This is a genomic window from Psychrobacillus sp. 05T411, from assembly GCF_056396485.1.
The window spans coordinates 1-57,671 of the sequence record NZ_JBFTLO010000015.1 but is presented as its reverse complement, the minus strand read 5'-3'; the positions used below and the strand labels follow the sequence as shown (position 1 = coordinate 57,671).

Here is a 57,671-nt window from a genome sequence, read left to right as displayed (position 1 = left end):
TATATGTAAATTGTATATTACACTAGTATGATGTATTTTAAGGATAATGCGACTTAGGCATCGTAGTCTCAATCCAAGTAAACTTGTTACTTTAAGAATTGGTTGCCTTCACAAGTAATTTGGTTGCTTTCATGCGGATCTGGTTGCTTTCCGAGTAGAACTGGTTGCTTTCAATGACCGATCAGTCGCCCTTATCCCTTTATTGGCTATATTGCGTTTGCTATTGACGCATTATCTTTAAAAAGTGTCATCGAAGCAACATATTTTTCATACTTGCTATTAAGAGCCTCTGTAAACTATCGAATTATTCATAAAGTTATTGACTATCAATCAATTGCATAGTAATATAGTCATTAATCCATACTTTAGTGAGTTGAATCGCTGATGTGGATGGTAGATATAGGGGGTAATGATAGAGATGAAGAAAAAAATAGCATTTATTTTATTGGCAGCTGTATTATTTTTAGCAGCTTGTGGGGGAGAAAGTGAGAAAAGCCCAGAAGCTAATGCAAAGGAAGGTACAAAAACATTTAAAATAGGGGTAACACAAATTGTCGAGCATCCATCGTTAAATGCTGCATATGACGGATTTAAAAAAGCTTTAGAAGATGCTGGCATGGATGTTGAGTATGAAGTACAAAACGCTCAGAATGATAATAGTCAAAATACAACCATAGCGAATAACTTAGTAAGCGAAGGAGTAGATCTAATTTTTGCAAACTCGACACCAAGTGCTCAAGCAGTTGCGAGTGTAACGAAAGATATTCCAATCGTTTTTACATCTGTAACAGATGCAGTTAGCGCAGAATTAGTCCAATCAATGGAAAAACCTGGTGGGAATGTTACAGGAACTGTTGATACACAACCTGATGCAATTCCAAGCACAGTTGCATTTTTGAAAGATGAGCTAGGTTCAAAAAATGTTGGAATGGTATTTAATGCAGGAGAAGCAAATTCACGTGCGCAAGTTGATGCAGTGAAAGAACAAATGAGTGCAGTTGGTTTAAATGTAGTGGAAGCGTCTGTTTCTACTTCTGCGGAAGTAAAGCAAGCTACTGAATCATTAATAGGCAAAGTAGATTCATTGTATATTATTACAGATAACACGGTTGTTTCCGCACTTGAATCCGTTATCTCTGTAGCCAATGACAATAAACTTCCGATGATGGTAGGAGAGTTTGACTCTGTTAAACGTGGTGGACTTGGAGCTTACGGGTTCGAATACTTTGATATTGGCTACGAAGCTGGCCAAATGGCAGTAAAAATCTTAAATGGTGAAAGTACTCCAGCAGATTTACCTGTTCAATATCCACAAAATTTACGTTTTGTTCTGAATAAAGACACGGTAGATACACTTGGAATTGAAGTAAAAGATGAGTGGAAAGCAGAATTTGCTGAATAGATAGGAGTTTGATTCTTTATGTTTGCAGCTATTTTTGGATCAGTTGAACAAGGAATCATCTATGCAATTATGGCACTCGGAGTGTATTTAACATTCCGAGTGTTAGATTTTCCGGATTTAACCGTGGATGGAAGTTTTGTTACGGGTGCTGGAACGGCAGCGATGATGATTGTGTTAGGATATCATCCGGCTATTGCAACGCTTGTTGCGATTGTTGCAGGTTTTATTGCAGGATGTATAACTGGTTTATTACATACAAAAGGGAAGATTAATCCTTTATTGTCTGGGATTTTAATGATGATTGCTTTATATTCGATTAACTTACGGATTATGGGGTTCACTGTGGAAAACTCAGTTGGGCGACCGAATATCCCTTTATTGAATTCAGAAACATTGTTTAGTCAATTTTTTGGATGGTGGGGGAATTTAGGAATTGATGAAGCGATTAATGGTTTTTTAAGTAGTATTGGAGTTGCCTCATTACCATCCACATGGGGAACTGCAGTGGTTGTAGCAATTATTGTTGTTCTTATTAAATTGATTTTTGATCGTTTTTTGAAAACAGAAGTTGGACTAGCTATTCGTGCAACTGGCGATAACAAAAAAATGATTCGCAGTTTTTCGGCAAATACAGATAATCTAGTGATTATTGGGCTTGGGATTTCCAATGCTCTTGTTGCGTTTTCTGGTGCATTAATCGCGCAGTATTCAAAGTTCGCGGATATTGGAATGGGTATTGGGATGATTGTCATTGGTTTAGCGTCGGTTATTATTGGTGAAGCGATCTTTGGTACAAAATCTATTGTTCGTACAACACTTGCTGTAATTGCAGGGGCGATTATTTATCGTATCATACTTGCTTTAGCACTTCGCATCGATTTACTAGATACAGGAGATATGAAACTAATTACGGCATTTATCGTAATTATTGCATTAGTATTACCAACTTATTTCGACAAGCGGCGAGAGAAAAGTAGAAAAGCAAAACGGCATGCGGAAAGAGTGGCAAGTGCTACAATTGTAACCGAGCAGGAGGGGAAAAACCTTGCTTAAATTACAAGCGATTAATAAAATTTTCAATGAAGCGACGGCCGATGAGAAAATTGCCTTAGATCAAATTAATTTAACATTAAAAGCTGGAGATTTCGTCACGGTAATTGGAAGTAATGGTGCGGGTAAATCTACGATGTTAAATATGATTTCGGGAGCACTTAGCCCTGATTTCGGGGAAATAATAATCGATGGTAAAGACGTAACAAGATTACCAGAATTTAAACGTTCCGAGCTAATCGGTCGTGTTTTTCAAGATCCGATGGCTGGTACAGCTCCGACGATGACGATAGAAGAAAATTTAGCAATTGCTTTTTCAAGAAATAAGAAGCGTGGTTTGAGAAGTGGGGTAGACAAGAAGCGAAAAGAGTTCTTCCTACAATCACTAGAGACGCTGCATTTAAACTTAGAGAATCGATTAAATGCTAAAGTCGGACTTTTATCAGGTGGAGAAAGGCAAGCACTTTCACTATTGATGGCTACATTCACGAAGCCTTCGATATTATTACTAGATGAACATACAGCAGCACTAGATCCATCTAGAGCAGAATTGATTACCAATTTAACAAAACAGCTGGTAGAAAAAGATCAATTAACGACGCTCATGGTTACACATAATATGCAACAAGCATTAGATCTTGGGAATCGACTTATTATGATGGACAAAGGGCAAATCATTTTAGAAGTTGGAGAAGAAGAGAAGAAGAATCTAACGATTGCCAAACTCATGGATGAGTTCCAACGAATTCGCGGGGAAAAATTAACGAGTGATCGTACTTTACTTTCTGTATAAAAAGAAAGAGCAACTTATCCTAACAGGTGGTTAGACTTTCTATCGTCAAAATAATAAATATAACCTATTAAGACTACTAAATTGGAAAGCAATTTAGTAGTCTTTTTTTGTTGCTATAAAGACATTCTCTAATATTATAGATAGTTATCTTCTTCTTCTTTTTATTAACACGAAGATTTTTTCTAATTGAGCTTGCACCTGCGCTTCAAATTGAGCTTGTAACTGAGCTTGAGCTTCAAACTGAGCTTGGAGTTGAGCTTGTAACTGAGCTTGAGCTTCAAATTGAGCTTGTGCTTGTGTATCACGGTTCGTAATTTCTGGATTTACATGAATTTTTATTTTAGGTTCGTCATATCTTTCATTTTCGTCATAATTCCAATCATGGGATTGTTCCATTCTAAATCACCTCCTAAAAAGTAATTGGTTTCAGTTAATCTAGGCATTATTGACAGCTAGCTTAGTTTTTCTATAATTTTTTGCAATTGAGCTTGTAATTGAGCCTGGAACTGAGCCTGCGCTTCAAATTGCGCTTGTAATTGAGCTTGGAGCTGAGCTTGAGCTTCAAACTGAGCTTGCAACTGGGCTTGTACCTGAGTATCTACATTGTTAATAACTGGATTAACTATTACTTCAATATCTCTAGCATTTTCACGCATATTTACACCCCCTCTTTAAGTAATTTTTGAACCCCACTACATAGTTAAAGGGGAACAATAGTGACTTTTCTCAAAATTAGAAGTCTATCTATATTATGAGTTTTTCATTTGCCCGACAAGGCTAATACATTGTTTTAAAAAACAAATGGATATTCATGAGGATAGTTAATAAAAATTCGATTGACGGAATCGGGAACGGGAGCATAACTAGTTAAACCTTTGGATGATAATCAAACCATTAAAGTATGAAGATATATAACTCAGGAGTAAGTTAGTTCAATAAATATAATTCAAATATTTCTATGCCAGCCATAGCAATAATAAGTAATATTCTTTTTTTGTATTGAATTTTAGTTCAACCTAATATAGAATAAAAAAATCTATATAAAAAGCTATGAAAAGAAGAGTAAACATACGTACGATCTACAGAGACCTCCGTTAGCTGAAAAAGAGGGATGGGAAGTTTGTTGAAACAAGACTTGGAGCTGTGCATTGGATTTGTTGATATAAAACAATGATGATGTAACGTATTCTCACGTTAACGAGATAGAGTATCGCAGGTGATTAGTTTCACTGAGCCGTACTCGATAAAGGCCTCGACAGTAATGTGGGGTGAACTGGGGTGGCACCGCGAAATGACTCGCCCCCAAGATATATATCTTGGGGGTGAGTTTTTTTATTTTGTTTTACAAAAATAAAATAGGAGTGGTGAATATGACCAGGTGGAAGTATCTTTTAATATTATTAGCAGGAATAGGCATTTCAAATGTGGGGGCATGGGTTTACCTAATTGCACTAAATTTAATTATATTGAATGAAACGGGATCTCCGCTTGCAATTGCTTTATTATATATACTAGGACCAATTGCAACAATATGTTCGAATGTTTGGGCTGGTAGTTTAATTGATCGGATAAATACAAAGAGAATGATGATGGGATTGGATGTTTTTCGAGCACTTTGTATTGCGTTCATTCCATTTTTACCTTCCCTTATTTATGTGTATATACTAGCGTTCATTATTAATATAGGTAGTGCCATTTTTCAACCAACATCGATGGTTTATATGACTAAACTAATACCTGAAAGAGACCGTCAGCGCTTTAATGCACTAAGGAGTTTTATCAACTCTTGTGGTTCACTACTGGGTCCTGCAATTGCTGGGATTTTATTTTGGTTAGGTAATCCTTATATTGCTATTCATATGAATTCGGTGGCTCTATTATTATCAGCACTTATAATAATGATGCTACCTAATGTTGATTCAAGATCCAAAGAGACAGAGAGGGAAAAATTTTCTTGGAGTATGATAAAAAGTGATTTTCGCGTTGTTTATCATTTCAGTAAAGACTATGCCTATATTACGAGGATATATTTATTGTTTACCGGTACTACTATATTCATGACTGCAATAGATTCTATTGAGGCAGCATTTGCTAAAGAAGTACTTTTAATATCAGACGCCAATTATGGCTTCTTATTAAGTGTTTTTGGAGCTGGAATTATTATAGGATCCATTATCAACTCAGTTTTTTCAAAACAGCTTGCAGTCAATCTTTTAATGGGATTTGGTACCATTTTTACGTCAATTGGTTATATGGTATTTTATAGTTCAAGTGGGTTTTTAAGTGCAACACCCGGAGTGTTTTTAATTGGGTTTGCTATAACATTCGCAAATACTGGGTATTTGACTTTCTACCAAAATCATGTTCCTGTGAGGATGATGGGTAGGTTCGGGAGCATTTTTAGTGTTGTGGAAGCGGGATTTATTGTTGGTTTAACGGTTTTAGTAGGTTTAGCCGCTGAGTTAACTTCGATTCGTCCGGTGGGGTTGATAGCTTCATTTGTTTTCTTCTTATTAGGGCTAATGGTGTTAAAAACTGTATTAGCGGAAAAAAGAAAGGAATCTTTCAAAAAAGGTGTGCTTTAATTTAAGGTTGTGGTATCGATGGCGATTTGAATAAGGCTATTCAAAAAGTAGCTTTCCTTTACGTAAGGAAAGCTACTTTTTACATTGATTTTTTGCTTGTTATCAAGATTTTTCCTTTTAGTTCCTTTGACTAATTTTATAAATGTTGTTGACTATTAAGTTGAACTGTATAGTAGAACTGAATAGAGGGTAAGTATATGAAACATAAATTATTACCATTGTCTGAAACCATGCATTACATTTTATTAGCCATGCGTGAGCTACTCCATGGCTATGCCGACATGCAGAAGATAGAAGAGATAAGTAAGGAATATACACTTTCGAAAAAAACGATAAAAAATATGTGATGCCACTGTATTATCAAGATTATTTATCAAAAAAAAGTTCAATGATTACAAAGGGATATATGAAGACTTCGGATGGAGTAATATAAATGGCCCTTGGCTTGGTGGAATTCGCTATTGGCCAAAAGAATAGGATGATCAAAATGAAATCTTCTCAGATCTCCAATCAAAGAGTAATTATTATAAAAGATTGATGGGGTATTCATCTGGTTTAGGTATATTGTTTTTGTAATTTTCTTATGTGCTTTACAAGGATTCAGGTTTATATTTGACGAAAGTCTTACATGTTAAAAGAAAAATAATGCGAGGTGGTGCGACTCATGAGAAACAGTTTAAGGTGCCAATCAGATAAATAGACGGAGATAATTCGCTTAATTAGTAATCAAATTAAAAAAGACTTAATATAGAAGGAAAGATTCCGCCTATGGACTCGAAAAACGTGAAAACGGGGTATTTTGCCTAGCATAATCGGAAAACCTTCCCTTATTTATCCCGAAACGAGCCCTACTCTATATGTAACCGGAAAATTTCCGCTTATTTCGCTATATATTTTTGTGGCGAAAGCGTTAGCCTTAGTCATACAAGGTAGTGACTACAGGTTCGAGCCGTGCTAATGGATACGCGTCTTTCGTAAAGGAAATCAATTTAGCATAATCAAAAAAATCAAATTTCTCAGTGAGAAATTTGATTTTTTTGTTTTGTCCCGGGTGCTTTTGGATGTCGTCTTATTCAGCAGAAGTTAATGCTGCTTCTACTTCTGCCCATTCGATTTCTAAAGCATCTGCTACACCTTTACCGTAAGCAGGATCAGCTTTATAGCAATGAGTGATATGACGCAGTTGAATATGTTTGTCTACACCTTGCATGTTTCTTCCTGTGTTTTCGAATAATAATTGTTGTTGCTCAGGGCTCATTAAGTTAAATAATTTACCTGGTTGCTCGAAATAGTTACTATCATCTTCGTGGAAATCGTAAATATCTGCTCCACCATCAAGTGCTAATGCTGGATCTTTAAACTCTGGTTGTGATTTCCATTGACCATAAGTGTTTGGTTCATAGTGAAGTGTTCCACCTAAGTTACCATCTGTACGCATTGCTCCGTCTCTATGGAAAGAGTGAACAGGGCATTTTGGTTGGTTAACTGGAATTTGGTGGTGGTTAACCCCTAAACGGTAACGTTGCGCATCCCCATATGAGAATAAACGACCTTGTAACATTCTGTCTGGAGAGAAGCTAATACCTGGTACTACGTTAGCAGGCGTAAATGCTGCTTGCTCTACTTCTGCAAAGTAGTTTTCAGGGTTACGATTTAATTCCCATTCACCAACTTCGATTAATGGATAATCGCCTTTATACCAAACTTTTGTTAAATCGAATGGATTGTCCGGGTGATTTTTTGCTTGTTCTTCTGTCATTACTTGGATGTACATTTTCCATTTAGGGAAGTTACCTTGTTCGATATTTTCGAAAAGATCACGTTGGTGACTTTCACGGTCTTTACCAACTAACTCTTCCGCTTCTTGGTCTGTTAAATTCTCAATTGGTTGTTGAGAACGCATGTGGAATTTAACCCAAACACGCTCATTGTCCGCATTAATCATACTGAATGTATGGCTACCAAATCCGTGCATGTTGCGGTAAGTTGCAGGAATCCCGCGGTCACTCATAACGATTGTAACTTGGTGAAGTGCTTCTGGAAGCCCTGTCCAGAAATCCCAGTTATTATTTGCGCTACGCATATTTGTTTTTGGATCACGTTTAACTGCATGGTTCAAGTCTGGGAAGTTAAGTGGATCACGGAAGAAGAATACTGGTGTGTTGTTTCCAACTAAATCCCAGTTACCTTGTTCTGTGTAGAAACGCATGGAGAATCCACGGATATCACGTTCTGCGTCAGCTGCTCCACGTTCACCAGCTACTGTTGAGAAACGTACGAACATTTCTGTTTCTTTTCCAACCTCTGAGAATAGTGCTGCTTTTGAATATCTTGTAATATCATTTGTTACTGTAAATTTACCGTATGCAGCAGAACCTTTTGCGTGCATACGACGCTCAGGAATTACTTCTCTATCGAAGTGAGCTAATTTTTCTATTAACCAAATATCTTGTAATAATAGGGGACCTCTTTTACCCGCGGACATTGAGTTTTGGTTGTCTACTACAGGTGCGCCAGCTGCAGTAGTCAATTTGTTGTTGTTTTGATTTTCAGCCATTAATAATTCCTCCTAGATTAGAATCTTTATAATTCAATAATCATTATATCAAACTGCTAGAAATATTGCTAGAAATCAAATGTGATATTTTAGTAAATTTTATCTTCCAATCATTTTGTTTCTCTTTGGTCAAGTGATAAAGTGTTGATATAACAAGCATTAGTTAGCTCGAAGTTAAATAAGAAGATCAAATAATGTACTATCTTTATTGACTTCTTTGTACGAAAATCCATTCTCAGTTAATCGCAAAATAAGACCATCATAGTCTTCTTTATGTTTTAACTCGACTCCTACAAGTGCAGGACCGCTTTCTTTATTGTTTTTCTTCGTGTATTCAAATGTCGTAATATCATCTTCTGGGCCAAGCACTTTATCTAAAAATTTACGGAGTGCTCCAGCTCTTTGTGGAAAGCTTACGATAAAGTAGTAGAGTAACCCTTCATACATAAGCGATTTTTCTTTTATTTCTTGCATTCTACCAATATCGTTATTACCACCGCTAATAACACAGACAACGGATTTCCCTTTAATCTCTTCTTTATAAAAATCGAGGGCTGCAATTGGAAGTGCTCCTGCTGGTTCTGCAATGATTGCATGTTTATTGTACAAATCTAAAATAGTTGTGCAAACTTTTCCCTCTGGTACAAGGAGAATATTATCTACATATTTTTTAGAAGTTTCATAAGTAAGGCTTCCAGCACATTGCACAGCCGCCCCGTCGACAAACTTATCGATGGTTTCAAGAACGATTGGACCTTCGTTTTCAAAGGCAGCTTTCATACTTCCAGCTCCGGCGGGCTCTACTCCAATTATTTTCGTAAGTGGGGAAAGGTTCTTTATATAAGTAGAAAGTCCTGCTATTAACCCGCCGCCACCAATACTACCAAATATGTAATCAATTGGTTCTTCGATATCATTCATAATTTCAATCGCGACCGTTCCTTGACCTGCGATAATGTCTAAATCATCAAATGGATGGATGAAAATTCGATTTTCCTTTTCTGCAAAAGCTGTTGCGCTAGTTGCCGAGTCATCAAACGTATCCCCAGCAAGTATAATCTCCACATACTCTCGCCCAAACATTTTCACTTGGTCAATTTTTTGTTTTGGTGTAGTTAAGGGCATGAAAATAGTAGCAGATATTCGTAAATGGGAACATGCATACGCTACGCCTTGCGCGTGATTTCCTGCGCTTGCACACACGACTCCTTGTTCTCGTGCTTGTTGTTCGATTGTTTTAATCTTGTAATAAGCGCCTCTTAATTTAAAGGAGCGAACATGTTGTAAATCTTCACGTTTAATATAAATCGTTGCTCCATATTTTTCAGATAAATAGTCATTTTTTTGCAAAGGGGTATGTACTACTACATCTTTTAAAAATTGATGTGCGATTAGTACATTTTCTACTTGAACAGTTTTCGTGTTTGTTACTTGCATAATATTGATGCCAACCTCCAATTAATAAGTCACTAAGTACACTTTATTTTAACACACTAAATCGTGAAAATTCTATATTTTTCGGATAATTCTTAATCATTAGCTAGGTTATCTAGTTCTTTTATGACAATTGTGTTACTGGTGCCTGGCACCAGTAACACAATTGTCATAAAGTGAAGGTTAGACTATAAAAAGTTGTAGTAGGCTGTTTTATTTTTTGGGTGTATAGTGGAGTAATAGGGTTGGTACAGATGTGAAAGGGAGTTGTTAGCTTGAAAAAGGTATTGACGAATTCCACAGTATTGCTATTATTTCTTATTTTTTTATGGGGAGCTAGTTGGCCGATTTATAAATCTTCGTTACCTTATACTCCGCCTTTACTGTTTGCGGGAATGCGCGCTTTAAGTGGTGGGTGTTTGCTTGGGATTGTATTATGGAAGCGACGGGAGAAGATTAATTGGAAAGAAAATTGGCGATTGTATTGTATTTCTGCATTATTTAATACGGTTTTGTTTTTTGGGATACAAACAGTTGGGCTTAATTATTTGCCGGGTGGCTTGTTTTCGATTCTTGTCTATTTTCAACCAGTTTTACTAGGTTTGTTTGCCTGGATTTGGTTAGCGGAACAAATGACGCCTCTTAAAATAATTGGTTTGTTAATAGGTTTTCTCGGAATTGTCGTCGTAAGTTTAGATGGTTTAACTTTTCATGTTTCTGTAATCGGGGTTGTTTTAGGTTTAATTACAGCAGTAAGTTGGGCTTTTGGGGTGATTTACGTAAAAAAAGTAAGTTACCGATTAGATGCGTATTGGATGGTTTCGGTCCAATTTATTATTGGTGGATTATTTTTAATAGGTACTGGGTCGATTTTTGAGAATTTTTCAGACATCGTTTGGAATAGTAAATATTTGTTTGGTTTAAGCTTTGGTGCGGTTTTCGGCATTCCATTGGCCTATATTATTTATTACAAGCTAATGAATGAAGGGGAGGCCAGTAAAGTTGGGGCTTTTACGTTTCTAGTACCAATTATTGCGGTCATTTTAGGAGCTACTTTTCTAGGAGAACCAATTACTTATTTGCTAGTTATTGGATTAGTAATGGTTGGTTTAAGTATTTTTATCGTTAACTATCGAGGAAAAAAGGAACCTTTTCGTTTTAGGAAAATGAAGAGCAATGAGATAAAGGAGAGTTTATGAAGAATAAAACAGTTGTTCGTTCAATGGATATTTTGAACTTATTTATAGAGCATGCTGCCTTATCATTTCAAGAAATTATTGAGTTATCGAACATCCCGAAAACATCGGTTTATAGAATGCTTATTTCACTGGAGGAAATGGGTTTTCTAGAAAAAGGAAATGATTCAAAATATCGCTTAGGGCTGCTTTTTCTAACTTACGGAAATCTTGTTTCTACGAGATTAGATCTTCGACAAATTGCCTACCCAATTATGCAAAGTTTACATAAAGAATTAAAGGAAGCTATTAACTTAATCGTTAGAGAAGGCGACGAAGCGATGTATATTGAAAAAGTAGATATTTTTCAGAAAGTTCGTTTATATACCGCAGTTGGAAGAAAAAGTCCCTTATATGCGGGAGCCTGCTCGCGAGTATTATTGTCTTTTTTACAAGATGATGAAATTGCTTTGTATTTAGAACATGTCCAGTTAAAACCTTTTGCCATGAGGACTATAACGGATAAAGATAAACTATTGGAAAGTATAAAGAATGCAAGAAAAGATGGATATACGATTAGTCATTCGGAATTAGAAAATTACACATCTTCTATTGCTGCTCCGATTTATAATCATAAGGGAGAAGTGGTTGCGGGGATTAGTATCGCTGGAATCGAAGTGAATTATCAAAATGAAAATGTCACTTATTTTTCCGAAAAAGCTATTTCTGCAGCAAATGAAATTTCTAGGAAACTAGGTTATCAATAGATGAAAAAATCCACTAACCTAAAAAGTTTAGTGGATTTTTTGGCTTTAATGATACATTTTATAATGTATTCCATTTTTAATATTGTTAATAGCTAGCTCGTTTTCAATGAAAACAGTTTCTGCCTCCTCAAGTGAAACTTCTTTAAAACGAATAGTTGCGGTAGGCTGAAGCTGGGCAAGACTTGGCAAATCGGCGGTAATTACCTGCCCAATTTTAGGGTAACCACCTGTAGTTTGTCTATCTGCCATGAGAATGATAGGTTGCCCATTTGGTGGTATTTGTATAGTTCCAAAAGTAACTCCTTCTGATAAGAGCTCGAACTTATCCGTAAGTGAGATAGGGGACCCATCCAATCGGTAACCCATTCGATCCGATTGTATAGTAAGTGTATAGGCATTTTTCAAAAGCGTTTCTCTATTTACTTTGTCAAAGCGATCAAATTCCGTTCCTTTTACCATTCGTATCACTATGTCTTGTTTGAAACAAATAAGTTCTTTGAAATTAATGGACCAATTAATACCACCTTTTTCCACCCGTTGAAATAAATCCTTATTACCTTCACCGATTGGTATAATATCTCCTTTTTGAATGGCCCTTCCTTTAAATCCTCCAATATTAGCTCGAAGATATGTACTTTTACTTCCAAGTGTTAGAGGAGTATCTATTCCGCCTGAGAAGGCAACATACGCTCTGCTTCCTTTAATTGCAGAGTTGAATTTTAAGATAGACTTTTTCTTTACGACTATAGGGCGCCATAATGGGGCAATTACTCCGTCAATTGTAGCGCATAAATCTCCTCCTGTGATAGCGATCAATGTATCTTCATCAAATTGAAGAGATGTGCCATATAAAGTAATTTCAAGTGTTGCTTCGTGTTCATTATTTCCGACTAAAATATTTGCAAGTCTTAAAGAATAACTATCCATTGCACCACTAACAATAACACCATATTTTTGGGAACCAAATCTTCCGGTGTCCTGTACTGTTGTTAACAAACCTGCACGCAATACTTTTACACTCATTACTACTCCATCTCCTTGTACTTTAAGTAATCACTTGTAGAAATGGGTGTGAATCGAATTCTGTCCCCAGCTTTTAATAAAGTCGGAGGAGATTGGTGCGGTAGAAACAAGTTAAATGGAGTTCTTCCTATAATTTGCCATCCGCCAGGGGTTTCTAATGGATAAATGCCCGTTTGTTTACCAGCAATACCTACAGAACCAGGTTTTATAGATAATCTTGGAGTTTCCCTACGAGGTGTCGCTATTAGCGGATTCATGCCACCCATAAATGGGAACCCAGGTGCAAAACCAAGCATATAAACTAAACATTCACTTTCAGTATGAATTCGAACGACTTCTTCAGGTGTTATTTGATGAAACTCGGCAACACTTTCCAAATCAGGACCAAACTCTCCTCCGTAACATACAGGAATTGAGACAAGTCTGCCTTCTTCTTTCGAATTAATTTGAATCTGATTTACCAACTGATTCATATGCGCGCTTACTTTTTCAAATGCAGATCTATTATTTTTTGGAGACATATGTACAATATATGGATTGTAATAGACAGTAATATTGTTGTAAGCAGGAACGAACTCAATAAAACCATCAAATGGCTGCTCTGTTAACAGTTCCGAAAGATTTTTTACCATTTCGTGAATTTTCAGGTCTATCCCTTCACCGAGCTGTACGATTAATGCAGAATCTCCCAAAGGTTTCATCTTGGCTTCTATATATTGTTTGGGCACAAATAACAGCTCCTCTAGTTTCGAAATACGGTATTTCAGTTCCATAATTGAATTATAGTAATAATTATAATTGTCTAGAAACAAATTACAAGTCAAAATCTTTGATTGAGTCCCAAAATGGTATCTATTCAGAAAAATCTAATTGTGATAAACTTATTTTGAGTTTCAAAACTCGTGTTCCGAAATTCGGAATAAAAAGTGATTGCTTAGTTTCTATTTTGGGAGGGAATAAGAATGTTGCGAGTAGATTTGAATTGTGACATAGGGGAAAGTTTTGGTCGTTATAAACTAGGGGAACAAAAGAAAATTTTGAAATATGTTACCTCTGCTAATATTGCATGTGGATTTCATGCAGGTGACCCGGGAGTTATGCGAGAAACTGTAAAATTAGCAATAGAGAATGGAGTAAAAATTGGGGCACATCCTGGGCTACCTGATTTAAATGGGTTTGGTCGAAGGGAAATGAAAATAACCCCCCAAGAAGGATATGACATCGTTGTTTATCAAATTGGGGCTTTAAATGGTTTTCTTTCGACTTTTGGAGAAAAAATGCAGCACGTAAAGCCGCATGGTGCTTTATATAATATGGCCGCAAAAGACGCCGAGCTCGCACAAGCTTTAGCTCAAGCTGTTTATGATATTTCACCTAATTTAGTGCTGTTTGGTTTAGCAGGAAGCGAGCTAACAACGGCAGGTGAAAAAATTGGCTTGCGTACAGCACATGAAGTATTTGCAGATCGTACATATCAGTCGGATGGATCATTAACGTCACGTAAACAAAGCGATGCTCTTATTACGGATGCGAAAAAATCTGTAGCACAAGTTGTTAAAATGGTGACGGAAAGAAAAGTAATTTCACAACAAAACACGGAAGTCTTGATAAAAGCAGATACGGTTTGTATCCACGGGGATGGAGAACATGCTGTATCTTTCGCACAATACATTAAAGAGACGTTAGAGACTAATAATATTGTAGTCACTGCTGGGTTCGAATAAGGGGAGAGTTCGTCGGATGGAAGAGCAAAAAATAGAAAAAATTGGTACTAAAAAGAAAGTTGGAAGAAGCGTCCTGCTTGGTGCAGCATTTTTAATGGCAACATCATCGGTTGGGCCAGGGTTTTTAACACAAACAACGGTATTTACTCAGCAACTTGCTGCAAGTTTTGCATTTGTTATTTTAATTTCCTTGTTACTGGACGTTTTTGCGCAAATAAACGTGTGGAGAATTATTGCTGTTTCAGGACTGCGTGGCCAAGAAATTGCAAACAAAGTATTACCAGGTCTTGGAGTGGTTTTAGCAATTCTTATTGTAATGGGCGGTCTTGCATTTAATATTGGGAACGTAGCGGGAGCGGGGCTAGGCTTAAATGCGATGCTTGGTTTGGAACCGATTACAGGGGCTATCATTAGTGCAGCATTTGCAATTTTTATATTTGTCGTGAAAGAAGCAGGGAAAGCAATGGATAAAGTTGCTCAAATTGCAGGATTTGTCATGATTATTTTAATGGTATATGTTGCGTTTATAACATCTCCACCAATTGGAGAGGCGGTTGTAAATACATTCGCACCGACTGAAATAAGTATCTTTGCCATTGTTACCCTAGTGGGTGGTACAGTTGGTGGCTATATCACTTTCGCAGGGGGGCACCGTCTTTTAGATGCCGGTGTTAAAGGTATAGAATCATTACCAGAAGTAACAAAGAGTTCGGTCACTGGAATTGCGGTGACGGGAATTATGCGAGTAGCCTTATTTTTGGCAGTACTAGGTGTAGTTAGCCAGGGACTTGCAATTGACCCAGAAAATCCACCAGCATCCGTTTTCAGACTTGCTGCAGGTGAAATTGGTTATCGAATTTTCGGTGTTATTATGTGGGCTGCAGCAATTACATCTGTAGTAGGAGCGGCTTATACATCTGTATCATTTATCCGATCTTTCCATCCGAAAATTGAAAAATACCACAACTGGATTATTATTTTGTTCATTTTAATATCAACAGTCACGTTCGCATTAGTTGGACGACCTGTCAATATCCTACTTCTTGTAGGTGCCTTAAATGCACTAATTTTACCGTTAGCACTTGGAACATTGTTAGTCGCTGCATATAAAAAAGATATTGTAGGTGCCTATAAACATCCACTTTGGTTAACAATTACCGGGGGATTAGTAGTAGTTGTGATGGGAGTGCTCGGTATTATGACTTTGATAGAACAAATTCCATTACTGTTTAAATAAAAAGGAGAGTTCAATAAGATGGGGAATTATGAAACAATGTCGCCAAATGACTTGCGTGCGCGAATTCGTGCTGGAGAAATCATCGGCCCAACAGCAGGAATGGCGAAAGGTTATACACAAGCGAATTTAGCTATATTAAAGAAAGAACATGCATTTGACTTTCTATTATTTTGTCAGCGAAATCCAAAATCTTGCCCATTAGTGGATGTAACAGAGATAGGCTCCTATACGCCAAGTTTAATTGGAAATGAAGCGGATATTCGAACGGATATTCCTAAATACCGTATTTATAAAGATGGAGAATTTACTGAAGAGATAACGGATATTAAAGAATATTGGGAAGACGATATGGTCGCATTTTTAATTGGCTGCAGTTTTACATTCGAAACTCCTTTACTTGAAGCGGGGATCCCGATTCGACATATCGAGGAAAATTGTAATGTGCCAATGTATAAAACAAATATTGCGTGTGAAAAAGCAGGGGTTTTTGAAGGGCCAACTGTAGTGAGTATGCGTCCGATGTCTCATGAGGATGCAATTCGTGCAATTCAAATTACTTCTCGATTCCCAGGGGTGCACGGGGCTCCAATACATATTGGAAATCCGGCTCAGATTGGAATATCGGATATTGATAAACCGGATTTTGGAGATACAGTAACGATTAAAGAAGGGGAAATCCCTGTATTTTGGGCTTGCGGGGTTACACCACAAGCGGTTGCGATGCAAAGTAAGCCTGCTATTATGATTACGCATGCACCTGGTTGTATGTTCATTAGTGATCTGAAGGATGAAAAATTGAGTGTTTTATAATCGAATTTTTTCTCAGAAGATAAATAAAAGACAGGGAATCGTGAAATTCGCGATTTCCTGTCTTTTTCATTGATACTGACCAAGTACCGCAAAAAATCGGATGACAAATTGGTGGAACACTTTTTCTGATGGCGATAAATCCCTCGTTGCAGGACTAATAATGCCAACTGTTCTCCTGATAATCGGCGTTTCAATAGGAAGTTTAACTGTAAAACGTGGTGTTGCATCATAAAAAGAACTTTCTGGAAGTAAGCTAACCCCCATTCCTGCTGCAACCAATCCTTTAATCGCATCCATATCTTCCCCTTCCGAAGAAGTGTTCGGTGTAAAGCCGACAGAATGACAAGCCTCTAGTGCAATTTTACGTAAAACATAACCTTCCGGAAATAAAATGAAATCATCATCCATTAAATCTTTTAAATGAATTTTCTCACGTTTGGAAAGTAGATGTGTAGAAGGTAAAAGCGCCGAAAAGTTTTCGGTAAATAAAATGGATGTGTTAATGGAATGATCCTTTGGTGGAAGTGGCCCTAAAAAAGCAAGATTCAGCTCCCTATTTTTCACAGCATCAATCAAATAATGATAAGAACCTTGCCGTAAATGGAATGCGACATGCGGATACTCTTTTTTAAATGCGGAAATGACAGTAGGTAGAAAATGGCCGGCTAAACTTGTAGGGAAGCCGATTTTAATCGTACCTGTATCCGGATCTAAATATTCCTCAATTTGCTTTTTGGCATAATCGATTGCTTGTAATGCGGAAATACTATGTTCCAAAAAAATCTTCCCAATTGGCGTCAGCTTCACATTTCTTCCAACACGCTCGAAAAGTTGTACTCCCAGTTCATCTTCTAAATTGGCGATTTGTCTGCTGACAGCTGATTGTGCCACATGCAAATGTACTGCTGCTTCTGAAATATGTTCCCGTTCTGCTACCTCGATAAAGTACCTCAATTGGCGTATTTCCATCGTTTCCTCCTAACCTATCTAAAATGTAGATGATTTATATCCAAATTATATATTGTTTGTATTAGTTTGAAAACATACAATATTCCTAAGATAGTTTTTTTAAAAGATGGAGGGATTCACATGACATTTCATCAAATACCGAAAGCACAAGGCATGTACGATCCAGCGTTTGAACATGACGCATGCGGGATAGGTTTATATGCACATATAAAAGGAAAACAAACACATGATATTGTCAAAAAAGGACTAGAAATGTTATGCAGGCTAGACCACCGTGCTGGACGAGGAAGCGATGGTCAAACAGGAGATGGTGCTGGGCTTATGGTTCAAATCCCAGATGTTTATTTTCGTGTTGTTTGTAACAAATGGAATTTGCCGAAAAGTGGGGCATACGGCGTAGGAATGCTATTTTTTACAAATAACACGGAAGAACGCCAAGCAATTGAGCAAAAGATAAACGAGACTATTGCAGCGGAAGGGCAAGAACTGATCGGCTGGAGAACTGTCCCGATTAATGCAGAATGCTTAAGCGAAAAAGCAAGAGAAACAGTGCCAGTTGTTCGCCAAGTATTTATCAGATCAGAAGGACTCAAATCAACGGACTCACTTGCATTTGAACGCAAATTATACATCATAAGAAAGCAAGTGGAGCACTGGGCGCACCAACAAGAGAAGAAATTTTATTGTGCAAGTCTTTCTAGCCAAACAATTGTTTATAAAGGATTGCTCACACCGAAAGAAGTGGATCTATTTTACGTAGACCTACAAGATGAGCTATTTACATCTGCCTTTTCATTAGTACATTCTCGCTATAGTACCAACACTTTTCCAAGCTGGGAAAGGGCCCATCCAAACCGATACATCGTCCACAACGGGGAAATTAATACATTACGTGGAAATATAAACTGGATGAAAGCTCGTGAACAACAGTTTGTGTCCGAAGCATTTGGAGCAGATCTTCCTAAATTATTACCAATCATTGATACAAACGGAAGTGACTCTTCCATGCTCGATAACGCTTTTGAGTTTTTTGTACTTGCCGGTAGAACACCTGCGCATACGGCGATGATGTTAATACCAGAGCCTTGGACAGAAAACCCGCATATTAGTGAAGAGAAAGAAGCTTTCTATGCATATCACAGTAGTTTAATGGAGCCGTGGGATGGACCAACTGCAATTTCATTTACAGATGGCAAACAAATTGGAGCCATTTTAGACCGCAATGGTTTACGTCCAGCGCGCTACTATGTAACAAAAGATGATTATATAATTTTCTCTTCGGAAGTAGGAGTAGTGGATGTAGAAGAAGAGAATATTTTATTGAAAGAGCGTTTAAGCCCTGGAAAAATGTTACTTATCGATTTGGAACAAGGTCGTATTATTTCAGATGAAGAAATTAAGTCCCAGATGGCAAATGCATTACCATATGAAGAGTGGCTAAACGACCACTTAGTAAAAATTACTTGGGAAAATGAAAAGCCAGAGCAAATAGAAAATCTTTTATTCAAACAAAAAGTATTCGGATACACCTATGAAGATATTCAAAAATATATCGTTCCCATTGCATTAGATGGCAAAGACCCAATTGGTTCAATGGGTAGTGATACACCGCTTGCCGTTTTATCGGATCGACCACAATCATTATTCAATTATTTTAAACAATTATTTGCGCAAGTGACGAATCCCCCAATCGATTCCATACGTGAGCATATTGTTACGTCTACGATGACATTACTGGGAGCAGAAGGAGATTTATTACATCCAACTGAAAACAATAGTAAGCGGATATTTCTAGATACACCAATTTTAACGAATAGCCAGTTTAAACAACTGACAAAAATGACATCAACACATTTTCAAAGCGGAACAATTTATTTAGAAATGACAGAAGACTTAGAAAATGATTTGACCAATATTAGTAAACAAGCAGATGAATATATAGCAAGTGGAAAAACTTTACTCATTCTGACCGACCGACATTTAGAAGCCAATCAAACAACTATACCTGTATTACTTGCGGCAAGTAGCCTTCACCAACATTTACTGCGAACAGGAAATCGAACGAAAGTAAGTATCATCGTCGAGTCTGGTGAAGTAAGAGAAGTGCATCAATTTGCTGCCCTAATCGGTTTCGGTGTAGATGCGATTAACCCTTATCTTGCCTATGCGACGATTGCAGAAGCAATAAAAATGGGACGTATTGACACAAGCTACGAAGAAGCCGTAAAAAAATATAGTAAAGGTATAGCCGATGGTGTCGTCAAAGTCATGTCCAAAATGGGGATATCGACTGTGCAAAGTTACCGTGGTGCACAGGTTTTTGAAGCAGTAGGCATTAGTAAAGAAGTAATCGATCGCTATTTCACTGGAACTGCATCACAAATCGGAGGAATCAATTTAGAAACGATTGCCGAAGAAGCAAATAAACGCCATCAAGAAGCACTAAATTCCAAGGGGACATCTTTAGATTCAGGTAGTGATTTCCAGTGGAGAAGCACAGGGGAGCATCATGCCTTTAATCCGAAAACGATTCATACACTTCAGTGGGCTACTCGAAAAGGAGATTTCGGTTTATATAGACAATATGCCGAAATGGCAAATGAAGAACGCATCGGATTTTTACGTAATTTATGGACGTTCAAACAAGGCATTAAACGAATCCCACTAGAACAAGTAGAGTCAGTGGATTCCATTGTCAAACGCTTTAAAACCGGTGCAATGTCATTCGGTTCACTTAGCAAAGAAGCACATGAAACACTTGCTATAGCCATGAACCGGATTGGTGGCAAAAGTAATAGTGGAGAAGGCGGTGAGCATCCAAGCCGCTATGACCTAGATGCAAATGGTGATAATCGTCGAAGTGCGATCAAACAAATTGCTTCCGGTCGATTTGGTGTAAAAAGCCATTATTTAGTGCAAGCAGATGAACTGCAGATAAAAATGGCGCAAGGGGCAAAACCTGGGGAAGGCGGTCAGTTACCTGGCAATAAAGTATATCCATGGGTAGCGGATGTTCGTGGTTCTACAACTGGAGTTGGATTAATATCTCCACCTCCGCATCATGATATTTATTCGATTGAAGATATGGCGCAATTAATCCATGACTTAAAAAATGCTAATAGAACGGCTCGTATCAGTGTAAAACTAGTCGCAAAATCTGGTGTTGGTACAATTGCAGCTGGTGTGGCAAAGGGTGCGGCAGATGTCATTGTTATTAGTGGCTACGACGGAGGAACTGGGGCATCTCCGAAAACGAGCATTAAGCATACGGGGCTTCCTTGGGAGCTTGGCCTTGCTGAAGCCCATCAAACATTAATGCTCAATGGACTTCGTGATCGAGTCAGACTTGAGACAGACGGGAAATTGATGACAGGTAAAGACGTAGTGATGGCTGCGCTGCTCGGTGCAGAAGAATATGGTTTTGCAACCGCTCCATTAATCGTTTTAGGGTGTGTGATGATGCGGGCTTGTCATTTAGATACTTGTCCAGTAGGTATTGCTACTCAAAATCCAGCGCTACGGGATAAATTTACCGGAACTGCGGATTATGTCGTCAACTTTATGAAATTCGTAGCAGAAGAAGTACGTGAATATATGGCATTACTTGGATTTAGAACGATAGAAGAGATGGTAGGACGCACGGACGTACTAGAAGTGAGTGATCGTGCTAAAGTACATTGGAAAGCAAAACACTTGGATTTAACGGCACTTCTTTATCAACCAGAAGGACCGCGAACCTTTAAAACAATTCAAAACCATAAAATTGAACAATCTTTTGACTTAACAAAACTATTACCGAAAGTAGAACATGCCATTTTAAACCAATCAAAAGTGGAGTTGAGTTATCCAATTGCAAATACGGACCGTGTAGTAGGTACGGTGATTGGTAGCGAAATCTCTAAGCTATATGGGGCTAGTGGATTAGCGGATGATTCCATTATACTCAGGTTTACGGGTAGTGCCGGTCAGAGTTTCGGCGCTTTTGTACCAAAAGGGATGTCGATGTATGTTACAGGAGATGTAAATGATTACTTTGGTAAAGGTTTATCTGGTGGGAAACTGATTGTGTCGGCACCTATAAAAGGAGTCGCGGAAGGTAATGTGATTGCTGGAAATGTTGCATTATACGGTGCAACAAGTGGAACTGCATTTATTAATGGACGTGCTGGGGAGCGCTTTGCAGTTCGAAATAGTGGGGTTGATGTAGTCGTAGAAGGCATTGGTGATCATGGTTGTGAATATATGACTGGTGGCCGCGCCATTATACTAGGGGATGTAGGGAAAAACTTCGCAGCAGGGATGTCAGGCGGAGTTGCGTATGTACTTGTTGATGACTTGGACGGATTAAAAGAAAAATGCAATATGGAAATGATCGCGTTGGAACGAGTAGAATTATCAGAAGAAAGGCATTCCATTCGTCAATTAATAATGGATCATTATTATTACACAAAAAGCACCAAAGCAATGAACATACTTGATAAATGGGATGTCGTAGCTCAACAAATAGTAAAAGTAGTGCCGAATGATTATAAGAAAATGCTCGATAAAATTGCTGAATTTAAACGGAATGGTTTAACCGATGATGCAGCATCGATGCAAGCATTTTTAGCCACTTCTGTTAAGGAAGAAAAGAAGCCACTTACACTAGTAAAAAAATAAGAGGGGGGAATACAAATGGGTAAACCTACTGGATTTATGGATTATAATCGAGAAAAAGGAAAGGAGGAAGCCCCCCTTAAACGTATTAAAAACTGGGGGGAGTATGCCTCCAAGTTAACAGACGAGGCACTTCAAACACAAGGGGCAAGATGTATGGATTGCGGTACGCCTTTTTGTCATATGGGGATTGAAATACGAGGCGCAACTGCAGGGTGTCCGATTAATAACTTAATCCCAGAGTGGAATGATTTGGTATATAAAGGGAAATGGCAAGAAGCACTAGAAAGGCTATCGATGACCAATAATTTCCCTGAATTTACTGGTCGGGTTTGTCCAGCTCCTTGTGAAGGATCGTGTACACTAGCTATTTCAGATCCGGCAGTTTCTATCAAAAATATTGAACGGACAATTATTGATAAAGGATTTGAAAATGGTTGGGTAGTACCTAGAATTCCAAATCAGCGTACAGGGAAAAAAATCGCTATCGTAGGCTCAGGACCTGCTGGACTTGCAAGTGCCGATGACTTAAACCAAGCTGGTCACTCCGTCACTGTCTATGAGCGTGCGGACCGCGCTGGAGGGTTACTTACTTACGGGATACCGAACATGAAGCTCGAAAAAGAAGTGGTGGAACGTCGGATTCAGTTGCTAGAGCAAGAAGGAATCGATTTTGTCTTAAATACAGAAATCGGTAAAGACATTTCAGCACAACAATTAAAAGAACAATTCGATGCGATCATTTTATGTATTGGCGCACAAAAACAACGAGCGCTTCATATGGAAGGGAGCACTTCAAACGGTGTTCATCTGGCAATGGATTATTTAACGACAACAACAAAAAGTTTATTAGATTCTAATTTTAAAGACGGACAGTATATTGATACGAAAGGAAAAGACGTCATCGTAATTGGTGGTGGAGACACAGGTGCCGATTGCGTTGCTACAGCAATTCGTCAAAAATGTAAATCAGTTGTCCAGTTCGGGAAACACCCACAATTACCTGTTTCCAGGGCGGATGATAATTTATGGCCTACTGATCCAACTATTTATAAATTAGAATATGCTTATGAAGAAGCAGAAGCGAAATATGGCAAAGATCCTCGTGAATATTTGATCCAAACGACGAAAATGGTCCCGGATGCAAAAGGTAATTTGAAAGAGCTTCATACGATTCAAATGGAAAAAATACTGGGTGAGGATGGCTATCATTTTTTCCGAGAAGTTCCTGGTACTGAAAAAGTGTGGCCAGCACAATTTGTGTTTGTAGCGATTGGATTCGAAGGTCCAGAACTAACACTACCAACCCAATTCGGTGTAAACATTGTGAACAAAAAAATTGCCGCTTCCACAAAGGATTACGCGACGAATGTGGAAGGCATATTTACTGCAGGAGACGCAAGAAAAGGGCAAAGTCTTATCGTTTGGGCGATAAAAGAAGGGCAGGAAGTAGCGAAAAAAGTGGATGCCTACGTCAGTAAACAACCAGTCATTTCATAATGACTGGTTTATTCTATTAGCAGACTAAAGTTTTTCTGTTTTTTTTGCTCTATTGGTGGCATAATAAAAGAATACTAAACAGTGGAGGCAAAACGATGATTGGCATAATCGATTATGGAGCAGGAAATTTACATAGTGTATTAAAAGCGATCGACCGTTTAGAATATGAAACAAAGCTTATTACTAAATCGAGCGATCATGATGAGGCGATAACAAAGCTAATATTACCAGGGGTTGGAAATGCAAAAGTTGCCATGGACGTGTTGAATGAAACCGGCTTGAGTGACTATATAAAAGAAGAGGTTTCAAAAGGAATGCCACTTTTAGGCATTTGTTTAGGCATGCAACTTCTTTTGGAAACAAGTGAAGAGGGAAATGTAGAATGTTTAGGCTTGATCAAAGGAAGTGTCCCTTTATTTAAAGAAACGTTCGAAAAAGTACCTCATATGGGTTGGAACCAAGTAAAAGATGTCCAAAATCATTTCTTGTTTCATCATATTCCTCAAGATGCAGACTTTTACTTTGTACATTCTTTCTATGCCAATGCTACAGAGGAAAAGGATGTGTTAGGAGTTACTAATTACGGATTCGATTTTGCTAGCGTTATTGGGAACGAACAAGTAATGGGTGTGCAGTTCCACCCAGAAAAAAGCGGTAAACATGGCATTCAATTATTAGAAAATTACTGTAAATAAGGAGTAATCTATATGCTTAGAAAAAGAATCGTTCCAGCAATCGATGTGTTGAATGATAAAGCAGTAAAATATGTACAATTTCGTAATCCAACGATTATTGGAGATCCTGCAGAATTGGGTAAAAAATATACAGAAGACGGAGCAGATGAATTAATCTATCTAGACACTACTGCTTCACTTAAAAGCCAAGACTTGAAAATCGACTGGATTCGAAAGGTTGCAGAACAAGTATATATTCCGTTTTCGGTCATTGGTGGGGTACGAACAATCGATGATTTTAAACGTTTACTTCGTGCCGGTGCAGATAAAGTTGGTGTAAACTCCGCAGCAGTAGCTAGACCGGAGCTTCTTCGAGAAGCCGCTGAAATTTACGGGAAACAATGTGTCGTTTTAGGATTAGATGCCATGCCTATATATAATGATGAGGAAGAAATAATTAGATGGGAAGTTTATACACATTCCGGTCATGAAAAAACAGGGATGGACGTCGTTGAATGGGCACAGCAAGCAACAGAACTTGGTGCTGGGGAAATCATCTGTACTAGTATTCATAAAGATGGTATGAAAAATGGCTACGATATCGAGCTCATTAAATTACTTTCCGAAAAAGTAAATGTGCCGATTATTGCTTCTGGGGGGGCTGGAGAACTTGCGCATATTGAGGAAGTTTTTACAGAAGGTCATGCGGATGCAGCACTTGTAGCTTCGATGATTCATTACGGAGATTACACAATTTCGGAGATTAAAGCATACTTACAAGAAAAACATATTAATATACGAATTTAAAAAAATATAAAAAGCGAAAGGGCGGATGTTTTAAGTCCGCCCTTTACTATTTCAAATGAATATACAATGATGCTTTTTATGCAAGAAAAGTTGCACCTACGATAATAAGAAGAATAAACAGTACAACAATCAATACAAAACTTGAGCCAGCGCCACCATAGCCACCTTCATATCCAGCACCGTAGCCACCACCATATCCATAGCTCATAACTTTCACCTCCTACGTTGAAATGAAGGATAAAAGAATTCATCCCTCCTGTTATGATATGTAATAAATAGGAACGGACCTAGACTAATGCGTTAATGATAACGAAAATGATAAAACTAATATGGATGACAATGGGATTAAAGGATTGCAGAGCTAGTTGTAATAATAGGGTGAAGCTCTCCGTTTAAAGCAAAAGAAACCTTGCCCGTCTCTTCTGAAACAACTAATACGAGTGCATCACATCTTTCGGATAATCCTATAGCAGCACGATGGCGAGTACCAAGTTTTTTTTCTCCTACAAATATGCTCGACAAAGGAAGAACATTTGCTGCAGATAGAATTTGGTTACTGCGGATTAAAATGGCACCATCATGAAGAGGATTTCCTGGATAGAAAATGGTTTCTAACAATGAATGTGTTAACCTTGCGCCCATTGGAGTACCAGAGCGAATAATAGTATCTACGGGGTCTTCTCTTTCGATTACAATTAAAGCACCATGCCTTTGATTAGAAAGATGCTGTAGAGCAGTCGAGATATCTAAGTACATATCAGTGAATGGGGACAAATAACAGTTTAAATAAAAAGAAGCTGCCATGGCTTCCGCTTTTTCAAAATGTTCTTTAATAGTGGCTAGTTTGCCTAACAGACAAAAATTATCTTCTGTTAACGTTTTTAATCCGATATCAACTTCCATTGATACTTTTTTAAGTTCTTTTATTAATTGTTCCTTGAGTGGAGAAAAATCGCAATTACTTCTTTCCATGCAGATCGCCTCATTCCAATTGTGATACAATTTTTAATTATATTTTACCCAATTGTAAGCACTTCATTCCGGTGATAAATCAAGCTTATATATGATAAACTAAACAGTGTAACTAAATCGGATAAAGAGGTTAAAAAAATGAAAAATAGTGAAGATAAAAGTTCCATTTTCATTGATATGGATAGAAGTATTGTTTGGGATGCCATTATTGACGAAAACCAACTTTCTAAGTGGTATGCACCGGGTTCGTTTTGGAAAATGCCGAAGCAGTCAGTTGGAGAAAAAGCCTATTTTACGTTAATGCCTAGTGTTCATAATAATTTATCAGAAAAAGTACAAATGACATTAACAATCACCAAAGTAACCACTTATCAAGCGCTTTCTTTTTATTTAGACTCACAGCAATCGCTCCTATCTTTTGCGCTAGAAGAGGAAGGCGATGGAACGAGAGTAACAATAAATTCGAAGGGCTATGAAATGTCTCTAGCTAATCTAAAAGCTTTACTAAACGGTGAAGAGCTGCCTTATACGTAGGATTAAGAAAAAAGCATCGTGCTTAGCCCGATGCTTCTTTTGTGTTAAATAATCTCCCAACCACGCTCTTCTGCAATTACCTTCAGTTTTTCTTCCGGATTTACTGCAACTGGATTTCCAACAAGTTCTAGCACTGGCAAGTCTGAAAAGCTATCTCCGTATGCGTAACTATTTTCCCAATCAATTGGTTGTCCTTCAAGTGCCTTTAATATATTCACTGTTTTTCGTGTGCCATTTATATGTTTGATAACAGTTTGGGTATCGACTTTATTGTTCTTATAGGAAATTTCTGTACCGATAATTTGGTCAAAAGAAATTCCTACTGTAACTTGATGCAAAAACTGCCTATAAGCACCAGAAACAAGCAGTATATGTATATTTTCAGCTTGGTGGTTTTGAAGTCTAGTCAAAACTGCTGGATTGAAATCTTGTTGAACGGGTTTCGTTAGTTCTTCAAAATAAGTGACCATTTCTTTTTCGGTTATTCCATCAAAAGCTTCTATGTATAGTTGCATCGAACGTTCTTTCATTTTGGCATCTGGATATAGTTTCAATTTATTGGCGATATAAGGAGGTAGGATGGATCGGTAAAAGCGTTTATATTTTGTTCCGTATTTGGGGTGTTTTTTCAAATGATTCATTAACAGCCTGAATGTTTCCTCCGCATATAGTGTTCCGTCAAAGTCAAAAATTGCAACTCGCATTCCATTCACCTTTTCTTTCCTTTGTATGTCATTGATATCCATTATAGCGTAAATGGAAAGGGAAACAATGGATAATAAAAACTCATCCCTACTGCAAATAGGGATGAGTCAGTATTATTGTACTTGGTTGTTCGTCGGTCCTTGAGCAGGAGCGTATGAATTAAGTATACCTTGCATGTCTTGCTGTGTTAACTGTGGAACTTGATAGTAATGATGCTTGTTTTGATAAATAGCAAGTTCATATGCCATTTCAATACAGTTAGGAATGGAATCTGCAAGTACACGTCTGACAACTGGGTTCGTTGTTTCTAAAGCAGCGGCTGTTTTAGCCGTTGCAGAAGCTTTTGCAGCACCGAGTAAATAGCCAGAAATCATTTCGTCTGTAATATCATTTGGTCCTTGCATCGGTTTTTTTGGTTGTGAAGGCTTCATCCCATAAATAAAATCATTGCCACCTTGCATTTTATAGCTAGAAGTAGGATGAGAAGGATCTTTACCCGTTTTGAAACATTCTACTGTAATATTATATTCATCCATTGCAAATGCATATTGACGATTTAAAATATCAAGTAGTTCTTGATCTTGTACATGGGGGCGAAGGATTGTTTTCAAGTTTAAGCCTGAAATAGCTGTTGATAATACTTCATGCACATCGAATAATTCATGACCACCATGATTTAGTTGGGCTGGAACATTTCCAGTTTGCATATTTTGATGCGTTTGACCTTGGTCAAATGAGTTTTGATTCATTCAAATTTTCCTCCTATAGAAAATGTATTGGGACATCCTCTATAGTTTGGTCAATTTGGTGGGTGATATGCAGAACTGTTTATGTAAATTAATTAAATTTCGATTGCTTCCACTAATGAAGTGATGAATGATTGTAGAAATTGATAGGCTTCTTCCATCGTAAAGCTCTCGCTAAATTGATCGATGTAATCTAATGGCAGATTTATTTCCCATAAGCCTTCATCACCAGCGAACATCATGCTATAATTCATTTTCTCACTGTTATAATGTTCGTTTAAGTAAGCCTCAATTTTAGGTGCAAATTTTTTCTGAAACGAAAGCCCGAACATAGCAGTGTATACTTCAAATACTTCGTMGTATTCTATTACTAGACCATCCACTTTTAATGCATTCAAATCTTCTGCTTGTAAAAAGACATATTCATTTTTCTTTTCTTTCAAATGAGATAGGGGAGTATTCAAAAACTCCATCGAATCTTTTGATACCAGTTCTTCCGTTTCTTTATCATATCTTTCACATACTACATTTTGTTTACTCATATAAAATCATTCCTCGTTTCTTCTGCAATTTCTTCGGCAATCGTTTGAAGGTCATAGGCATCTATCGTAATAAGTGTATAATTTTCCTTCTCCATATATGTTTGCGCTAATTTTTTTATAAACTTTGGAGAGCCTTCGTTTTCCTCGTCGTAAACAATAAGTATACCATCGGAATTGCGAAGTAAAAATTTATTTTTTTCGATGAACTGCCAAGGTGCCTCGTAGGGTCTTTTCGTTAAGCTTGTTTGATAATCGGCTTGAGATAATAAACTTCTATATCTTTCTTGTTTCTGCTCATTCCAATTTTTTTCTTGTTCTAAAAAGGGAGTGATGATGGCGTACTTTAATGAAGGAAATTCTTCTTTCAACTCGAGGACGATTTCTGCCGTCCATGATTCAACCCCTTGCTGTCCACTAAGTATAACCCATTCCAATCCATCTTCGATCAAAAGAAGTAATCGATTTTTAATCGCTTGTTTAATAATTGAAATACCAGGATGCGTATCGTTAAATATGCCTAGTTCATGTGCTTTATAGCCCGTTACAACTAATCGTTTTACCATTTTTATTACCTTCTTTGTATAACATCTCTACTTTATCTTACCACTTTCATGTCAGCTTATAAAACTTCTACTTCATAAAAAAACGCCTACTCGGTTCGAGTAAACGTTTTTTGGAAAAATATTCATCTACGAAAGGACATGTTTCTTTTGGAAAGAGTCAATTTCTTCAACTGAATAACCAAGCTCTACTAATACTTCTTTATTATGTTGACCGAGAAGGGGGGCAGGGCTCTTAAATTGACCAGGTGTTTCTGAAAACTTAGCAGGGAAGCCTAATGTTTTCATCGCACCAGCAATTGGATGCTCATAATCTAAAACCATTTCCCTAGAAATAATATGTTCGTCAGCAAGTGTTTGATCATACGAATAAATAGGTCCAGATGGAATGCCGTTTTTGTCCAATAAATCTAACCAATAGGCTGAATCCTGTTTGCTTAACACTTTTTCCATTTCTATTTCTAGTTCATCTACATGTTGTGCCCGAATACTATTGGTTAAGAAACGCTCATCCCGGATCCATTCTGGTTTATCTACAACAGATAAACAAAATTTCTCCCAAAGTTTTTGGTTAGCCGCGCCAATAAGGATAAAACTATCTTTTGTTTTATAACCTTGATAAGGAGCAGAAACACGATGAGCAGTACCATTTCTACGAGGGACTTGGCCTTTTCCGAAATAGGCAGCAGCTTCCCAAACAGTCCAAGCAAGTCCAGAATCGACCAGCGAAACATCAATATATTGTCCAGTATTAGTTTTTAAACGGTGAATATAAGCAGCTAAAATCGATTGAATTGCCGTTTGTGCGGCCGCAATATCATGAATAGCGATACCAACTTTTACCGGTTTTCCTTCCCGTTCTCCTGTCATATCGATCATGCCAGATAGCCCTTGTGCCATAATATCAAATCMGCCTTTATTTTTATAAGGGCCAGTTTGACCATAACCTGAAATCGAACAATAAATGAGACTAGGGTTAATCGATTTTAGGGTCTCATAATCGATTCCAAGTTTTTTCGTAACACCTGGACGATAGTTTTCGATAAAAACATCTGCGTCTTTTATTAATTGATATAAAACCTGTAAACCTTCATCTGTTTTTAAGTTTAGACAAACTCCACGTTTATTGCGATTGACCATCATATACATATAGCTTTCTTCATTAATATATGGTCCCATTAATCTAGTATCATCACCAGCTGGAAACTTTTCTACTTTGACAACATCTGCTCCCATATCCCCAAGTACCATCGTGCAATATGGTCCGGCCAATACTTGAGATAGGTCAATCACTTTCATTCCTTTTAATGCCTGTTCCATCGTAAATAAACCACCTTTATTAAATCCTTAGCCTTTAACAACCTTTAACTTGTGAAGATCATCTACATGACTTACACCACTTAAAGAAATAGACACTTTTGTCTCCGATAGGAAACTTTCAAGTACTCGTTCTACTCCAGCTTGACCACCAGCTGCCAATCCCCATACAAATGGACGTCCTATGCATACTGCTGTTGCCCCAAGTGCTAAAGCTTTTAAAACATCTGAGCCACGACGAATACCGCTATCAAATAATACAGGAATTTTCCCGTCGACAGCTTCGACTATCTCAGAAAGTGCATCGATGCTTGCAATAACTCCATCTAACTGGCGACCACCGTGATTCGATACGATAATGCCGTCGATTCCTTTTTCGATTGCCAGTTTTGCATCTTCTGGATGCAGTATGCCTTTAATAAGAATAGGTAAAGAAGTCTGTTTTCGCAGCTCTGCAATAGCATCCCAATTCAATGTAGGGTGGTATAAATAATCTACGATACCATTAATAATCGACTCTTCCGATTGATCCGGAAGGGAAGCCATAAATACAGGATCCGTTACAAAATTGCCTTTAGCGATTCCTTTTTTAAGCGGAGAGAATTGGTTGCGCACGTCTTCTTCACGCCAACCGAGCATAACTGTATCAACGGTTACGACAATTGCTTTGTACCCGGCTTTCTCGGCTCTTTTTACGAAACTATAAGAGATTTCCTTGTTTTCGGACCAATATAATTGAAACCATTTTGTGCTTCCTTCAGTTGCTTCCGCAATTTCTTCTATTGAATAGCTAGATACAGTACTTTGAATATACGGGAAGTTATACTTCGCCGCAGCTTTTGATACAGCTATTTCACCCTCTTCATGCGCAATCTTGTTCATACCAACAGGTGCGATGAAAAGAGGGTGGGGGTATACTTGACCAAACAATGTGATTTCGGTATTCAATGTAGAAACATCGTTTAGAAATCTAGGTACGATAGAATATTTCCCAAATGATTCCGTATTTTTTCGAAGCGTTTCTTCTCCGCCAGCTGAAGAGCGTATGTATCCAAATGGACCTACATCTAATTTTTCTTTAGCGGCAAGTTCCAGTTCACTATAATTTATCGGATGTTTTTCGTTTGTACCAATATTTGTTAACAACAAATCTAAGTTAGTCATGCGAAGCCCTCCTTATGAAAAATTAGGTTTTCTTTTTTCTAAAAATGCTGCAATTCCTTCTTTATAATCCTCGGAACTAAAGGAATCTAAAATAAGTTGTTCGATTTCTTTCGTTTCTGCATTTTCTCCTTCGATAATCGATTGGATTACTTGTTTAATCCCATTGTTGGCAACGGAAGATTTACGAATTATTTGTCCGGCAAATTCTAAACACTTTTCTTCCATTTCTTCCATTGTATAAACGTAATCGATCAAACCGATTTCTTTTCCTTCTTCGGCACGGATTAACTTGGCTGTATATAATAATTCCTTCGCTTTTGATGGGCCGACTAAGTTAACTAAACGCTTGGTGCTTGTTAAATTGTAAATGATTCCGATATTAGCAGCCGTAATGCCAAGCTTACTACCAGCAGTTGCAAATCTAAAATCACAAGAGTTCGCAAGTTCTAAGCCACCGCCAATGGCAAGTGTTTTAATAAGAGCAATCGTAGGCTTTGGAAAACGATACAGTTTTTCAATTGATTCTAGCGTTGCATCATTATAATCTTTTGCCTTCTGAGCGGAAAAGCGATTTTCCAGAAACTCGGATATATCTGCGCCAGCTGAAAAAGCAGTTTCGTCGACACCTTTCAAGATTAATACTTTAATTTGTTGATCCAATTCCAATTCATCTAATATTTCACCTAACTGCTTAAACATCGCAAGTGAAAAAGAATTTTTCTTTTCTGCACGATTAATCACGAGGGTTGCAATAGATCCGTTACGTTTCACATATAAATAGTTCGACATATGGTAACCTCCAATTAGTCTTTCTTCAATCGAGCGGCAAGTCTGTTTCCAATGGACTGAATACTTTGAACAATGACGATTAATATAAAGACAGTGGCATACATCACATCGACTTCATAACGTAAATGTCCGAAACGATAAGCTACATCACCAAGACCACCAGCTCCAACCATACCAGCCATCGCAGTTGCTCCGATTAAACTAACTGTGGATATCGTTAGTCCTAAAATAATAGAAGGGCGTGCTTCACGTAATAGAACATGCCAAATAATCGATCTTGTTTTAATGCCCATTGCGGTATAAGCTTCAATTACACCATTTTCCACTTCGAGTAATGCGGACTCCATTAAACGAGCAATATACGGTGCCGTATAAATAACAAGAGGGACGATTACTCCTTTTACACCTATAGTCGTACCAACAATCATTTTTGTAAATGGTAGAATAAAAAATAGTAAAATGATAAATGGGATAGAACGAAGGATATTGATCACTAAGTTACTAATTTGATATAAAAACTTATTTTCCAAAGCCTGTCCAGGTCTTGTTAATACGATTAAAATTCCAAGTGGAATCCCTATTAATACAGCGAAAAACAAGGAAATTCCAACCATCTGAAACGTTTCAACAACCGACTTACCGATAACGGGTAGCCATTGATCTGTAAATGTCTCGAATCTACTCATGATTGTCCCTCCAAGTTCTCAATACCAACGCCATGTTCCTCTAAAAATGTTAACGCAGCATTTATTTGATCTTTTTCTCCCGTTAAATGAATAACGATGTTGCCAATGATGCCATTTTTCAATTCAATAATATTGGCTGTTAAAATATTTGGTTGCACATTAAACTTTTGACTTACTTCAGCAAGTAGCGGCTTACCGGCACTTTCCCCAACAAATGTTAAACGCGTCACGCTACCCGTCACATGTAGTTGTGAAATTAAAGCAGGGGATAGATTACGCTGACTAATTGTATTTAAAAACTTTTTCGTTGTAGGATGTGTAGGTTTGGTAAATAGTTGAATGGCATTATTTTGTTCTACGACATGCCCGTTTTCCATGACATATACATGATCACAAATTTTTTGTATAACATTCATCTCGTGTGTAATGAGCAATATCGTAATTCCTAAATCTCTATTTATTTTTAATAGAAGGTCTAAAATAGAATCTGTTGTTTCAGGATCAAGTGCACTTGTTGCTTCATCGCTTAATAATACTTCCGGTTCTTGTGCAAGTGCTCTTGCAATAGCAACACGTTGCTTTTGTCCACCGGATAGTTGACTTGGATAGCTTTTGTGTTTGTCTGCTAATCCAACGATCTCCAAATACTGTTCGGCTCTTTTTTGTACTTCMTCTTTATTATAGCCAAGAAGCTTTAACGGAATCGCAATATTGTCGTACACGGTAGCCGTTTTTAAGAGGTTGAATCCTTGGAAGATCATGCCGATTTTGTTGCGAGCTTGTCGTAATTTCGGAAGGGGAAGGGAAGTGGTTTCTACTCCATTTATATATACTTTTCCTTCTGTTGGTCTTTCCAGTAAATTGACACAGCGAATGAGTGTACTTTTCCCAGCGCCACTATAACCGATAACACCGTGAATTTCCCCTTTTTTCACATGAATGTTCACATTATTTACTGCTTTTACTTTTCCACTTTTACTATTGAATTCTTTTGAAATATTTTCGAGTACGATCATTTCTTTACTTCCTTTCTAAAGAAAACGTTACCGAAATCGGCAACGTTTCCAAAATCTTTACTCATCCCAGCTAGGTAATACAGAACCTTGAAACTCTTCTTCAATGAATTGTCTTACTTCTTCTGATTGATAAGCTTTCACAAATTTTTGAATCGTTGGGTCATTTTCATTTTCAGCACGAACAACAATATAGTTTACATAAGGTGAGTTTGATGACTCTAGTAAAATAGAATCTCCTTTTGGATTCATCCCAGCAGCAAGTGCGAAATTTGTATTGATAGCTGCAACGTCTACTTCACTTAATTGCTTTGGAATTTGTGCAGCTTCTAGCTCAATAAACTCTAGATTTTTTGGGTTTTCTTCAATGTCATATATAGAAGCAGTTTCTCTTTTATCTTCTTTAATTTTGATAATCCCATTTTCTTCTAAAATGTATAAAGCGCGTGCGCCATTTGTAGGGTCATTCGGTAAAGCAAAAGTGGCACCGTCTGGTATTTCATCAATCGATTTATATTTATCCGAGTACACGCCCATAGGGTTTAAAATAGTTTTTCCTACAGGGACTAAGTCTGTACCGTGATCATCGTTAAACGTATCCAAAAATGGACCATGTTGGTAGCTGTTTGCATCTAGATCGCCTTCAGATAATGCTGTGTTTGGAAGGATGTAATCGGAAAATGGTTTGATAACGATTTCTAGCCCATCTTTGGCAGCTACTTCTTTTGCCACTTCAACGATTTGTTCATGCGGACCGGCTGTTACACCAACCACTAATTTTTTCGTATCTAACGCTTTATCTCCACTACTAGAGTCATCACCACATGCAGCGAGTAGCCCAGTTAATAGTACGCCTGATAAAAATAATCCAAATTTTTTCATTGTAAATTCCTCCTAAATAATCATCAGGAAATTAGAATTAATATAAAAGCCTCTCTTCCAAAAGAAAGAGAGGCACAAAAATACAATCGGTCCTCTCTTATCTTCCAAAACAACATGTTTTGCAGGATTTAGCACCTTTCTAACATTCGAAAATGTAGATGGTTGCCGAGCTTCAACGGGCCAGTCCCTCAGCTACTCTTGATAAGAGATAAAACTATTAAATTATTCAGAAGTTCCATGCAATATAATTTACTACATCAACTTACTGAAGTCAACCTATTTTTTCTAGTTGAAATATTCTGCCTGTATACATTAAAGTTATTAACAATAAATAAACATACAAGGATGATGAAAAAATGCCAGTAGTAAGGATCAATTATGCAACCGGGCAGCTTGGGAAAACAATAGCGGCTAGATTAGTATACGGAACAGATTTACTAGAAGGGATCGAACAATTGTGTGCGGAAAACAATATTGAATACGCAACGATTATCAGTTGTTTTGGTAGTTTTCAGCGAAGTGGATTTGTCTATTTAGTACCGAATGAAACATCTATTATTGGAGTTGGCTATAATGATTTGATTAGAAAAGAAGGTCCAATTGAATTTTTGCAAGGCACTGGAGTAGTTTGTAAAAGAGAAGGAGCGTACGAAACGCATTTTCACGGGTCAATCTGTGACCAAAATGGCAACGTTTTTGGAGGTCATTTTATCAAAGGTGAAAACCCGGTTATAACAGTGGACCTAGTACTAGCAGAAGTTGCTGGTATGGAATTCCATCGTAAGTTTGATCCAGAAACAGGGGCCAATCAATTTTATCCAGTGGAGGCTAATGCAACTGAACCAAGAAGAATCGAGAAATAAGAAAGAGGGTGATTCCAAGATGATTTTTTGGAGGATCCCTTTTTTATTTGGTACGTGAAATAGGGATAATGTGTCGTAAATTACTTGCTTACCAATGCAGACCCGCTAAAAAACAAAGTATTTTCCAGTTTAACACATGCTAGGATCCAGTAAATGGCATAGGGCAACAAACCAATCATTGAAAGCAACTAATTCTTGTTTGAAAGCAACCAAATCAACACGAGAGCAATTAAATTGCCGGCGAAAGCAACCAATTTTTAAAATAGCTCTTTACTTGAAGTGAGACGCCGATGATTGTTAATCAATTTTTAAAAATGTTGCGCATATCCACGTCAAAGTTGTGGGTTAAGGAGAACGAGTGAAAACCACTCTGAGGTCAACAAAAAGGCTGTCCAAAAGTAATACTTTCGAGACAGCCATATTTCCTAAAACAACTCTAGTTTTGCAATTCGATCAACAGCTTCTACTAATCGTTCTTCATCCACTAACAAACCAACACGGACGTAGCCTTCGCCAAATGTACCGAAGCCATTACCAGCAGCAACTGCAACATCGGCTTTAGCTAGTAGTAAATCTGCGAACTCTTCACTTGTATACCCTTTGGCAACAGGCAACCATGCAAAGAAGGAGCCTTTTGGTGCTTTTACATCCCAACCAATTTTCGAACACGCTTCGACTAATGCATTCCTTCTACCTTCGTACAATGAAACCAATTCATCTACGCATTGTTGACTTTCATTAAGCGCGGCTGCCGCTGCAGATTGAACAGCAGGGAAGAGGCTTACGAATAAATGATCTTGTATAATATTAATCGCTTCAATCATTTTGGCATTTCCAACTGCGAATCCAACACGCCAACCTGCCATATTATAAGTTTTCGAAAGTGTATACATTTCCACTCCGACTTCTTTAGCACCTTCTACTTCCAGGAAGCTTACTGGTTTTACACCATCGAATCCTACTGCCCCATATGCAAAATCATGCACAATAGCAATCTCCGACTCTTTTGCTAGTAAGACAGTCTCTTCAAAAAACTCTTTTGTTGCGGTAGCGCCTGTCGGGTTATTTGGATAATTTAAATACATTAATTTTGCAGCTTGTTTTTGTTCTGTCGTTAACTTGCTGTAATCTGGTAAATATTCATTTTCCTCCAGCAGAGGCATCGTATCAAATCGAACATTTGCAAGACCCGCGCCGGACAAATAATCCGGATAACCTGGATCAGGTAGCAACATCAATTCTTGTTCGTTCATCATCGCAAGGGGTAATTCTACTAATCCTATTTTTGTTCCGAACATAATGGCTACTTCTGTATGAGGATCTATGTCGACATTATATTCTCGTTTATAAAAGTCAGCCGCTGCTTGTTTTAAATCATTTGTCCCTCTAAAAGGGGAATATCTATGTGACCCCGGGTTAGCAGCCGCTTCTTGTAGTGCTTTCACAATATGTTCTGGAGTCGGTTGATCTGGATTTCCTTGTCCCAGATTGATGACATCTCTTCCTTCTGCAACAGCGGTTGTTACTTTTTGAACAAGTGACGCAAAAAATTGTGTTGGTAGATTTTTTAATCGATTTGAAAAGTCCATGTACATTACCTCTTTTTTCTTAATAGTTGCATATATTAGTCAAATCTTATAATCTTTTTAGTATTATGTCTATAGGTGGTGTCGAGATGAAAGTTGCTTGTGTTCAATCAGATATTGTTTTTGGTGAGCCAAAAGAAAATTTTAAAAATGTAGAGAAACAGGTTCGAGAGGCAGCTGCAAGCGGGGCAAATTTAGTGGTATTACCAGAGATGTGGAATACTGGTTATGATTTAACACGTTTAGAAGAAATCGCAGATGTGAACGGAGAAGAAGCAAAAAAACTATTGTCAGAGCTTTCCAAAGAATTAAATGTACATATTGTTGGAGGTTCAGTTTCGATAAAAAAAGGAGACAACTTTTACAACACGATGTATGTTACTAATACTTTAGGTGAAGTCATAGCTGAATATGACAAAGCCCATTTGATTAAATTGATGGATGAACATCTTTACTTTGAAGCAGGTAATGAAAAAAATCTATTTACGCTTGATGGGGTTAAAATGGGTGGAATCATTTGCTATGATTTGCGTTTTCCAGAATGGACGAGAGCACATTCGTTAAACGGTGCCAAGGTCATGTTTATTCCGGCGCAGTGGCCGACTAAACGAATCGATCATTGGAAAATTCTTTTGCAAGCAAGAGCAATTGAAAACCAAAGCTTTATCATCGCAGTGAATCGTGTGGGAAGCGATCCGCATAATGAATTTGGCGGTAATTCCATGGTAATAACACCTTGGGGAGAAATTTTATGGAATGGTGGAGACGAGGAATGTGTTCAAATCGTCGATATTAATCTGGAAGAAATAGAAGATGTTCGAGCGCGCATTCCGGTATTTTCGGATAGAAGAGAAGAACTTTATAAATAATTTACTAGACTGTAGTGCAACTCGAAAAAAAAGAGCTGCTCTACAGTCATTTTAATTTGTAAAAAATGGTTTAAAAATTCAGTTTTTTTGTAATTTTGTCCAAAAAAGGTTTATAATGTAGAAAAAGTGAAAGTAGACAGGGTGAGCAGTTGGAAGATTCATATAAGGGTAGTGATCGATTAATTTTTGGAATTGGTGTTGGTATTTTAACTTATTGGCTTTTTGCCCAAGCTCTATTAAATACAGTTCCTGCTATTCAACAAGATTTAGGTATTAATACTAATATGATTGGAATTGGTATAAGCACAACGGCTTTATTTTTTGGTATATTCGTTGTAGTGGCGGGGGGATTTGTCGATCGTTTTGGCGCAGTTAGGTTAACCAGGATTGGGTTAATGCTAAGTATTGTCGGATCTATCGTTCTTATTATTTCAACAGGTTCGATTACTTTTATAGTAGGTAGATTAATTCAAGGATTATCAGCCGCATGTATTATGCCGGCTACACTAAGTATTGTGAAAGCTTATTATCAGGACCAACAGCGACAGCGAGCCCTCATTTTTTGGTCTATTGGTTCATGGGGAGGAACAGGGCTTTGTTCGTTAATAGGTGGGGCAATTGCAACTTCTATTGGATGGCGTTGGATTTTTGTATTCTCCATTATTTTTGCACTATTCTCTTTATTTTTAATAAAAGGAACCCCCGAAACAAAAGTAGTATCTCTCGCATCTAAGAAATTTGATTTTTCTGGATTAATTTCGTTTGTAATTGCTATGATCAGCTTGAATATCTTGATAACACAAGGTTCCAGCTTAGGTTGGACTAGCATCAAGACCCTCATAATTGCGGTTATATGTATCGCTTCCGTACTTCTATTCTTTCAACTAGAAATCAAGAAAAAAGATCAAAGTTTTATAGATTTCTCCATCTTTCAAAATAAAGCCTATTCTGGTCAACTTTATCCAATTTTTTAATGAATTCCGCTGCAGGAACTTTAATTGTTATTAATACTTATATTCAATTATCTAGAGGATTTTCAGCATTTGAAACAGGATTACTTTCTATCGGTTATTTAATTTGTATATTATCCATGATTCGAATGGGCGAAAAAGTGCTTCAGAAAATTGGAGCAAGGAAACCGATGATGCTTGGTGCATTTATAAGTGCGCTAGGAATATCGCTTATGGCTCTAACGTTTTTAAGTAATTCGCTTTATATTGTATTTGTCATTATTGGTTTTGCCTTATTTGGGATTGGCTTAGGTTTTTATGCCACACCCTCTACTGATACCGCAGTATCTAATTCACCGGAAAACAAGACTGGGATTGCAACTGGTATATATAAGATGTCTAGTGCGCTGGGAGGATCATTAGGAATAGCTATTTCCTCCAGTGTTTTTAGTACATTGAAATTAGATGGAAATATTGATTTCGCAGCAATGATTGGTTTAAGTGTTAATGTCATTAGCTGTTTACTAGGATTACTTGCTGTATATATAACGACACCAAAGGAGGTTGAAGCTGCTTAAATTAGAAATCTAGTATTCTTTATTCCCATGCAGTAAAACACTAAAGGAGGAGTTGGCATGACTACAGTTACAGCAACAAAAGGCCCTGATAATCAAGGAACAAATAAACTGCTCGTTGGAATTGTTTTTGGTGTAATCACGTTCTGGTTGTTTGCTCAAGCGATGGTGAATGTTGTTCCTGCAGTGCAACAAGATTTAGGTGTTGAATTAGGCACACTTAATATCGCGATCAGCTTGACAGCACTTTTCTCTGGTATTTTTATCGTAGCGGCCGGTGGACTTGCGGATGTATTAGGTCGCAAGAGAATGACGAATTTTGGTCTAATTTTAAGTATTATAGGTTCCTTATGTTTAGTATTTGCAAATGGTGCGGTCTTACTAATTATTGGTCGAGCGATACAAGGTTTGTCGGCGGCGTGTATTATGCCAGCTACCATTGCATTAGTGAAAGCCTACTATGAAGGGGAAGATCGACAACGAGCACTTAGTTATTGGTCGATCGGTTCTTGGGGCGGTTCTGGTATTTGTTCTTTTGCCGGTGGGGCAATTGCTACTTATATGGGATGGAAATGGATTTTTATCTTTTCAATTATTTTCGCATTACTAGCTATGTTTTTAATAAAAGATACACCTGAAAGTAAAGCAGAGCAAACTGGTCCATTCAAGTTTGACTTTACAGGTTTGGGTATATTTGTTGTAACAATGATCGCCTTAAATATTTTCATCACGCAAGGTGCTTCACTCGGATGGACAAGCATTACAACACTGGCATTAATAGTTGTAACCATAGTGGGTATGATCGTTTTTGTAAAATACGAACTGGGCAAAAAAGGTCCACTTATTGATTTTGCACTTTTTAAAAACAAAGCATATACAGGGGCAACGATTTCTAACTTCTTACTAAATGCTGTAGCTGGGACCTTAGTTGTTGCGAATACCTATGTACAAGTAGGAAGAGGCTTTACAGCATTTCAATCAGGAATGCTATCGATTGGTTACTTAGTAGCTGTTTTAGCAATGATTCGAGTTGGTGAGAAAATTCTTCAAAAAATTGGTGCGAAAAAGCCGATGGTATGGGGAACGATTATTACAGGCATCGGAGTTGCTTTAATGGCCCTCACATTTTTACCGGGTTTAACATACACAATCGTTGTTTTTATCGGATTTGCGATGTTTGGATTAGGATTAGGTATATATGCGACACCTTCTACGGACACAGCTGTTTCGAATGCGCCTGACGATAAAATTGGTGTAGCATCGGGAATTTATAAAATGGCCAGTTCTTTAGGTGGGGCTTTTGGGGTAGCGATTTCCGCAACAGTTTATAGTGTCATCTTAAATAGCAGCGGAATTGATGTCGCTGCAACTGCTGGTATCGTTACAAATGTGATTTTTGCAGTCATTGCTTTATTGTCTATTATTCTATTAGTGCCTAATAATACTGGTCGAAAAGTAGTGTAAATCAAACGATATAAGGAGTGGTTTTTTCATGAGAGAACAACTGATGAACATGTTAGATGAACGCAAAGATGAGATTATAGCTATTCGACGTTATTTGCATGAAAATCCAGAGTTATCCTTTAAAGAAGAGAAAACAGCACAGTATATCATTGATTTTTATGTAGGAAAAGATGTGGAAATTGCGGCGAATGTAGGGAATGGTTATGGAATTATTGTGACGATTAAAGGGGCGAAACCTGGAAAAACAATTGGTTTAAGAGCAGATTTTGATGCGCTACCAATTGTAGAAGAAACGCCTGTACCATTTAAATCGAAAAATGAAGGCGTTATGCATGCTTGTGGACATGATGGCCATACGGCGTATTTATTGGTACTTGCTGATTGCTTAATCCGACTAAAAGAGGAACTTTCAGGTACGATCAAAATAATTCACCAACATGCAGAAGAAGTACCGCCGGGCGGAGCACTGAGTATTGTAGAGTCCGGGTTACTTGATGATATAGAGGAGATTTTTGGAATTCATTTATTGCCAATAGGTCCTGCTGGGATGGTTGGATATAATTCCGGATATGTATTTAATGGACGGGCTTATATGAAATTGAAAATTCAAGGTAGAGGTGGACATGGGTCGTCCCCTCATTTAGCAAATGATGCAATCGTTGCAGGCGCACATTTTGTTACTGCTATTCAAACAGTAATCAGTAGAAGATTAAGTCCATTTGAAATTGGTGTTATCACCATTGGTTCGTTTGATGGGGCAGGTACATTTAATGTCATTAAAGATAGTGTGGAACTAGAAGGCGATATTCGGTACATGACAGATGAAACGAAAGAAAAAATAGAAAAAGAAGTAAAACGTCTTGTAAGAGGATTGGAAGAAGAATTCGGGGTCACTTGTGATTTGACATATGAACCCGATTACCCGCCTTTATACAATGACCMGCAATTAACGGAAAAAGTTGCGGAAGTACTGAAAAAATCGAATGAACAAGAAATTACCCAGGTGATAGAAGTACCACCTATGTCACCATCAGAGGATTTTGCGCATTATGCAAAAAAATTCCCTGCTTGCTTTTTCTATATTGCATGCACACCAAAAGGAGTGGAGAATCCCTATTTTAACCACCATCCTAAATTCGATATAGACGAAGATGCATTACTAGTAGCAGCAAAAGCAGTGGGCGAAGTAGTTTGCAGCTATAACGATTAATAGAAAGACTATCTCATAGGAAAGTAGAAATTCATTCTATGAGATAGTCTTTCTTTTTTTGCACTTTTCAAACAAATGCAAGTATAATAGAATGGTAGTTGAAAAGGGGGAGAATGGAAATGACAAATGACGTTCGTGCAATACAGGATGATTATCCAGACGATTTTGCTTGGTGTTTTGGTTGTGGTAGGTTAAATGATGAAGGATATCATTTTCGAACAGTATGGAACGGAGATCAAACAGAAACAATTTATGATCCAAACGAAAAGCATATCGCGATTCCTGGCTTTGTCTATGGCGGATTAATCGCATCACTTATCGATTGCCATGGGACGGGCTCTGCTTCACTAGCATTACACCGTAAAAATGGTTTTGAACCAGGTAGTGAAGAAGCACCGCCAAGATTTGTAACCGGGTCCTTGCATGTGGATTTCTTAAAGCCAACGCCACAAAAAGTAACGCTTAGAGCAGTTGGAACAATCGAAGAAATTCATCCGAAAAAATGGAAAGTGACAACAGAAGTTTTTGCTGGAGATACGCTATGTGCTAAAGGGGAAGTAATAGCGGTCGTAATGCCGGTAACATTTGCAGTATCCAACTAATTAAATAATTTAAACTTATAAACACAGGATATAAAAATTCCTGTGTTTTTTTTGTGCTTTGGGGAATTATCGATTTCTACATATTTCATACTGAGAGTTCTGTCTTTATTATTATCGAACGCAGTAAAGGGATAGTGTGTCTTAGTCTTAGTATTAGTCTTAGTCATTGGCATCTCACTCCAAGTAAACTAGCTGTTTTAAGAAAATGGTTGCTTTCACCGTCAATTTGGTTGCTCTCATGCTGATTTGGTTGCTCTCATGCTGATTTGGTTGCTTTCGGACTAGAATTGATTGCTTTTAATGCCCAACTGATTGCTCTATGCTATTTATTGGATAAACATGATTGAGAAACTAGACAAAATTTTGTTTTTTTGGCGGATTGGCACTGTTGAGTGAACGATTTATGACGCACTTTCCTTATTATGTACGACATTCCATTCATATTGAATATTTTCATTTGCTATATCGGGGCAGGGCAGAGTTAGCGCTTTAGTGCTTATACTGTGCTTTTAATCATATATATGAATTAGTGGAAGGTGGGGAAAATGTATTTTTTCAATAAAACATTGATCATTTTAATTGGTAGTATATTCATTGCGCTGGGGATTAACTTCTTTCTAGTTCCTTTTCATTTATTGGATGGAGGGGGAATTGGACTAGGTTTAATCATTCATTATTTATTAGATATAAAAGTAGGTATTGCTATTCTTTGTATTAGTATCCCGATTTTTCTCTTAGCTTGGATATATTACCGGCCATTTTTTTATAACGGTATTCACGGATTGTTGATTTCTTCCGTCGTCATTGACTTTTTATATCCTTTACATATTGTTGGAGAGAAATTCATTACATCTGAATTGGTTGGGGCCATTTGCGGTGGACTAATGATCGGGTCCGGGGTAGGTATCATGCTACGCTCTAGAATAACGCTTGGAGGAACTGATTTACTTGCGCAAATGCTTGCCAGACACTTACATATGAACCCCGGACTTTGTATTTTATCCATTGATATTGTAATAGTTTCTATTGGTAGTATATTAGTAGAAACAGTTTCTTTGGTATATTCCTGTATAACGGTCATTTCTGTTGGAATTACTACTTCGTTTATTGTGAAAAAGCATTATTAAAAGTAAAAGAGAGGGTCGTAGAAATAATCTACTCCCTCTCTTTTTTAATTTGCGCCAACTTCATCTACAGCCGGACTCGTTTTTGGTTCTGGTACTCTAGATAAAATGATGAATCCAATGATAAATAAAATGACTAAACTAAACACGCCATAATTGGATTTTCCAGTAATTTGAGCAGTGAAAGCGACTAATAAAGGTCCCATAATGGCAGCAAACTTACCGAAAATATTGTAAAACCCAAAAAACTCATTGGAATTTTCTTTTGGTACAAGCTTTCCAAAATAAGATCGACTAAGTGCCTGGATACCACCTTGTGAAGTTGCAACCAACATGGCCAAAATCCAAAAATCAACTACTGTTTCTAAGAAAAAGGCATAAGTACACACAATAATGTACACAATTATTCCTACATACAACATCTTCTTTTCGGAAAATTTTCCTGCAAGCTTGCCGTATAACAGCGCAAAAGGAGCAGCGACAACCTGGGTCGCAAAAAGAACGATTAATAAACTAGTAGCACTCAACCCTAAATCTGTCCCATATGCGGTAGACATATTAATAACGGTACCAACACCATCAATATAGAAAAAGTATGCCAGTAAAAATAAGAACAATGCTTTATATTGACGTATTTCTTTAAATGTTTTACCTAAGCGCTTAAAGCTCTGAATAACTGGTTTCCCTTCTCGTTCAATGTAGTGAATTTGTTGCACATTTTTGAACAAGGGTATGGAAAATAGAACCCACCAAACGGCAGTAATAAGAAAGGCGATTCGACTTGCATTTGTAGTAGATAAAGCTATTATTTCTTGTTGAGATAAAACAATGATGATTATACTGATCAAAAAGGGTATAGTACTACCAATATAACCAAGACTATATCCTCTGGAAGATACTTTATGCATGCGTTCATTTGTCGTCACATCGACAATAAATCCATCATAAAACACATTTGCACCAGTTGCGCCAAGAGCAGCTAATGTATAAAAAATAAGTAAAAGTAACCAATTATCAAATGGTACAAATGCAAGCATTGCAGTAAATGTCACACCGAGTACAAAGAAAAAGGTGAAAAATTTCTTTTTCATGCCACGGTAGTCTGCGATTGTTCCTAAAATGGGACCAATCATTGCTAATATAAAAGTAAATATAGCAATCGTGTAGCCTAAATAAGCGGTAGAATCAGCAGCATCCACACCAGCAGCGGTCGCCGAAGATTTATAAAATATGGGAAATACTGCGGTAGTAATGGTGATCGAATATGCGGATGATCCCCAGTCGTAAAATGACCAACTGTTCTCCTCTTTGGTGAACTTTTTCATCTGTCTTTTAATCCCCCAATCGTCGTTTTCCTTATTGTACATGATTCAAAACGGTCAAGGGAAAAAAATGTGAAATATTACGATAATTTAACAAAGGTATTCTTATATAATGATGGCGGTAAAATTTAAAATTTACAAAACATTTACAAATATATCGGTCAGTTGCGTTTAGAATAATTTAATAGAGGAGTAGAAGCAAATGAATACAAGGACAAATCGAAAAGCAATTATTGATATAGGATCGAACTCTATTCGTCTAGTAGTATACAGTTACAACTCAATACAAGGATTGGTAGAGCACCATAATTTTAAAACAGTTGCGCGACTTAGTATGTATATCGATTCTACTGGAAATTTGAATGAAGATGGTATTCAAATACTTTTAAAAACACTGACAAAATTCAAAGAAATACTAGAAGACATTCAAGTAAAGCATGTATATGCGGCTGCAACAGCAGCGATTCGTCAAGCCAAAAATAAGGAAGAGATTGTAGCATTTATAAAAAGTAAATTGGGTTTATTACTACATATTATATCTACCGATAAAGAAGCATATTTTGGATATTTAGCAGTCATTCACTCCACCAGTATAGAAACTGCCGTAACAATTGATATGGGTGGAGGTAGTACAGAAATTACCTTATTTAAAAACAAAAAGTTAGTGCATATGCATAGTATTCCATTTGGTGTAGTTTCATTAACAAAAAAATTCATGAAAAATGCGGAAATGACCCAACAAGAAACGATTCAATTAAGGGAGTATGTGAAGGAACATTTTCGACCACTTACTTGGTTAGATAATGTCCAAGTACCTATTATTGCAATCGGTGGGAGTGCGCGTAATATTGCACAAGTAGATCAGCAACGAAAAAATTATCCTTTAAATGGTATTCATCAATATGAGTTACGTGCGGTAGATTTACAGGAAATTAGTTCCCGATTTGCTAAATGTTCATTGGAAGAGTTGAAAAAAATAGATGGCTTATCGAGTGACCGAGCAGACATTATTGTCCCAGCATTGGAAACATTTCGACTGTTTATGGACAAGGTGGATGCCCCTTCGTTTATATATAGTAAACGCGGGTTAAGAGAGGGTATCATCTTATCACAATTAGTAGAGAAGTTTCCATTAGAATTTGACTTGAATGAAGTGGCTCAAAATGCTGTACGACATGTTTTAGGGAAATTTAATGTGATGGAAGAAGATACATTGCATCTATACAATATTTTCACAACAATTTATGAGCGATTTGTAGAATGGAATTATATAGAACCACTTGAAAATGAGCAAATATTGCGCTTTGCCTACATATTATTTTATATAGGAGAGCATATCGATCAAGATGCGGTGAGTCAGCATACGTTCTATTTATTGACCAATTTAACGATTGATGGACTATCTAGTGAAGAACGAATAAAAATAGCTCTTTTAGCATCTTATAAAAATAAAGATACATTTAAACAATACGTATCCCCATTCGAACGTCTTTTACAAGAAAATGAGTATAAGCAATTACGTGATATTGGTGCGTTAATTCGTTTTACTAAAGGAATAGATGTATTGGGGCGTTCGAATATTAAAGAAGTTTCTTTAACAAAATCGTCTGATGAGATCGTTCTTACTTTTTCTGTAGAGGGAAATTATATGTTAGAAAAATATCAAGCCGAAAAACTAACAAAACATCTGGAGAAAATTGTAAATACTCAAGTGAAAATAATTTTTTAAATGAAATGGAGGATACGATATTATGAACGAAGTAATTGTAGATGATCATCCATTTAATGACTATACCAATTATAATAATCGAGAAATAAGTTGGCTAGCTTTTAATGAACGGGTATTACAAGAGGCAGAAGATGATACAAACCCACTCTTAGAACGCTTGAAGTTTTTAGCTATTTTTAGTTCCAATTTAGATGAATTTTTTATGGTACGTGTAGCGGGACTTCAAGATCAAGTGAGAGCGGGTTTTAATAAACCGGAAAATAAAGCTGGGCTAACACCTAAGGAACAATTAGCACAAATATCAACAATTACTAAAAAATTAGTGGATAGACAAATGGCTATATATAAAGAATTAGTTGAAAATAATCTCCCGCAGCACGGTATTTCTTTATTGAAATATTCCCAGTTATCGAAAGCACAAGTAAAAGAACTGCAAATCATTTTTGAGGAAGAAATATTCCCTATATTAACCCCAGTTGCAGTAGATGCTTACAGACCATTTCCTATATTGTTGAGTAAAACAATGAACATCCTAGTAATGGTAGAAGAAGGAGACAAAAGTGACGGGATCAACGAACAAAACAAAATTGCGATTGTACAAGTACCATCTGTATTACGAAGATTTATTCGAGTATCAACGAAAGATGACACATTTGCAGCGGTATTATTAGAAGATGTGATTATTTCCAATATTTCTAAGCTGTTCCATGGCTATGAAGTAAAACATGCGAATCCTTTTCGAATTACACGTAATGCCGATTTAACGATTCATGAAGAAGGGGCTCGCGACTTACTTATTGAGATCGAAAAGGAATTAAAAAAGAGAAAGTGGGGCGCAGTGAGCAGACTCGAAGTGAAAACGAGTGAAATTCAGCAGAAGGTATTGAATTATTTGTTAGAGCAGTTAGAAATACATCGAGATGATGTTTATAAAATACATGGTCCGCTGGATATTACTTTTTTATTTTCCTTTATTCAATTTTTTGAAGGAAATTATAATGAACTATTTTACGAGCCATTTATCCCTCAAGCCCCAAAAGATTTGGCGAGTGATGAAGATATTTTTGCAAAAGCATTAAAACAGGATTTGTTTTTTCATCATCCATATGAATCTTTTCAGCCTATTATTGACTTCATCGATAAAGCAGCGGATGATCCTAAAGTGCTAGCGATTAAACAAACATTGTACCGAGTGAGTGGTAACTCGCCGATTATTTTGGCTTTAAAAAGAGCCGCTGAAAATGGGAAACAAGTGACTGTACTTGTTGAACTAAAAGCACGATTTGATGAGGAAAATAATGTGCAATGGGCGCGGGAACTTGAAAAAGCGGGATGCCTTGTTATATATGGCATGCATAACTTAAAAACACATTCGAAAATTACCTTAGTTATTAGAAGTCGTAACAACCGTATCGAGCAATTTGTCCATTTAGGTACAGGGAATTATAATGATAAAACCGCTAGAATATATACAGATATGGGGATAATTACAACAAATAAGCGTATAGGGTCGGACGCAACGCAATTTTTCAACTATTTAAGTGGTTATACCAATAAACCAGAATATGAAAAACTCGTTGTTTCCCCATATGACATTCGAGATAAGTTTTTATATTTAATCGACGAAGAAATAGAGTATCATCGAACTTTTTCTAATGGGCATATTAAGCTAAAAATGAATTCACTGACAGATAAAGATTTAATCGTTAAATTGTATGAAGCTTCTACTGCTGGAGTGAAAATCGACTTAATCGTTCGAGGTATTTGTTGCTTACGTCCTGGACTTGCTGGAGTAAGTGAAAACATCACTGTTACCAGTATAGTAGGAAGATTTTTAGAACACTCTAGAATTTATTGGTTTCATAGAAATGGGGCGAGTCGATTATATTTATCTTCAGCAGACATGATGACTCGAAATATGGTAAAACGAGTGGAGATATTGTTTCCTGTACTAGCACCATCTATTAAAAAGCGAGTGATGGGCATTTTGGATATTGAACTTCAAGATACCGCTAAAGCAAGAGTGCAAGATTCAAATGGTATTTACCATTATAAAGAAATTGATGGAAAAAGCATGAATAGTCAGCGGATCTTTTTGGAACAAGCATCTAGCCATATCCAACATGTATAAGTAATGCTAACTAAAAGTATCCAATAGATTGTGATAATAATTTTGATGCTTTGAACGAAATGAGTTATATACTATTACCAAGACAAATGTGTAGGGATGCGACTTTGACGCATCCCTACACATTTTTTGATAACCGTTTGTCCGTCACTCTCCAAAAGCACACAAGCCCAAGATGAAATCCTGCTGATTTCTAGTAATCTTTATACTCATTATAGTTTTAGCGCTTTTTTTGTTTATCGGCTTGTTCGGAAACAACAAATGCAAGATCTTCATTGCCGAAAAGTTGTAGCACATTTAAAAGTGTTTCTGTATCTATCGTTACTGGGTCTGAAGACGTTTCTTGTACTGCTTTTTCAAGCAGTACATTCTTTTCTTGTTCAGGGTAGGCTTGTGCATACAAGGTTAATGCATCCAATTGATGATTGACACACCAACTAGTAAACAGCTGAATCATCACATTTTCATCCTCTTGATACTGCGAAATCACTTTGTCCATCATGCTTGATCTAGTCTCCATTCATCTAAAAGTGTCCATAGTTTATAAATAATAATGGTAGATTTTTGTTCAAGCTCACTTCCTTTAAAGCTTTCAGTCAAAGCAGGGACAATTTTTTCTAGCAAAAAGATTCTTGGCGTTGCTGTTGACAATTCTTCTCGTACAAATTCAATGGCTTGTATAGTATTTGGTGACAATGAGTCTTTTTCTTCCAAATAAAAAGTTTCTAGCAGTTCGATTACCTGCTCCTTTGTTACAGATGAGCTTTCTGTATTTAGTTTGAAAAAGGAGTGACTAAGAAGGGAATCGTTTGTATCCGCCATCTCATAAATAATTGTTTTAATCCGTCTCAGGATAAATTGAATTAATTGATCAAAGGAAATATTAGCTAATTGATTAATCCATGGGTGTTGTAATTGTTGGATCATGCCAAGTGCCAGTACTGCGCAATCTGTTGATACATTTTTTGTTTCCTCACCGAAGACATCGACTAATCGACTAGAAAGCCAGTTAAGTTCATCGATGTAATTTCGTTTTATCAGGTCACGAAGATCCACATCTTGTGAGTTAATAATAGATGCAAAGAGTGGAAATAGATTATGCTCTTGAAACACAATGAATCGAACGGACATTTGTTTGGATAATATATTTATATCCGAACTATTTTGTTGCGTATGAATTTCTCTTCTTTTTATCAATGTTTCGTTTCTTGCATTTTCCAGTATGGCAATAATACATTCATTTTTAGAAGAAAAATAATTATAAAAAGTACCTTTGGATACATTGGCTGCTTCTATTATATCGTTTACGGTAGTGGACCTAAAACCTTTTTCTATAAAAAGCTGTTGTGCCGCTTGTAGAACATTCCGTTTTTTAGCGTTCATATTTTATCACCTTTAGACTCGTAGTATAATTCATATAATAACTGTTAAAACAAGGTTTATCAAACTATTTTAATTGATTTAGATTTTTTATTTGCTTTTTTTGGACGATGAGTATAAAATATTCAAGTGTTATAAGTCAGGAAAAAGAGAGAAGCTTTTAAAAATAGGAGGAACGAAAGTAATGAAAGAAATGCAACAAAAGCCACCATATGCAATGATTGCTATCCTTTTTGTAGGAGCATTCATTGCGTTTTTGAATAATACACTATTGAATGTAGCTTTACCAACTATTATGAATGAGTTTGATGTGAAGCCGACTGTTGTACAATGGCTAACAACAGGATATATGTTAATAAACGGAATTTTAATACCAGCAAGTGCTTTTTTTGTGCAAAGATTTTCAAATAGAAAATTATTTATCACAGCCATGGTCTTTTTCACAGCCGGTACATTATTAGCTGCCTTGGCTCCTGCTTTTGGAGTATTAATCGCAGCGCGAATGATTCAAGCAGTAGGTTCTGCAATGATGATGCCATTACTGATGAATGTTATGTTAACTGCATTTCCAATTGAGCGCCGTGGTGCAGCAATGGGGATGTTTGGATTAGTAATGATTTTGGCTCCAGCAATTGGACCATCTTTATCAGGATTTATATTGGAACATTATGAATGGCGAGCACTATTTGAAGTTATTTTACCGTTTGCGGTAATTGTTTTATTGTTTGCTATTTTTAAACTACGCAACATTACGCCTAATAGTAAAGTAAAGTTAGACGTATTTTCACTCGTCTTATCAAGTATAGGATTCGGAGCGTTATTATATGGTTTTAGTACAGCAGGGGATAAAGGCTGGGATGCTCCGATTGTTTACGGAACAATCATTATTGGATTTGTAGCGCTAGTTATTTTTGTATGGAGACAGTTGAGACTAAAGGAACCTCTTTTAGATGTAAGAATTTACAAATATCCAATGTTTACTTTGTCTTCTATTATTTCCATTGTCGTATCTGCTGCGATGTTTTCAGGGATGATTTTAACACCACTTTATGTACAAACAATTCGTGGTATTTCTCCTTTCCATTCAGGTTTATTGATGTTACCTGGAGCACTTGCAATGGCGATTATGTCCCCAATTACAGGGAAAATCTTCGATAAATATGGTGCTCGTATTTTAGCAATCATTGGACTTACGATTACGGCGATTGCTACTCATTTTATGAGCGAATTTACACAAGATACTGGCTACTATTACATTATGGGAATTTATACACTTCGTATGTTTGGTATGTCCATGGTTATGATGCCTATAATGACAAATGGCTTAAACCAATTACCGATGAAAATGAATCCGCATGGTACAGCGATGAATAATACATTACAACAAGTTTCTGGTGCTATCGGATCTGCCATATTCTTGACGATTATGAATGCGCGAATGGAATCTTCTGCGGCAAGACTTGCTGGAGAAGCTGCAGCAGCAGGGAATATGCCTACTAGCCAAGAAGGACTTGCTCAGTTCCAAGTAGATTTAGGAATGAAAGCGATGCTAGAAGGTATTAATCATACATTCTTTATCGCAACGATCGTTACATTAGTCGCATTAGTGTTATCTGTATTTGTTAAACGAGTAAAAATAACGAAAGAAAGCTAAACCGGTGACGGTTTAGCTTTTTTCTGTGGAAAATGTCTTTAGTTGGAAAACATAAAAAGGAGCATAAAGTGAGATTTCACATTATGCTCCTTTTGAATTTTTAGGGCTTATTGTTCGATTTCTTCTGTAAGATTGATTAACTCATCAATCAGCGAGCCAATGTAAGCAATCGTGTCTCGTAATGGTTCTTCCGTCGTAATATCTACTCCAGCCATTTTTGCAAGTTCAACTGGTGATTTCGTGCCGCCTGCTTTAAGCACGTTTGTCCATTCGTCGACTGCAACTTGGCCTTCGTTTAAAATGCGTTTTGCGACTTGCGTAGAAATCGTTAAGCCGGCACTGTAGGTATATGGATACAATCCCATATAGTAATGTGGTTGGCGCATCCAAGTAAGTTCAGCACCTTCAGATATTTCTACTGCATCACCCCAGAATTCTTCTAACACGCTACGTTTATACTCATTCAAAATTTGTGCATTGATATTTAGACCTTGATCGACTCGTTCGTATACTTTTCGTTGATAAGCCGCCTCCAATAAATGCGTCACAAAATTATGATAGTATGTGCGCGCTATAATAGAAGAAATAACCCAACGTTTAAATTTCGGATCATCCGAATTTGCTAATAAATGATTCGCTACAAGCATTTCATTCATTGTAGAAGGAGCTTCGATAAAGTATAGAGAAGGTCTGGCATTAAAAATCGTTTGTTCTTTATTTGCATGATAAAAATGACCGGCATGTCCAAGTTCATGTGCAAGTACAAATACTTCATTCATTCTAGAAGACCATGAGATAAGGATATATGGATGGTTGCCGTATGGGCTAGCACAAAATGCACCAGTAGATTTTCCATTATTTTGTGCAAAATCAATCCAACGTTCTTTATAGGCACAATCAACCATCTCCAAATATTCTTCGCCCATTATAGCTAATGCACCATCAATATACTTTTTTGATTCTTCTATCGAAATGGTCGGCTCATAAGTAGGATCTAGTGAAACTTTTAAATCCGCAAATGTCATTTTTTCTAAGCCATGCACTTGTTGAAGTAATTTTGCATATTTGCGCATATGAGGTGCAAGCTCGTTCATGATCAAGTCAATTTGGCGATTGTATAGAGTTCGATCTACTTCTTGATCAAATAGTAGATAATCAAAAACAGAGTCATATCCGCGAATATCGGCAGTCGTTTTTTCCATTTGTACATGCATATCATAAGTGATAGCTGTCGTATGTTGGTATTCTTGTAGTTTTGCTGAAAAAGATTGGAATGCAGCGCGTCTTATAGCTGAATCTGATTCGGCTTCCCAATCATTTTCAAAAGATACATAGCTTAATGGATATGATTTGCCATCTACTTCAAAGTCAATGAAAGAAATATCCTGCATTTTTGTCGTATTATATAACTTATATGGTGCATTAAAGGAAGCGGAGTAAGCCGCAAGTGTTTTTTCTACTTGTGGATGCAATTGATATTTTTTCTTTTTCAATATCTTGTCTAAATAAAGCTGAAATGCTGGCGCAAGCTTAGAGGCTTCTAAAATTATCTCGTCTGGTAGCTCTACTAATTCACTCGTTAAAAAAGAAAGTTCACTACTGATTTTAGCTAAAAGAGAACTATATGTATTCGCTCTCATTTGTGCAGTAGTGTTTGTTTGATCTGTACTTAGAGAAAGACTAGCATATGTCCCTGCTGGAACAACTTTTTCGTATATCGCCGAGTAATCGGTTAGGGCTTCTACGATGATGGAAGGATTATTTACTTTCCCTTTGTATTTTTTGGCAAATTCTTGCACGTTTTGCTCAATTTCTTCTAATGAATTCGTAAAATCTTCTTCAGTTTCAAATAAATCAGCTAAATTCCACGTGTCTTCCACTTTTACTTCATCTCGATTAGGTGACTTTTGTACCATTTTATATCTCTCCTTTTATTACGGATTTCGAACTAATATCTAGTATACAAAACAAAATAGGAAAAGTAAAAATAATCATTCACCCCTCGGATTACTATAATTTTACAAATATATTAGTAATCATGATAAAAAAGCGTCTTGTTTGATCATTAATGGAAATATATTGAGTATAATTTTTGCGCGATATTTAAGAGTGAAAGAGATTGAAAACCCTTTATTTAAAAGGTTTTAGACATTCTATCAAAATATTATTTCAATGTAATTTCAGAAATTTTAGAAAAAGGAGAAAAATTAGTATAGACTGAATTTAAACTTTGTTTTACAATGAAGTTGTTCACAACAACAACTTGATAGTTTCTGAATAGTTTCTTACCAAAACGAGAGAATGGTAAGTAGTACGACTTATATATTCAGAACTATCAAACTAAAACAGGGGGTTTTATTTATGAAGAAATCGAAATTTGCTTCATTGTTTCTTGCTTCTTCTCTACTAGTAGGGGTGCTAGCGGGATGTGGAGCAGGAGAAGAAGGTACTAGTTCAAATGGGGGAGAAAGTAGTAATGCAAGTGGGGGAGAAACAATTAAAATAGGAGCTAATCTTGAGCTTTCAGGTGCTGTAGCATCATATGGTTCATCTGAAGCGGATGCTATTGATCTAGCTGTAGAGGAAATCAATGCTGCAGGTGGTATTGACGGAAAACAAATAGAACTTATTAAAGTTGATAATAAATCGGACGCTGCCGAGGCAACTAGTGCTGCGATTAAGTTAACGAGTCAAGATAAAGTAGTTGCGATTATTGGCGCTGCTACAAGTGGTGCCTCAGTTGCTCAAGTGCAAATTGCAACGGATACTAAAACACCTATGATTTCTCCTTCTGGAACAAGTACAACGGTAACTGTTGGAGATGATGGAAAAGTAAATCCATTTACATTCCGTACGGCATTTATTGACCCTTTCCAAGGTACTGTAGCTGCAAACTTTGCAACTAACGAATTAAAAGTTAAAACTGCAGCGGTTTATGCGGACAATGCTAGTGATTATGCGAAAGGTCTAGCGGCTTCTTTCATTAAAGATTTTGAAGCAGCCGGAGGTACGATCGTTGCTGAAGAGTCTTATGTTGCAAAAGATACTGATTTCCGTTCCACTCTAACGCGCATTAAATCTTCTAATCCTGAATTTGTATTTATCCCTGGATATTATGAAGAAGTAGGACTGATTGTTAAACAGGCTCGTGAATTAGGAATTACTGTTCCATTAATGGGTGCTGATGGTTGGGATTCTCCGACAATCGTTGACTTAGCTGGAGCTGACGCATTAAATAACACGTATATTATTACTGCCTATTCTGCGGATGATCCAGATGGAAAAGCCAAAGCATTTGCGGAAAGTTTTAATAAGAAATTTGGAAAAGAGCCTAACTCATTCAACGCACTTGGCTATGATTCCATTTATTTATTGAAAGATGCAATTGAACGCGCTGGTTCTACAGATGGAACAAAAATTAAAGAAGCGATTGAAGCTACTGATCAATTGGAATTGGTAACAGGATTATATTCTGTTGATGAAAATCACCATCCGATAAAATCTGCAGTAATTATTGAATTTGTAGATGGAAAACAAGTATTTAACACGAAAGTTAATCCTTAAAATGAGCCTATTTTAGAGGGGGGGATTATATCCCTCCTTTTTTAATTCTAACTTGTTGAAATATAGAGACTTTAGGAGTGAAACTTTATGGAATGGTTACAGCAATTGATTAACGGTATTTCACTCGGCAGCATATATGCATTAATTGCCCTTGGCTACACGATGGTTTACGGGATAATTAAATTGATCAACTTTGCACATGGCGATGTGTTTATGGTTGGTTCTTTCATTGGATTTTATTCGATTACAGTCTTTGGTTTGGGATTTTTCCCGGCACTTATCATATCGATGGCAGCGTGTGCATTATTTGGTGTGATTATTGAACGTATTGCATATAAACGTTTACGAAATGCAACACGGATTGCCGCACTTATTACAGCAATTGGAGTTTCGTTATTAATTGAGTACGGTGTGATTTATATTAGAGGGGCTCAACCAGAAGCATACCCTAATGTATTCTCCAATCGCTCTTTTGAATTTTTAGGCGCCCAAATAAGCATCCAATCCATTCTTATTCTTTCGGTTTCTGTTGTACTGATGATCTTGTTACAGTTTATTGTGCACAAAACGAAAACTGGGAAAGCGATGCGCGCGGTTTCTCATGATACAGAAGCTGCTAAATTGATGGGAATAAATGTGGACAATACAATATCTGCAACATTCGCAATTGGCTCTGCTTTAGCTGGAGCAGCAGGTGTTATATTTGGTGTATATTATACGAAGATTGACCCACTAATGGGGGTGATCCCAGGTGTGAAAGCATTTGTGGCCGCAGTTCTTGGAGGAATTGGCATCATTCCTGGGGCAATGGTTGGCGGGCTTGTACTCGGAGTTGTTGAAACAATCGTTAGTGCTTTAGGATTCTCTTTATGGAGAGACGCTGCAGCATTCGTTATTTTAATACTAATTCTGATATTCAGACCATCTGGAATCTTTGGAAAAAATACACGAGAGAAAGTGTAGGTGGTACATAATTATGAAAAAGTCAAAACAGTTTTGGCCATTTATTATAGGGGCAGTTTTAGTATACGCAGTTGTGCAGATTTTGATTTCAAATGGAATGATGAATCAATTTTATTCTAATACGCTTATATTAATTGCCATCAACATAATTTTAGCGGTAAGCCTACATTTAGTAATCGGTATTACTGGACAATTTTCGATAGGTCATGCTGGATTTTTAGCTGTAGGTGCTTATCTTTCAGCTATAGTAACGATGAAATTACATCTTCCATTTGTCGTTGCCATTATCGTAGGTGGTATTGTAGCTGCTCTTGCGGGATTAATTGTAGGTATTCCAAGTTTAAGGCTAAAAGGAGATTATTTAGCGATTGCTACATTAGGATTTGCTGAAATTATTCGAATTGTGTTCTTAAATATTGATGCGGTTGGTGGAGCGGCTGGGATGCAAGTTTCCCACTTAACTACCTGGACATATGCCTTTGTTTGTCTTGTTATTACGATTATCGTTATTGTCAATTTCACCAACTCCAGACATGGTTTAGCAGCGATTTCCGTAAGAGAAAATGAAATTGCGTCTGATGCGATGGGGATCAATACGACTTATTATAAGGTAAT

50 protein-coding genes, 3 pseudogenes, 1 riboswitch and 1 other annotated feature are annotated in these 57,671 nt (G+C 37.0%); of the genes and pseudogenes, 29 read left to right on the top strand and 24 right to left on the bottom strand.

Features of this window, described 5'->3' with window-relative positions:
• The first annotated feature begins 409 nt into the window (after positions 1-409).
• Genes AC1DFT_RS13295 through AC1DFT_RS13285 form a run of 3 tightly spaced genes read left to right on the top strand, consistent with a single transcriptional unit; the run spans position 410 to position 3,245 of the window.
• Entirely contained in the window at positions 410-1,402 is a 993-nt protein-coding gene (locus tag AC1DFT_RS13295) for an ABC transporter substrate-binding protein (protein WP_478159236.1), read from the top strand.
• A gap of 18 nt (positions 1,403-1,420) precedes the next feature.
• On the top strand, positions 1,421-2,455 hold the full coding sequence (locus tag AC1DFT_RS13290; protein WP_478159235.1) for an ABC transporter permease: 1,035 nt from the start codon (positions 1,421-1,423) through the stop codon (positions 2,453-2,455).
• Positions 2,448-3,245, top strand: coding sequence for an ABC transporter ATP-binding protein (locus AC1DFT_RS13285; RefSeq protein ID WP_478159234.1), 798 nt, complete (start codon positions 2,448-2,450; stop codon positions 3,243-3,245). Before AC1DFT_RS13290 ends, AC1DFT_RS13285 begins: the two co-directional genes overlap by 8 nt.
• A gap of 144 nt (positions 3,246-3,389) precedes the next feature.
• On the opposite strand, the gene AC1DFT_RS13280 is transcribed toward AC1DFT_RS13285, so the two are convergent.
• A complete protein-coding gene (locus AC1DFT_RS13280) occupies positions 3,390-3,641 on the bottom strand; it encodes a hypothetical protein (RefSeq protein ID WP_478159233.1) in 252 nt (83 codons plus the stop codon).
• 56 nt (positions 3,642-3,697) lie between these two features.
• Positions 3,698-3,901, bottom strand: a complete 204-nt coding sequence (locus tag AC1DFT_RS13275) for a hypothetical protein (protein ID WP_478159232.1) — start codon at positions 3,899-3,901, stop codon at positions 3,698-3,700.
• Between the two features lie 385 nt (positions 3,902-4,286).
• Positions 4,287-4,552: a binding site (T-box leader), on the top strand.
• Between the two features lie 63 nt (positions 4,553-4,615).
• On the opposite strand from AC1DFT_RS13275, the gene AC1DFT_RS13270 reads away from it, so the two are divergent.
• From AC1DFT_RS13270 to AC1DFT_RS13260, 3 genes and pseudogenes are all read left to right on the top strand, one after another.
• Positions 4,616-5,830, top strand: coding sequence for an MFS transporter (locus AC1DFT_RS13270; protein WP_478159231.1), 1,215 nt, complete (start codon positions 4,616-4,618; stop codon positions 5,828-5,830).
• 197 nt (positions 5,831-6,027) lie between these two features.
• Positions 6,028-6,135 (top strand): annotated as a pseudogene (locus tag AC1DFT_RS13265) (PadR family transcriptional regulator); the annotation flags it as partial.
• A gap of 2 nt (positions 6,136-6,137) precedes the next feature.
• Positions 6,138-6,403 (top strand): annotated as a pseudogene (locus tag AC1DFT_RS13260) (DUF2812 domain-containing protein); the annotation flags it as partial.
• A 496-nt stretch (positions 6,404-6,899) separates the two neighbouring features.
• On the opposite strand, the gene AC1DFT_RS13255 reads toward AC1DFT_RS13260, so the two are convergent.
• Positions 6,900-8,387 (bottom strand): catalase, encoded by a 1,488-nt coding sequence (locus AC1DFT_RS13255; RefSeq protein WP_478159230.1) that lies wholly within the window; start codon positions 8,385-8,387, stop codon positions 6,900-6,902.
• 174 nt (positions 8,388-8,561) lie between these two features.
• The gene (gene ilvA / locus AC1DFT_RS13250; protein ID WP_478159229.1) at positions 8,562-9,824 is read right to left on the bottom strand and encodes a threonine ammonia-lyase IlvA; all 1,263 of its coding nucleotides are present in this window, start codon (positions 9,822-9,824) and stop codon (positions 8,562-8,564) included.
• A gap of 272 nt (positions 9,825-10,096) precedes the next feature.
• Between ilvA and AC1DFT_RS13245 the strand changes: the two genes are divergently transcribed.
• Both AC1DFT_RS13245 and AC1DFT_RS13240 read left to right on the top strand, forming a co-directional pair.
• Positions 10,097-11,020 (top strand): DMT family transporter, encoded by a 924-nt coding sequence (locus AC1DFT_RS13245; protein ID WP_478159228.1) that lies wholly within the window; start codon positions 10,097-10,099, stop codon positions 11,018-11,020.
• Entirely contained in the window at positions 11,017-11,763 is a 747-nt protein-coding gene (locus AC1DFT_RS13240; RefSeq protein WP_478159227.1) for an IclR family transcriptional regulator, read from the top strand. The genes AC1DFT_RS13245 and AC1DFT_RS13240 overlap by 4 nt, the downstream gene beginning before the upstream one ends.
• 45 nt (positions 11,764-11,808) lie before the next feature.
• Here AC1DFT_RS13240 and AC1DFT_RS13235 read toward each other — a convergent pair whose 3' ends face one another.
• Positions 11,809-12,786, bottom strand: coding sequence for a 5-oxoprolinase subunit C family protein (locus AC1DFT_RS13235; RefSeq protein ID WP_478159226.1), 978 nt, complete (start codon positions 12,784-12,786; stop codon positions 11,809-11,811).
• Positions 12,787-12,788: 2 nt separating this feature from the next.
• Positions 12,789-13,514 (bottom strand): 5-oxoprolinase subunit PxpB, encoded by a 726-nt coding sequence (pxpB, locus tag AC1DFT_RS13230; RefSeq protein ID WP_478159225.1) that lies wholly within the window; start codon positions 13,512-13,514, stop codon positions 12,789-12,791.
• Between the two features lie 234 nt (positions 13,515-13,748).
• Here pxpB and AC1DFT_RS13225 point away from each other — a divergent pair, with 234 nt between their 5' ends.
• Genes AC1DFT_RS13225 through AC1DFT_RS13215 form a run of 3 tightly spaced genes read left to right on the top strand, consistent with a single transcriptional unit; the run spans position 13,749 to position 16,557 of the window.
• On the top strand, positions 13,749-14,510 hold the full coding sequence (locus AC1DFT_RS13225) for a LamB/YcsF family protein (protein ID WP_478159224.1): 762 nt from the start codon (positions 13,749-13,751) through the stop codon (positions 14,508-14,510).
• Between the two features lie 16 nt (positions 14,511-14,526).
• A complete protein-coding gene (locus AC1DFT_RS13220) occupies positions 14,527-15,747 on the top strand; it encodes an NRAMP family divalent metal transporter (RefSeq protein WP_478159223.1) in 1,221 nt (406 codons plus the stop codon).
• A gap of 18 nt (positions 15,748-15,765) precedes the next feature.
• On the top strand, positions 15,766-16,557 hold the full coding sequence (locus AC1DFT_RS13215) for a putative hydro-lyase (protein WP_478159222.1): 792 nt from the start codon (positions 15,766-15,768) through the stop codon (positions 16,555-16,557).
• Between the two features lie 66 nt (positions 16,558-16,623).
• On the opposite strand, the gene gltC is transcribed toward AC1DFT_RS13215, so the two are convergent.
• Positions 16,624-17,526 (bottom strand): glutamate biosynthesis transcriptional regulator GltC, encoded by a 903-nt coding sequence (gltC, locus tag AC1DFT_RS13210; protein WP_478159221.1) that lies wholly within the window; start codon positions 17,524-17,526, stop codon positions 16,624-16,626.
• Between the two features lie 120 nt (positions 17,527-17,646).
• On the opposite strand from gltC, the gene gltB reads away from it, so the two are divergent.
• The 4 genes from gltB (at position 17,647) to hisF (ending at position 25,163) form a co-directional block, all read left to right on the top strand.
• Positions 17,647-22,185 carry a glutamate synthase large subunit gene (gene gltB, locus AC1DFT_RS13205; RefSeq protein WP_478159220.1) on the top strand — a complete coding sequence of 1,513 codons (4,539 nt, stop codon included), beginning with the start codon at positions 17,647-17,649 and terminating at the stop codon, positions 22,183-22,185.
• 15 nt (positions 22,186-22,200) lie between these two features.
• The gene (gene gltD / locus AC1DFT_RS13200; protein ID WP_478159219.1) at positions 22,201-23,682 is read left to right on the top strand and encodes a glutamate synthase small subunit; all 1,482 of its coding nucleotides are present in this window, start codon (positions 22,201-22,203) and stop codon (positions 23,680-23,682) included.
• Positions 23,683-23,777: 95 nt separating this feature from the next.
• Entirely contained in the window at positions 23,778-24,377 is a 600-nt protein-coding gene (gene hisH / locus AC1DFT_RS13195) for an imidazole glycerol phosphate synthase subunit HisH (RefSeq protein WP_478159218.1), read from the top strand.
• A 12-nt stretch (positions 24,378-24,389) separates the two neighbouring features.
• Positions 24,390-25,163, top strand: a complete 774-nt coding sequence (gene hisF, locus AC1DFT_RS13190; protein ID WP_478159217.1) for an imidazole glycerol phosphate synthase subunit HisF — start codon at positions 24,390-24,392, stop codon at positions 25,161-25,163.
• A 76-nt stretch (positions 25,164-25,239) separates the two neighbouring features.
• Here the strand turns inward: hisF and AC1DFT_RS13185 are convergent, their stop codons facing one another.
• Both AC1DFT_RS13185 and cdaS read right to left on the bottom strand, forming a co-directional pair.
• Positions 25,240-25,371, bottom strand: a complete 132-nt coding sequence (locus AC1DFT_RS13185; RefSeq protein ID WP_478159216.1) for a YjcZ family sporulation protein — start codon at positions 25,369-25,371, stop codon at positions 25,240-25,242.
• A 137-nt stretch (positions 25,372-25,508) separates the two neighbouring features.
• Positions 25,509-26,135 (bottom strand): sporulation-specific diadenylate cyclase CdaS, encoded by a 627-nt coding sequence (cdaS, locus tag AC1DFT_RS13180; RefSeq protein ID WP_478159215.1) that lies wholly within the window; start codon positions 26,133-26,135, stop codon positions 25,509-25,511.
• A gap of 138 nt (positions 26,136-26,273) precedes the next feature.
• On the opposite strand from cdaS, the gene AC1DFT_RS13175 reads away from it, so the two are divergent.
• Complete coding sequence (locus tag AC1DFT_RS13175; protein ID WP_478159214.1) at positions 26,274-26,669, top strand: SRPBCC family protein; 396 nt, start codon at positions 26,274-26,276, stop codon at positions 26,667-26,669.
• A 44-nt stretch (positions 26,670-26,713) separates the two neighbouring features.
• Here the strand turns inward: AC1DFT_RS13175 and AC1DFT_RS13170 are convergent, their stop codons facing one another.
• The 10 genes from AC1DFT_RS13170 to AC1DFT_RS13125 all read right to left on the bottom strand — a co-directional run bounded on the left by AC1DFT_RS13170 (position 26,714) and on the right by AC1DFT_RS13125 (position 35,073).
• The gene (locus AC1DFT_RS13170) at positions 26,714-27,373 is read right to left on the bottom strand and encodes an HAD family hydrolase (RefSeq protein ID WP_478159213.1); all 660 of its coding nucleotides are present in this window, start codon (positions 27,371-27,373) and stop codon (positions 26,714-26,716) included.
• A gap of 114 nt (positions 27,374-27,487) precedes the next feature.
• Positions 27,488-28,123, bottom strand: a complete 636-nt coding sequence (locus tag AC1DFT_RS13165) for a spore coat protein (protein ID WP_478159212.1) — start codon at positions 28,121-28,123, stop codon at positions 27,488-27,490.
• A gap of 92 nt (positions 28,124-28,215) precedes the next feature.
• Positions 28,216-28,662 carry a branched-chain amino acid aminotransferase gene (locus AC1DFT_RS13160; protein WP_478159211.1) on the bottom strand — a complete coding sequence of 149 codons (447 nt, stop codon included), beginning with the start codon at positions 28,660-28,662 and terminating at the stop codon, positions 28,216-28,218.
• Positions 28,659-29,225, bottom strand: a complete 567-nt coding sequence (locus AC1DFT_RS13155; RefSeq protein WP_478159210.1) for an SLOG family protein — start codon at positions 29,223-29,225, stop codon at positions 28,659-28,661. The genes AC1DFT_RS13160 and AC1DFT_RS13155 overlap by 4 nt, the downstream gene beginning before the upstream one ends.
• A gap of 126 nt (positions 29,226-29,351) precedes the next feature.
• On the bottom strand, positions 29,352-30,542 hold the full coding sequence (locus AC1DFT_RS13150; RefSeq protein ID WP_478159209.1) for a CaiB/BaiF CoA transferase family protein: 1,191 nt from the start codon (positions 30,540-30,542) through the stop codon (positions 29,352-29,354).
• A 27-nt stretch (positions 30,543-30,569) separates the two neighbouring features.
• Positions 30,570-31,703: an alpha-hydroxy acid oxidase gene (locus AC1DFT_RS13145; RefSeq protein WP_478159208.1), complete on the bottom strand. Its 1,134-nt coding sequence runs from the start codon at positions 31,701-31,703 to the stop codon at positions 30,570-30,572.
• A gap of 12 nt (positions 31,704-31,715) precedes the next feature.
• A complete protein-coding gene (locus AC1DFT_RS13140) occupies positions 31,716-32,492 on the bottom strand; it encodes an enoyl-CoA hydratase/isomerase family protein (RefSeq protein ID WP_478159207.1) in 777 nt (258 codons plus the stop codon).
• A gap of 14 nt (positions 32,493-32,506) precedes the next feature.
• Entirely contained in the window at positions 32,507-33,178 is a 672-nt protein-coding gene (locus AC1DFT_RS13135) for a methionine ABC transporter permease (RefSeq protein ID WP_478159206.1), read from the bottom strand.
• Positions 33,175-34,194 carry a methionine ABC transporter ATP-binding protein gene (locus AC1DFT_RS13130; RefSeq protein WP_478159205.1) on the bottom strand — a complete coding sequence of 340 codons (1,020 nt, stop codon included), beginning with the start codon at positions 34,192-34,194 and terminating at the stop codon, positions 33,175-33,177. Before AC1DFT_RS13130 ends, AC1DFT_RS13135 begins: the two co-directional genes overlap by 4 nt.
• A 57-nt stretch (positions 34,195-34,251) precedes the next feature.
• Positions 34,252-35,073: a MetQ/NlpA family ABC transporter substrate-binding protein gene (locus tag AC1DFT_RS13125; RefSeq protein WP_478159204.1), complete on the bottom strand. Its 822-nt coding sequence runs from the start codon at positions 35,071-35,073 to the stop codon at positions 34,252-34,254.
• Between the two features lie 94 nt (positions 35,074-35,167).
• A riboswitch (SAM riboswitch) is annotated at positions 35,168-35,281 on the bottom strand.
• A 148-nt stretch (positions 35,282-35,429) separates the two neighbouring features.
• On the opposite strand from AC1DFT_RS13125, the gene AC1DFT_RS13120 reads away from it, so the two are divergent.
• Entirely contained in the window at positions 35,430-35,936 is a 507-nt protein-coding gene (locus AC1DFT_RS13120) for a PPC domain-containing DNA-binding protein (protein ID WP_478159203.1), read from the top strand.
• 425 nt (positions 35,937-36,361) lie between these two features.
• Here AC1DFT_RS13120 and AC1DFT_RS13115 read toward each other — a convergent pair whose 3' ends face one another.
• The gene (locus AC1DFT_RS13115) at positions 36,362-37,525 is read right to left on the bottom strand and encodes an aminotransferase class I/II-fold pyridoxal phosphate-dependent enzyme (protein ID WP_478159202.1); all 1,164 of its coding nucleotides are present in this window, start codon (positions 37,523-37,525) and stop codon (positions 36,362-36,364) included.
• A gap of 86 nt (positions 37,526-37,611) precedes the next feature.
• Between AC1DFT_RS13115 and AC1DFT_RS13110 the strand changes: the two genes are divergently transcribed.
• The 6 genes and pseudogenes from AC1DFT_RS13110 to AC1DFT_RS13085 all read left to right on the top strand — a co-directional run bounded on the left by AC1DFT_RS13110 (position 37,612) and on the right by AC1DFT_RS13085 (position 44,319).
• Complete coding sequence (locus AC1DFT_RS13110) at positions 37,612-38,391, top strand: carbon-nitrogen family hydrolase (protein WP_478159201.1); 780 nt, start codon at positions 37,612-37,614, stop codon at positions 38,389-38,391.
• Between the two features lie 149 nt (positions 38,392-38,540).
• Positions 38,541-39,919 (top strand): annotated as a pseudogene (locus AC1DFT_RS13105) (MFS transporter).
• A 57-nt stretch (positions 39,920-39,976) separates the two neighbouring features.
• Positions 39,977-41,380, top strand: a complete 1,404-nt coding sequence (locus AC1DFT_RS13100; protein WP_478159200.1) for an MFS transporter — start codon at positions 39,977-39,979, stop codon at positions 41,378-41,380.
• 28 nt (positions 41,381-41,408) lie between these two features.
• A complete protein-coding gene (locus AC1DFT_RS13095; RefSeq protein WP_478159199.1) occupies positions 41,409-42,590 on the top strand; it encodes an amidohydrolase in 1,182 nt (393 codons plus the stop codon).
• A gap of 119 nt (positions 42,591-42,709) precedes the next feature.
• Complete coding sequence (locus AC1DFT_RS13090; RefSeq protein WP_478159198.1) at positions 42,710-43,192, top strand: PaaI family thioesterase; 483 nt, start codon at positions 42,710-42,712, stop codon at positions 43,190-43,192.
• A 545-nt stretch (positions 43,193-43,737) separates the two neighbouring features.
• Positions 43,738-44,319, top strand: coding sequence for a YitT family protein (locus AC1DFT_RS13085; protein WP_478159197.1), 582 nt, complete (start codon positions 43,738-43,740; stop codon positions 44,317-44,319).
• 44 nt (positions 44,320-44,363) lie between these two features.
• Here AC1DFT_RS13085 and AC1DFT_RS13080 read toward each other — a convergent pair whose 3' ends face one another.
• Positions 44,364-45,641: an MFS transporter gene (locus AC1DFT_RS13080; protein ID WP_478159196.1), complete on the bottom strand. Its 1,278-nt coding sequence runs from the start codon at positions 45,639-45,641 to the stop codon at positions 44,364-44,366.
• Positions 45,642-45,840: 199 nt separating this feature from the next.
• Between AC1DFT_RS13080 and AC1DFT_RS13075 the strand changes: the two genes are divergently transcribed.
• Positions 45,841-47,367: a Ppx/GppA phosphatase family protein gene (locus tag AC1DFT_RS13075; RefSeq protein WP_478159195.1), complete on the top strand. Its 1,527-nt coding sequence runs from the start codon at positions 45,841-45,843 to the stop codon at positions 47,365-47,367.
• 22 nt (positions 47,368-47,389) lie between these two features.
• A complete protein-coding gene (locus AC1DFT_RS13070) occupies positions 47,390-49,498 on the top strand; it encodes an RNA degradosome polyphosphate kinase (RefSeq protein ID WP_478159194.1) in 2,109 nt (702 codons plus the stop codon).
• 217 nt (positions 49,499-49,715) lie between these two features.
• Here AC1DFT_RS13070 and AC1DFT_RS13065 read toward each other — a convergent pair whose 3' ends face one another.
• Both AC1DFT_RS13065 and AC1DFT_RS13060 read right to left on the bottom strand, forming a co-directional pair.
• Complete coding sequence (locus tag AC1DFT_RS13065; protein ID WP_478159193.1) at positions 49,716-49,997, bottom strand: hypothetical protein; 282 nt, start codon at positions 49,995-49,997, stop codon at positions 49,716-49,718.
• Positions 49,994-50,878, bottom strand: a complete 885-nt coding sequence (locus tag AC1DFT_RS13060) for a TetR/AcrR family transcriptional regulator (RefSeq protein WP_478159192.1) — start codon at positions 50,876-50,878, stop codon at positions 49,994-49,996. The genes AC1DFT_RS13065 and AC1DFT_RS13060 overlap by 4 nt, the downstream gene beginning before the upstream one ends.
• Before the next feature lie 181 nt (positions 50,879-51,059).
• Here AC1DFT_RS13060 and AC1DFT_RS13055 point away from each other — a divergent pair, with 181 nt between their 5' ends.
• Positions 51,060-52,529, top strand: a complete 1,470-nt coding sequence (locus AC1DFT_RS13055) for a DHA2 family efflux MFS transporter permease subunit (RefSeq protein ID WP_478159191.1) — start codon at positions 51,060-51,062, stop codon at positions 52,527-52,529.
• A gap of 107 nt (positions 52,530-52,636) precedes the next feature.
• Here the strand turns inward: AC1DFT_RS13055 and pepF are convergent, their stop codons facing one another.
• Positions 52,637-54,445: an oligoendopeptidase F gene (gene pepF / locus AC1DFT_RS13050; protein ID WP_478159190.1), complete on the bottom strand. Its 1,809-nt coding sequence runs from the start codon at positions 54,443-54,445 to the stop codon at positions 52,637-52,639.
• A 445-nt stretch (positions 54,446-54,890) separates the two neighbouring features.
• Here pepF and AC1DFT_RS13045 point away from each other — a divergent pair, with 445 nt between their 5' ends.
• The 3 genes from AC1DFT_RS13045 to AC1DFT_RS13035 form a co-directional block, all read left to right on the top strand.
• Entirely contained in the window at positions 54,891-56,093 is a 1,203-nt protein-coding gene (locus AC1DFT_RS13045; RefSeq protein ID WP_478159189.1) for an ABC transporter substrate-binding protein, read from the top strand.
• Positions 56,094-56,180: 87 nt separating this feature from the next.
• The gene (locus AC1DFT_RS13040; protein WP_478159188.1) at positions 56,181-57,056 is read left to right on the top strand and encodes a branched-chain amino acid ABC transporter permease; all 876 of its coding nucleotides are present in this window, start codon (positions 56,181-56,183) and stop codon (positions 57,054-57,056) included.
• A 13-nt stretch (positions 57,057-57,069) separates the two neighbouring features.
• The coding region (locus AC1DFT_RS13035; RefSeq protein WP_478159187.1) for a branched-chain amino acid ABC transporter permease at positions 57,070-57,671 on the top strand (602 nt) is incomplete at its 3' end.

Coding starts and splice junctions, on each gene's coding strand:
- AC1DFT_RS13295 (WP_478159236.1), top strand. CDS start 410: ATGATAGAGATGAAGAAAAAAATAGCATTTATTTTATTGGCAGCTGTA.
- AC1DFT_RS13290 (WP_478159235.1), top strand. CDS start 1,421: ATGTTTGCAGCTATTTTTGGATCAGTTGAACAAGGAATCATCTATGCA.
- AC1DFT_RS13280 (WP_478159233.1), bottom strand. CDS start 3,641: ATGGAACAATCCCATGATTGGAATTATGACGAAAATGAAAGATATGAC.
- AC1DFT_RS13275 (WP_478159232.1), bottom strand. CDS start 3,901: ATGCGTGAAAATGCTAGAGATATTGAAGTAATAGTTAATCCAGTTATT.
- AC1DFT_RS13270 (WP_478159231.1), top strand. CDS start 4,616: ATGACCAGGTGGAAGTATCTTTTAATATTATTAGCAGGAATAGGCATT.
- AC1DFT_RS13255 (WP_478159230.1), bottom strand. CDS start 8,387: ATGGCTGAAAATCAAAACAACAACAAATTGACTACTGCAGCTGGCGCA.
- ilvA (WP_478159229.1), bottom strand. CDS start 9,824: ATGCAAGTAACAAACACGAAAACTGTTCAAGTAGAAAATGTACTAATC.
- AC1DFT_RS13240 (WP_478159227.1), top strand. CDS start 11,017: ATGAAGAATAAAACAGTTGTTCGTTCAATGGATATTTTGAACTTATTT.
- AC1DFT_RS13235 (WP_478159226.1), bottom strand. CDS start 12,786: ATGAGTGTAAAAGTATTGCGTGCAGGTTTGTTAACAACAGTACAGGAC.
- AC1DFT_RS13225 (WP_478159224.1), top strand. CDS start 13,749: ATGTTGCGAGTAGATTTGAATTGTGACATAGGGGAAAGTTTTGGTCGT.
- AC1DFT_RS13220 (WP_478159223.1), top strand. CDS start 14,527: ATGGAAGAGCAAAAAATAGAAAAAATTGGTACTAAAAAGAAAGTTGGA.
- AC1DFT_RS13215 (WP_478159222.1), top strand. CDS start 15,766: ATGGGGAATTATGAAACAATGTCGCCAAATGACTTGCGTGCGCGAATT.
- gltC (WP_478159221.1), bottom strand. CDS start 17,526: ATGGAAATACGCCAATTGAGGTACTTTATCGAGGTAGCAGAACGGGAA.
- gltB (WP_478159220.1), top strand. CDS start 17,647: ATGACATTTCATCAAATACCGAAAGCACAAGGCATGTACGATCCAGCG.
- gltD (WP_478159219.1), top strand. CDS start 22,201: ATGGGTAAACCTACTGGATTTATGGATTATAATCGAGAAAAAGGAAAG.
- hisH (WP_478159218.1), top strand. CDS start 23,778: ATGATTGGCATAATCGATTATGGAGCAGGAAATTTACATAGTGTATTA.
- hisF (WP_478159217.1), top strand. CDS start 24,390: ATGCTTAGAAAAAGAATCGTTCCAGCAATCGATGTGTTGAATGATAAA.
- AC1DFT_RS13185 (WP_478159216.1), bottom strand. CDS start 25,371: ATGAGCTATGGATATGGTGGTGGCTACGGTGCTGGATATGAAGGTGGC.
- cdaS (WP_478159215.1), bottom strand. CDS start 26,135: ATGGAAAGAAGTAATTGCGATTTTTCTCCACTCAAGGAACAATTAATA.
- AC1DFT_RS13175 (WP_478159214.1), top strand. CDS start 26,274: ATGAAAAATAGTGAAGATAAAAGTTCCATTTTCATTGATATGGATAGA.
- AC1DFT_RS13170 (WP_478159213.1), bottom strand. CDS start 27,373: ATGCGAGTTGCAATTTTTGACTTTGACGGAACACTATATGCGGAGGAA.
- AC1DFT_RS13165 (WP_478159212.1), bottom strand. CDS start 28,123: ATGAATCAAAACTCATTTGACCAAGGTCAAACGCATCAAAATATGCAA.
- AC1DFT_RS13155 (WP_478159210.1), bottom strand. CDS start 29,225: ATGGTAAAACGATTAGTTGTAACGGGCTATAAAGCACATGAACTAGGC.
- AC1DFT_RS13145 (WP_478159208.1), bottom strand. CDS start 31,703: ATGACTAACTTAGATTTGTTGTTAACAAATATTGGTACAAACGAAAAA.
- AC1DFT_RS13140 (WP_478159207.1), bottom strand. CDS start 32,492: ATGTCGAACTATTTATATGTGAAACGTAACGGATCTATTGCAACCCTC.
- AC1DFT_RS13135 (WP_478159206.1), bottom strand. CDS start 33,178: ATGAGTAGATTCGAGACATTTACAGATCAATGGCTACCCGTTATCGGT.
- AC1DFT_RS13125 (WP_478159204.1), bottom strand. CDS start 35,073: ATGAAAAAATTTGGATTATTTTTATCAGGCGTACTATTAACTGGGCTA.
- AC1DFT_RS13120 (WP_478159203.1), top strand. CDS start 35,430: ATGCCAGTAGTAAGGATCAATTATGCAACCGGGCAGCTTGGGAAAACA.
- AC1DFT_RS13115 (WP_478159202.1), bottom strand. CDS start 37,525: ATGGACTTTTCAAATCGATTAAAAAATCTACCAACACAATTTTTTGCG.
- AC1DFT_RS13110 (WP_478159201.1), top strand. CDS start 37,612: ATGAAAGTTGCTTGTGTTCAATCAGATATTGTTTTTGGTGAGCCAAAA.
- AC1DFT_RS13100 (WP_478159200.1), top strand. CDS start 39,977: ATGACTACAGTTACAGCAACAAAAGGCCCTGATAATCAAGGAACAAAT.
- AC1DFT_RS13090 (WP_478159198.1), top strand. CDS start 42,710: ATGACAAATGACGTTCGTGCAATACAGGATGATTATCCAGACGATTTT.
- AC1DFT_RS13085 (WP_478159197.1), top strand. CDS start 43,738: ATGTATTTTTTCAATAAAACATTGATCATTTTAATTGGTAGTATATTC.
- AC1DFT_RS13080 (WP_478159196.1), bottom strand. CDS start 45,641: ATGAAAAAGTTCACCAAAGAGGAGAACAGTTGGTCATTTTACGACTGG.
- AC1DFT_RS13075 (WP_478159195.1), top strand. CDS start 45,841: ATGAATACAAGGACAAATCGAAAAGCAATTATTGATATAGGATCGAAC.
- AC1DFT_RS13070 (WP_478159194.1), top strand. CDS start 47,390: ATGAACGAAGTAATTGTAGATGATCATCCATTTAATGACTATACCAAT.
- AC1DFT_RS13065 (WP_478159193.1), bottom strand. CDS start 49,997: ATGATGGACAAAGTGATTTCGCAGTATCAAGAGGATGAAAATGTGATG.
- AC1DFT_RS13060 (WP_478159192.1), bottom strand. CDS start 50,878: ATGAACGCTAAAAAACGGAATGTTCTACAAGCGGCACAACAGCTTTTT.
- AC1DFT_RS13055 (WP_478159191.1), top strand. CDS start 51,060: ATGAAAGAAATGCAACAAAAGCCACCATATGCAATGATTGCTATCCTT.
- pepF (WP_478159190.1), bottom strand. CDS start 54,445: ATGGTACAAAAGTCACCTAATCGAGATGAAGTAAAAGTGGAAGACACG.
- AC1DFT_RS13045 (WP_478159189.1), top strand. CDS start 54,891: ATGAAGAAATCGAAATTTGCTTCATTGTTTCTTGCTTCTTCTCTACTA.
- AC1DFT_RS13040 (WP_478159188.1), top strand. CDS start 56,181: ATGGAATGGTTACAGCAATTGATTAACGGTATTTCACTCGGCAGCATA.